Source organism: Neptuniibacter caesariensis (assembly GCF_000153345.1).
Classification (GTDB): Bacteria; Pseudomonadota; Gammaproteobacteria; order Pseudomonadales; family Balneatricaceae; genus Neptuniibacter; species Neptuniibacter caesariensis.
Genome location: NZ_CH724125.1, coordinates 1036829 through 1084094, shown reverse-complemented (window position 1 = coordinate 1084094; position 47266 = coordinate 1036829). Strand labels below are relative to the sequence as shown.

Sequence of the window (47266 nt, the reverse complement as noted above, 5' to 3'; positions counted from 1 at the left end):
TCGTAGTGGTGCCAATGATGTATTTATTAAAGAACGGATTCAGGAAGAAAATGTGGAATTCGCTTCTGCAATTTCAGGCTTATTGCATCAAGCTGGCTTGGTTGAAAAAAACCTTCATTACCGTGAGGAGCTAGAAAAAAGCCTCCATGAATTGCAAATTGATCAACAAGCGGCGCGACAGATTCAGCAGAATATGTTGCCTGAAAACTCAGTTAAACTGGGTAGCATAACGGCTCAGTACCTATTGATTCCTTCTCTCTACCTGAGTGGCGATTTTGTTGATGTCATTAAAGTAGATGAAGAAAAAACACTGTTTTATCTTGCTGACGTGTCGGGGCATGGCGCTTCTTCTGCATTGGTTACGGTGTTGTTAAAAAACATGACAAACCGGTTATTGAGGAACTTTCGCCGCCGATCAAGTTTTGACATATTATCGCCAGTTGATACGCTTTACAGAATTAACACTGAGCTTTTGGAAACCGGATTAGGTAAACATCTCAGTATTTTTCTGGGTATTATTGATACCGAAAAGAAGCAGTTAAGATATGCTGTCGGTGGTCATCACCCAATGCCAATCATTACGGACAGCTCAGGTAGTCGCTTTCTGGAGGGCAGGGGGATGCCTGTTGGGCTTTTTCCTGAACCTATGTTTGATGAGAGAAAAATAAGCCTAGAGGATCAATACCAGATTACTCTTTTCTCCGATGGAATTCTGGAAATGCTTAATGAAGGCGATATGATTGCCAAGGAGCAGAGATTAGTTGATGCGGTGGTTGAGACTAAAGGGGAAGGGCCGGAAAGGGTCAAGGATTGTCTTCTACCCGGTATAATAAGTGAAGCACCGGATGACATTGCGATAATGACTATTTGCAGGCAGTGAAAATGCAAGAAGGTTCTATATATTCAGCGTTGGTAGAAGGTATGTACGTGCTTAAGTTTGTAGGTGACGTGCGGCTGACGCTGTGCTCTTCCCTTGATTGTCACCTTCAACAGTCTCTTTCTAGCCCTGAAGTGAAAAATATCCTCATCGACCTGACTCAAACAGAAGGTATTGATAGTACCTCGCTGGGCCTGATTGCAAAATTATCACTCAAGGCAAAAGCGCTTGAATTAGATAAGCCAACACTTGTATCCACCAACGATGATATTACCCGTATCCTATTTACTATGGGGTTTGATCATATTTTCGTTTTAATAGATCAGTTGCCTTCCAGCGTTCAGGATCTTAAGGAGCTGCCTTTTGTTCAAGAGTCAGTTGATGAGATGAAGGAAAGGATTATTGATTCCCACCGTATTCTCATGGATTTGAACGAAAGAAACAGAGAGGCTTTTCAGGATTTAGTCACTACATTGGAATCGGTTAAGGAAAATTAGGAATTTTTCTTATTTTGATTCAGCTGTAGTCAGCTAGAATAACTGACATTGGGCTCTGCATTGGAAGGCAGGTTATTTCAGGAAGAAAGCTCAATATATCACTACTTCAGGAAGGGGTAGTGACCGGTAAGGACATCGGGGAAAGTGGCTCGTTAGCTGGATCAGCTCTCGGGCCTTTTTTTGATCCGTTGATCCTTAATACTCCCTAATATTGATTAACTCTCTTTTTCTACCCCAGTCTCCAGGGTTTTCTGTATACACGCCAGCTGCGGTATACCCACAGTTTTTGCATTGGCCTTTTTTATCTAAATTCCATGCAGTTATTTCGTACCAGTTTCTACCTATGAGTAAGGACTTACATTCAGGGCAAAATGTGCTGTTACCTTGTGGATCGAAAGCATTGCCTGTGTACGGGTAGTTAAGCCCTTGTTTAAGGGCAATTTCTCTTGCCTTGCTGAGAGTGCTGAGAGGCGTTTTGGGGAGGTCTCGCATCTTATAGTCAGGGTGAAAGGCAGTGAAGTGAATAGGGACATCAGCGCTGAGCTCGGAGTAAATCCAGTTACATAACTTTTCCAGCTCTGAGTCACTGTCATTGAGGCCGGGTATTAATAAGGTGGTAATTTCCAGCCAGCAGTTTGTTTCGTGATGGATATATAAAAGGGTATCAAGAACTGTTGATAGATGACCGCTACAGTTTTTTCTATAGAACTGTTCGCTAAAGGCTTTTAGATCTATGTTACAGGCGTCCATTACTGAAAAGAACTGCTCTCTAGGTGCAGGATTGATAAAGCCTGCACTAACCGCTACAGCCTTGAGCTTTTCTTCATGACAAGCGCTAATTGCATCGAGCGCGTATTCCATAAAAATTACAGGATCATTATAGGTGAAAGCCAGGCCAATGCAGTTATGTTGTATTGCTGCTTCAACCAACTGTTGAGGTGTGGCATTGTCCGATAACGTATCCATCTGGCGGGATTTGCTCATATCCCAATTCTGGCAAAACTTACAGGTAAGGTTGCAGCCGGCGGTTCCGAATGACAGGATAGGTTGGCCTGGGTAAAAATGATTGAGCGGTTTTTTTTCAATAGGGTCGATGCAAAAGCCGCTAGACCTTCCCCAGCTCAGTAGCTGTATCTGGTGATCAAAATTTGCACGGATATAGCAAAGGCCGCGTTGTCCCTCTTTAAGTTTGCAAAAGTGGGGGCAGAGGTCACATTGGACTTTTTCTTTATCAAGCGAATGCCAAAATTTAGTTGGATAATTGGCAGTTAGTGCACCCGGCATTATTCATTCCTAAAAGTATTCTTACTTGAATTTTAGGATATGATCGCCTGATTTCGAGATCATAATATGAGAAATAAGGAAGACAGAGAATGAAAATAACCTATCAAATATTATCGGTGCTGATAGTGAGTCTCTCTGTAACTACTTATAACCAAGCATCCCCTCGATATGAATCAAAAGTGAGGATCCCTAACCAGGTTAGTCCAGATGCTGGGTTGACTCATTTTATTGAAGGCCTGCGCAAGATCGCTGTAGCCAGGGATCTTAGAGAGATAGAAGAAAGTGTCAGGAATGATTTCTTCTTCTCCAGGGATTTTGGCGGAGTATTTGATGCAGAGAGCACTGGTGCTGATAACTTCATCAGAGCGCTCTCTTTGGATGACGCTTCACTTGCCCCTGAATATAGGGGGACGGGCTGGGTCTATCTAAATGAATTACTTAGCGCTCAAAGCTTTCAAAAAGTCGCTAGTAGTATCTGTATGCCAGCGAATGCTGTCCCGGTAAGCCAAAAGCGCCCTGATGAGTTTTGGTTGAGTTGGGGGTATGTGCATGGAACCGACGTGTTTATTCGTAGAAGCCCTGACCTGCAATCTGAGCCTCTAACGTCGTTGAGTTATGAGGTTGTTGAACCTGTTGCTGGAGAGGCAGGGGATCGTGTAAAAGGCCTGGATGGTAATGGGTTATGGATTAAAGTTAATACGGCTAGTGGAATAAAGGGCTATATGTATTCGTCTTTTTTCAGAAATTTTCAGCAGGCCCAGCTCTGTTTTAGGCAGCAGAATAATGTTTGGAAAATCAGTGGGTTTATTGGTGGAGGGGATTAGATGATTTTCGGAGATAGGGTTATAAACAACTTCTGTGGATAACTTTGTTAATTGTTTTGGGGTGGATTGCTGTATCGCCTAATAAATCTATAGATTCAGCGAATTGAATGGAAAAGATACAGTAATGAAAATCTATAAAATTCAGTAAGTTGGACGTTGTTATGACCCTTGAGAATCCGTTGATTGTCAAGTTAATAAATTCACTGTTTGTGTTTTTTTTCTTGTGAAAGCTCTTTTCTTTTAGTGCTACTTATGTACTAAGCAGATACCTTCTTTGGTTCTCTTTTTCCTGTATTGAATTCCTAATCTGGCAGCATTCGTTATAGTCGTATGTAAAACATACAGGGTCGCAATCAGGTTGCTGACTCTGGATGCTTTCTTAGGACCTCTTAGTAGAAATGGATGCGCTATGAGAAGCCACTATCCTTTCAGCCTCTTTCATCAATGGTTATTGCTGGTTGGTTTAACCAGTGCAGCTATTTATTTTCTCTGGGATCAGAAGGTCCTGTTGGAAATACTTGAGGAAGATATCACCCGAATCACTTGGTTAGTCGTTTTTATCGCCACCGGCTCTTGTGTACATTGCGGAATTCGCTGCATTTTTTTGTCGGTGGAGCAGAATCGTTTAAAGCACTGCCTGGCTGAAAACAAAACGGCGCTCTGCAATAAAGGGACGTCAAAAGCATCGACACCTGTTTGTGAGTACCTTGATGCTGTTAAGCAAGACGCAGAGCACCAATCGATTCATGCTGAGCTTCTCGCCGAAAAGTTGAGTGGCAATCATCAGATTGGTTGGTTTATTACCGGCCTGGTGATTAAGCTCGGTTTGCTTGGCACTGTGATTGGGTTTGTGATCATGCTTACTTCTATCTCAGGTCTGGAGGCTCTGGACCTTTCAGATATTAAGCAGTTAATGCAGCAGATGACTCAAGGGATGGGAGTTGCAATGAATACCACTATGGTGGGTTTAGTTGCCAGTATGCTATTGGGGCTACAGTACCTGATGCTTGATCGATTTGCCGATCGCTTGGTCGTTGATGTTGTAGAACTGGGTATTTCAAAGGGTTGGGTTGATCATCACATTGAGAGCGCGGGCTCTTAGATGGCCTTGTTCAAAAAGAAGAGAGGGGGAGATATAGATCCTTTTACCGATCTACTTTTTAATGCGTTGCTAACCTTTACCTTTCTGTTTTTGATCGCCTTACTTCTCCTTAATCCACCTGCTAAAACCGGCATTATCGACCCTAAGGCTGAATTTTTAGTGACAGTCACCTGGCCGGATGGCAATCCAAACGATATTGATGTTTGGGCAACGGGCCCTGAGGCTAGCAAGGTCTGGTACAAGAAAACACAAGACGGGTTAATGCATCTGGATAGGGATGACCGAGGTTTGGCTAATGACACTCAGGTTGTTAACGGTAGAGAGATAATCAACCCCTTGAATCAGGAAGTTTTAACCATCAGAGGGCGTTCCCCAGGTGAGTTCATTGTTAATGTGCACTATTTCAAAAGTGAAACCTCAGAGCCTGTACCGGTGACGGTCTATCTAGCAGAAGTCAATCCGGTTATGAAGGTTCTCTATTACGAAACGGTTAACCTTATGGAAGAGGGGGATGAGTTGACGGCATTTCGGTTCAGCCTATCGACAGAAGGGAAAGTTATGGATATCAACCAGCTACAGAAAACCATGGTAGGAGATAAGAGCAAATGAGTGAACAGCTAATAAGTCTAACTCTTGCCTATTGTTTCCTGACCGCATTGCTTCTGATCGCTCTTATTGTCAGCCATTTTAATGTGCTGTTAAAAACATTTTTACTCATTACTGCCATCGCCTTCTATGTAATTAGCTATGAAGGGTGGAAGGAGACACAGGGCTGGCCAAGTACAACAGATCTTCCGGAGAAATTTCTTTTGCATTCGGCAGTAATTGAAGAACCTGATGAAGAATTAGGGCATGAGGGGCAGATCTATTTATGGTTAACAAATCTGGAAGGGAATGAGTTGCATGATTATCCACGTGCGCACCGTATTGAATATGATCAGGAAACGCATTCTAAAGTGCAGGAAGCGCTCAGGGAGATGCAGAGTGGTAACCTGCAACTGGGTGAAATAGTTCCGGCAGTAGAGCGAAAAGAAAGTGGAAAAAAACGTTTTATGAAGGGGCAAAAATATCCGGGGCTCACTTTTGTAAAACTACCTGACCCTGCATTACCGGAGAAGTAACATGAGATATTTGGGGTTGGTGCTTTTATTCATCTTACTTCAGGGGTGTGAAGAGCCTGTCAGCTCATTGGACTACTTCCCACTTAATGACGGCCTGGAGTGGGAGTATAGGGTGACAGAAAGTTTCGCTGGAGATAGCAAGGTGAGGCCTTATTCTGTTTCTAACCAGGGTAAAGTAGACGTGAAAGGTGAGTTTTCGGCTAGCCAAGTCTATTTACGGCGTACAAGTGATGGGACGGATTACTTCATTCTCAGCGACGAAACAGGTCGTTATCGCATAGCTAAACGTACGCTTGTCGAGCTAAGGCCGCGCTTTGATGATCAGCCTCGCATGATTATGTCTTATGGCGAACAATTAAGTATTGGTGAGAGTTGGCAGGTGGAAACACGTAGCTATAGTGTGAAAGGGATCTCATCACATTCCTTGCCGGACCCAGCTGCTAAAACATTTAACCTTGCTTATGAAATTACTGCCACAGACGAAACGGTTCGGGTGCCCGCAGGTGTTTTTAACAATTGCGTAAAAGTAGAGGCTAAGGGAGTACTGGAAATCTATGCTGACCCCAGGTTAGGTTTTCAAGAGATACAAGTTAGACAAACTGAGTGGTATGCCCCTGGGGTTGGTCTGATTAAACTTATACGTGAGGAGCCTATGGATTTAGAGCTTTTTAAGGGAGGCTCAGTATCGTTCGAATTGATCAGCTTTAGTGATTGAAGTGCTGGCTTCACTTCTAGGTTTCGCTGGCGAACTGAAAAACAGAACCCTCGGCGCGCTTAGCTTTGTACATCGCTTCATCTGCTTTATGGATTAATTCTTCGGCGTTGGCTCCATCACCGGGAAATATACTAATACCTATACTGGCACTAAGCGACGTTTCGATATCGGGACTCAGTTGCATCGGCTGATTAAGGCACTCTGATACTTTGAGTGCAATCGAGGAAGCCTGATCCCGTTTATCAATATCGACCAGGGCAATAAATTCATCACCGCCAAGGCGAGCCAGTGTATCGGATGTTCTAAAGCTGTTTTGTAATCGTTTGGCTATCTCTCTTAATGCTTTATCACCAATAAGGTGCCCATGCTGATCATTTACAGGTTTAAAGTTATCCAGGTCGATATAAAGCACGCCCAACTGGCTCAGTTGTCGTTCTGCTCTGGAGATTGCACTTTCGAGTCTTGAGAAGAACAGGCGACGATTGGGCAAGCCTGTCAAAGCATCCTGATAAGCCTTGGTGAGTAAATTATCTTTCATGCGTCGATGGGTGTGTTCATCACGAACAATCAGAACAAACTTGTTTTCTTGTAAGCTTTGCCCCTGTACCGCGTTGATCGTTGCCAAAAAGGTATAATTATCACTGCTGCAGATCTCGCCGCACCAGCTTCCGCCTTCAGATATTAAATAATCTAAGTCTATCTCCTTGGACGCGGGGCAATAGAACAGGTCATTTAGTGTTAGTGTTGAATCCAGCTCTAGCTCAGTGAACTGAAGTTTTGCTGCTTCATTACTGGAGATTATTGTCCCATCTGAGGAAAGAATAAGGCAGGGATCTGGTGTCGCATCAAATACCAGAGAAGCCATCAGGAGGTTTTGTTCAGCTTCTCGTTCGAAGGTAACATTACGACCCAACCCCAGTACACCAGGCGGTGAAACCTCATCTTCAGCCAGAGGTAACTTGTACATATCTAACAGTCGGCGTCGACCATCTTTATAGGTTACCCATTCATCACATCGGTGCGGTTTTCGGGTGTTTTTAACTTCGCTGTCCTTATTGGTGACATATTCTGCGGATTCTACGGACATGATTTCAAAATCAGTCTTACCGATAATTTCATCCTGCGACATATCCAGAAAACGCTGAAAGCTTTCATTACATAGTTGATACACGCCGTTTGGATCTTTAGCAAAGATAAAATCAGGTATTGAATTGATGATCTTCTTCAACAGCGCTTGCTCATGTTCTAATGCATGCTTAGCTGTGACAAATGGTGTGATGTCTCGTACCGCAACCACCACCCCATTGCCTCTGGTTAAGGGGCCTTGATAAAGCGAGTGTTTACTATCCAGATAGTGGATTGATCCATCTGCTGCAGGCCGACTAAATTGAAAGCGGATCTCATCTCCCGCAAGCGTTCTATCCAAAGAGGGCTTAATCTGCTGGATAAAAACCTCTTCCCCATGAACCTCGGCGACTGTTTGACCGATTATTTCTTCTTTTTTGCAGTTAAAGAAAAGCTCGTACCCTTTACTGACAGCGCGGTAGGTATATGTGTTATCGACGATCGAAACCAGATCGTCGATGTGATCCAGAATTGTCAGCTCGGAATTGGTTTGTGTGTCACCAGAGTTCATAAGCACCTTTACTACCCAAACAGGCAAAGAACATAGGGAAGGCTATTAAACTGCCGTTGTATCTTTATGAATGTGATCTCAAAGATAGCAGTGAGTTCCCTGAGGGAAATATAGCTGCTGGATTGAGATAAGTATATTACATGCGCAATAGAGTAAAACAAGCGTTTGAATTAAACAATTGTTTGAGCTTGGGGCTACAATAATTTACACAGAGAGGGTTTTTGAATAGCTATAGGAGTCAGCTAATGAATCCCCTGTTTACCAAAGGCCAGCATTTCTTTGAAGATATCCAACCTGAAAGGGATGTTGATCTCAGTTTGGCAGTTGTAACTCATCTCTTAAATACCCCGGCAATATATCTGGATTGTCTTAGTCGGTTCACCAATCTGGCAATGGTCTTACCTAAGCCCAAAAGTATCTGCCGAAGAAGTTATGAGTTACTTGAAAAACGTTTTCCAATTGTCTGTAAACAACGGCAGCAGCTTAACTCAGTAGAGGTTGTAGCGGCCATTCTTAATGACCATGTGAAAACTGAGAAACTCATCCTTGTCGATATTGGCGGTTACTTTGCCGGCACTTTGGAGCAGCTTCCGCAGCGCTTAACCGCTAAGCTTGCAGGAGTAGTTGAGGTGACCGAAAATGGATATCAACGTTATCGAGATATCGAAAAGTTGCCAGTACCGGTTCTTTCTATCGCACGTAGCCCGCTGAAAGGCCCGGAAGATTATCTTACCGGGCAATCTATTGTGTATTCTGCTGAGGCGCTGATGCGCGAGTGTCATCATATTATGAATGGAGGGAATGCCGTAGTTTTTGGCTACGGAAAGATAGGCAGGTCTATTGCCAAGGCCTTACATGAGAAAAACGTGAACACTAAGGTTGTAGAGATCGACCCTATTAGGGCAATTGAAGCACGTTCCCGGGGATTTGACCTTATCGACAAGAAAGAAGCTTTAGGGTCGAGTGATGTGATTTTCTGCGCCACAGGAAATCAGTCCATCAATAACCATGATTTCAATCGGATTAAGAATGGGGCGTTTCTTTTTTCTGTAACTTCATCCGATGATGAGCTGGATCTGTGTCGTGCTGATGCAAATTTTGAAGTGAGCCCGGTGACAAATCACATTGCCCGCTATGAACGTTTGGGCCAGTATTTCTATTTAGCTAATGATGGCAACGCAATTAACTTTATCCATAATGCTGAAGTTGGCCCATATATCTATCTGGTGCAGGGAGAGGTCATCAAAGCGATTAACTATATGCAAACAGTCGATTTAGAAAATGGTTTACACCAGCTTCCAGTCTGCGAAAGAAGGGATTTAGCGTCCCGATGGCTAGCTCATTTTGCATGATTTTTGAGAGGAAAATGAAAGCCTTGGAGTGAAGCGCTACAAGGCTTTATTTAAACTATTGGATAGACAGGAGAAACACATGGCGAGACTGTGGAGAAGCTAATTCATACCAGTGGTGCAACATTCTCAGAATTAATTTTTGCTCGTTATCGCCACTTAGTTCGATCTTGTCATTAGCAGAAAACGATACATCCGCCCCCGAACGCTTATTAAAATCTGCGAGTTCGCGTTCATAATTAACACCGATCCTAAACCCTTCTAAAGGAAGTAGCTCAGCTTCAAATGCTAATGCTTTTTGGTCGGCGGTAACGATCCAGTTTTGCTGTAATTCGAAGTTTCTAAGAGATCTTTCGCTTGTAATTCCAGGCGCCTTTATTTCAATTACCTGATCCGCGCTAGTGAAGGAAATAATGGCGGGAGCCGTCTGCTCCAATTCGTAATCATTTCCTCTTTTGATTTCAGCGGTATAATTTATCAGGAGCTGATTTGAACCGTTTGGAAGCTCCATTGTGCTCGTGCCCTTCAAAAGAGAACCGCTACTCATTTCCTTACCGTTTACTGCAATTAGGGAAACGCCTTCACCCAAATTGAGAGAGTTTGCAGCGTGAAGACTGATCGAGGTTACTAGGAGTGAAGTGCAGACAAGACCAGTTAATATTTTTTTCATTGTTGAGTACCTTTTATTATCGGCCATAGTGGCGGTACTGTGGAAACTGAAGGGGGGTATCCACAGTACCTGTCAGATTAAATTAGAATTTAATCTGCATACCCGCGAGGATATCCACTTCTGATGCCGCATCATCCGCAGCATTTTCAAAGTCAGCTTGAGATACTTCTGCAAAAACGCTTACGTTTTTCTGAGAAGGGAATTTGTAAGTTACATTTGCGTACCATGCATCAGAATCTTCATTCGCCGCATCGGAATCGACCATGACATAACCCAGAGCCACTTTGGTCTGTTCGTTCGCTGCAAACGTCGCTACCAGATTTGTAATATCTGCATCGGCTGTTGCAGGGTTACCGTAGTCAGTTGAGCTGTAGTCGGCACCAAATTTAGCAAAACCTGCGTCAAAACTAGCACTTAATCCCCAGGTATCATCGTCGTAAGAGGAAGCATTAGCCTGGTGAGTTTGATAAGCCGCTGCCAGAGAAACAGCATCAAAGCTAGTGGATACAAACAGATCGGTTGCTTCACCATTTGCGCTGGAGTTTCCATCTGAAGAGATCTCATGTGAGAACACAACGGATGCCGCTTCAAAATCAGCTTCAATACGGATCAGGTCATCACCTGAACTTTTGACCACGTCAAACTGATCTTGCTCAAGAATGGTTTCATAGGCTTTCTCAACACCAAATTCATCACCGGCAGTGTTGGTTTTACCTACTTTCACTTTGATGTTGTCGTATTGAACGCCCAGGTAGGCTTCTTCAAGGTGGCCGCTGTCAGAGCTGGTGTCATCTGCTTCGCTATTGAAGCTATAGTCCAGCTGACCAAATGCCTGAAGGCCGTTACCCAGATCGTAGATAACGGTGTTTTTCAGTTCCAGGTCGTCAAACTCTACATCAGCATCAGTGCTCTTTTTGTAGTCGTCACGCAGTTGAACCTGCCAGTCACCTTTGAGTTTGTAAGTTAGGCCATCGCCGCTATAAATGGTTGCTGCTACAGAAGAGTTTGCTGCCAGAGTTGCTGATACAGCGAGTGCTAAAGCTAGTTTTTTCATGTTTGCCTCATGGTTTATGTCCTGGTCGCTGAAATAGCGCCAGGGGGCTTTGAAAATTGAAGTAAAAACAGATTGCGATTAGCAGATGGAGCCCCAAAGGCTCATACCTGCGGCTTCGATAATTGCGGTTACTTGAACTGTCTAAGGCCTCCTTTTTGTTTTTATTCTTGAAGGTCGGAGACGGGATTACCCCGCCCCCTTAGTGGAGTTGGTTAGCCTTCGCCTTCAGTGATTGCAGTCTCCGGACCACGTACCTCCGTTGAAGGTTTTTTCTTGCTGCGGTAGAGATCGATGAGCGGGGGTAGCAGTAAAACTACGACTGCTACGACGACAATACTTAGCGTCAGCGGTCGCTCCCAAAGGAAAGCGAAGCTTCCGTCTGAGATCGTCAGTGCACGACTGAGGTTGTTTTCCATTAATCCGCCCAGAATAAAGCCAAGCAACATAGGCGCCATTGGGAACTCAAGCAGCTTGAGGAAAATGGCGATCACAGTGATGAGGGCCATCATGTGAATATCGAATGTGTTGAAGCTGACCAAATAGACGCCGGTAATCGAGAAAAACAGAATTAGCGGAATCAGAATCGGACGGGGAATGACCAACAGTCTCGAGATGTATGGAATGAGTGGCAGGTTCAGGATTAACAAGACCAGGTTGCCAAAGTACATTGAAATAATGACTGACCAGAAAACATCCGGGTTATCGAGAAAGAGGCGTGGACCTGGCTGAATACCATACGCAATTAGCGCACCTAGCATGATAGCTGTGGTACCAGAGCCTGGGATACCTAGTGTTAGTAGCGGAACAAAAGAGCCTGTTGATGCGGCATTATTTGCAGATTCTGGCGCTGCCAGGCCGCGAAGGGAGCCCTTGCCAAACTTAAGCTTTTCTTTAGCCGATGCAAGGTTGCGCTCCAATCCATAGGCCAGGAACGATGCTATCGTTGCACCGGCTCCCGGTAGGATGCCGACCAGAAAACCAAATACCGAAGAACGTCCAATCGTTGGTGCGACCTGTTTTATCTCCTCCTTGCTCAGCTTCATGCTGCCAAGCTGGCTCATGTCGATCTGTTCTTCTTCCTCTTTGTGCTGACCTTTAAGGATTGTCATTACTACTTCGGTAAGGGCAAAGGTAGCCATCGCCAGGAGCAGGAAGCTGATTCCGTCAATTAAGTCAACGCTGCCGAAGGTGAAGCGTGTTGTACCGGATGTTACGTCAGTACCGACGGTAGCAATCATCAAACCGAACACGGTCATGATAAGGGCCTTGATAACCTGGCCTTTACCTGAAAAAGCGGCAACTGCAGTGAGGCCCAGAATCATCAGAGCGAAGTAATCACTGGACTGGAAGCTCAGAGATACAGAGGCGAGAGCCGGTGCTGCAAAAAGCAGTACAATTGCGCCAATAGTGCCTCCGGTGAAGGAAGAGTATGCAGCCAGAGCTAAGGCTTTACCTGCTTGCTTCTGTTGCGCAAGGGGGTAGCCATCAAAGGAAGTGACTACGGTGCTTGCACAACCTGGAGCATTGATCAGAATAGATGAAGTAGAGCCTCCAAATACCGCGCCATAATAAACACCTGCCATCAGAATAATCCCAGATGATGGGTCAAGTCCGTAGGTGATAGGTATCATTAGAGCAACGGCCGAAATAGGGCCTAAGCCCGGCAACATGCCGATAAAAGTGCCGGCAAAGCAGCCAACAACGACCATTAAAAGGTTGAATGGCATGACCGCAGTGGTCAGGCCGGTCATAATTCCGTCTAACATGGGATCATCCTCCAGTAATTTGACTAAACAGCTGACCTGGGGCCAGGTAGATATCGAGTAGCTGGGTTAATACAAACCAGATACCCACAGCAAATGGGACCGACGCAACCAGCAGGGTTTTAATTCTTCGTTCACCCAGTAACCAGTAGCCACCGATTAGGAAAAAGATGGTGGCAAGCAGGAATCCAACCCATTCCAGCGCTAAAGCAAACAGCACAACAAGCAGCAAGAGCTTGCTAACCAGCGGAAAGTCATACCCTCGCAGGGACAGTTTGTTGCCAGGTGAGCGGGTAGCACTCAGTAGCAGTGCGACAGACAGGAGTGAGCCAAGTAAAGCGAGGGCATTGGGCACTGTCTGTGCATGGAAAGGTTCAAACTCATCGCCTGGTAACAGGGGTATTTGCCCAGCGTAGTAGCCGTATGCGACGGATAAACCTAGAAATACAAGACCGCCGATATGGTCTTTGGTAATAGTCATGGGAGCCTCCCGTGATGGTTGTTGCACCATCGTTCTGTCTGATCAAAAAAACCGGGAACTTGTCGACAGAGGCCAAGCCCCGGTAAGAGAGGTCTGGGAAGCTGATTTCAACTCCACCAGGAGCACGTTTCTTGAGCGGAGGCAGACGTCAGTGTCTAACCCTCCGCGAGTTCAAAACTCAGGACTGATGGCTTATTTCAGGAAGCCCAGTTCACGCATTAGTGAACCGACTTCTTTCTCCTGGGATTCCAGGAATGCGATAAACTGATCATCTGGTTTGAAAATTTCAGTCCAGCCATTGCGGGAACGAACAGTTTCCCATTCGTCGGTGTCATACATCTTGCCCAGAACATCGACAAACTCTGCTTTCTCAGAATCACTAATGCCTGGTGCTGCAAAGAAACCACGCCAGTTAACAAACGTAGCGTCGTAACCGAGCTCTTGTAGAGTTGGTACTTCAGGGGCAGCTTCGTTACGTTCTGAACCGGTCATGACCAGAATGCGTACTTCACCTGCTTCAGCAAGCGCTAAAGCCTCAGAAAAGCCTGTAGAAAGGATCTGAGTTTCACCCGACAGCAGTCCTGCCATCGCTTTACCGCCTGCATCGTATGCTACGTAACGGACCTGGCGAGCATCGCCTCCTGCCGCTTTAAATGCCATGGCTGCTACCAGATGGTCCATGCTGCCGCGTGCTGAGCCACCGGCAATTTTGATAGAGCGCGGATTTTTCTGATAATCAGCAACGACTTCACTGAAGCTTGTGTATTTGGAGTCTTTCTTAACAACGAAGGCACCGTAATCGCCAATAGTTGCCGCCACAGGTGTTAGATCGCGGAATGATTGAGGAAATACCTTAGACAGCGAGCGGATTACGATCGGAGTCGAATTCACCATCAGGGTATCTTTATTCTGACCCGCAGTTTCAATAAGGTGTGCAATTGCTTTGCCGCCACCACCGCCGGACATGTTTTCATAAGAAATTGTGTCTACCAGGCCAGATTTTGAAAGCGCTTCACCTGTACCGCGTGCCGTGGTATCCCATCCACCGCCTGCACCACCTGGGATCAGGAAGTGAACTTCTTCTAAAGCTTGTGCGTGGAATGACGCACCTGCAGTGATGCAAGTTGTCAGCATAGCTGCGAGTAGGTTTTGTTTGGTTTTAGGTTTGCAGAACATGGTCACGCCTCATATTTATTGTTGTGATGTCTGCAAGGTAGATTGTTCGATGAATTTGTTGAAGTTTATGAAATTAAAGGCTTTTTAATACATAAAAAACATTTTGTGCATATTGTTTACGGGCCTTTTTAAGGTTAGTTGGCTAAGATCTAATCAATGATCGTTTAGTGGAAATGTAGATGAAGTTATTACGGCGGCTAAAGTTAAAAAGCAGGATGATCCTGGTCCTGGGGCTGATGGCGCTTGTCCAGACCGGCTTTATCGGCTTATTTGCTGTTCATTACCTTCATCAGTCTTTAGATGAGCAAATTGGTCAGAGAGCGCTGGATGTTGCGAAAACAATTGCTGCCACACCTCAGATCATTGCTGCGGTCCAACGTCGCGATAGCGAATATCTTCAGCCTATCAGTATGCGCTTAGCCGAGGAGACTCAGGCACGCTTTGTGGTTATCGGCGATAAGGATGGTGTGCGGCTTGCTCACCCTCGACCAGAAAAGATCGGCCATTCTATGTCTGATGATGAGGGTGATGATAACTCACCTGCATTGGTAGATGGGAAGGGGTACCTTTCCAAAGCGCTAGGAAGTATGGGCTGGTCAATGCGTGGCAAAACGCCCATTTTTTCTAATGAGACAGGTGAGATAGTTGGTTTGGTTTCGGTCGGTTACCATCTTGATCATGTGGATCAGATTATTCAGCGTTACAGCATCACGCTTGTGGCGGTCATCATTGCTTCATTTCTGCTTAGTGCATTGATCGCTGTGTGGTTTGCTCACCATTTTAAGCAAGCGATTTTTGGTCTCGAACCAGAGCAGATAGCGCGCCTTTTTGACGAACAGAAAGCAACTTTGGAATCTGTTCGCGAGGGCATTATTGCGATCAATGCCCAGGGGAGGATTACAACTTTCAACCGTCCCGCTATTGAAACGCTAGGGTTACCGGAAGATATCGAATTGACGGGTAGGCACATTACCGAGGTATTGCCTGAAAGTGCCATGATGGAAGTCCTGAATACAGGTGAACCACAGTTTGATGAGGAAGTCTGGAGGCAGGATCACAGTATTATTGCGAACCGGCTACCTTTAAAGCAGGGCGAGAAAATCACTGGGGTTGTGTCGAGTTTTCGCCGTAAAGACGAAGTGGCGATGGTGAGCAAAAAACTCACCCGAATTCAGCAGTATGCCGATAGCCTGAGGAGCCAATCCCACGAATACTCAAACAAGCTTCATACGATTGCGGGACTCATTCAAATAGGGGCAACTGATGAGGCATTGGCCCTAATTGGGCAGGAATCGCAAAGCCATCAGGAGCTAATAAATCTGTTGGTATCTGCTGTGCCTGATCCCATTCTGGCGGGTTGCTTGTTGGGTAAATACAACCGCGCCAGAGAGATGGGATTGCAACTGGAGATTGATCCTGAAAGCAAGATGTCGGCTTTACCGGAAAAACTTCCCCGCGAAGACTTGGTCAGCATTATTGGAAATTTGATTGATAATGCACTTGAGGCCACTTGGGAGCATTCCGGAACTGGAGGCAAAGTCACCTTGTCCATGACTGATCTGGGGCGGGATCTGATCTTTGAAATTGAGGATCAGGGCCCAGGTGTTGAAGAACAAAATCAGGATAAGATTTTTGAGAAGGGATTCAGTAGCAAGGAAAAAGAGGGGCACGGATTTGGCCTGCATTTGGTGAAAAGTTTGCTAGGGAGTATAGGTGGAATGGTGACTTGTGAGTCCGCAGAAAGTGGTGGCAGCAGGTTCATCGTGTATATACCTAAAAACCAGGCTTAAATTCGAATACTCAGTCAAAAAGTATAAAAAATGAGTAGTATCAGAGTTGTTATAGCAGAGGATGATCAGCAGATCGCTGAAATCCAGAAACGTTTTTTAGAGCGTATTGAGGGCTTTGAGCTGGTTGGGATAGCTCATGGGCTTGATGAAGCTCAGGATCTGATTGAGGTTCTAAAACCTGAATTGGTCCTTTTGGATATCCAGTTCCCAACGGGTACTGGTCTGGACCTGTTAAGAAGTTTGCGGTCAAGCAACAGTAGTACCGATGTGATTCTCATCACTGCAGCTAAAGAAGTAGAAACGCTGCGTGAGGCGCTTCGCGGAGGCGTATTTGATTATATACTGAAACCGTTAGTCTTCGATCGACTTCAGGAGACCCTGAGTAACTATCAGAGTCACTTTCTTAAGCTTCAGGCGATGGAGTCATTAGCTCAGAGTGATGTTGATACCCTGTTACCCCGAACGGGGGGAAGTACGGTCAAATCTCAGGATGTTCGTTTGCCTAAAGGGATCGATGGTTTAACTCTGGAAAAGGTCAGGGGTGTATTTGGTGACCCGGCTCTTCATCTCAGCGCGGAAGAGGTGGGTGAAATTATTGGTGCGAGTCGAACCACTGCTCGTCGTTATCTAGAGTATATGGTGGATCTGGATGAGCTGAATGCGGAAGTGAATTATGGCACGGTCGGCAGACCAGAGCGTAAATACACCAGCCGTTTTTAAGCATGGCAATATCGACATTTCGATCAGTAAACTGAATACTATCAGTGATCTTTGATGTATTCCGATAGCAGTGATCGAGAATTAATATGTTGTCACGCAGAAAGTTTATCTTGTCTTTGCTCCCTCTTGGGGTGGCAGGTTGTACTACCCATGATGCCTTTCGCATTGCAGAAAGTGTTGCGCGTGGCAGTAGCCTGGAAGGGGCAATTACTTCCAGGGCTAAATCGAAAGCGACTGGCTGGGTAACCAACCCACAATCACTGGCATATGACCTAAAGCGACTGAATAGCTTTGTTAAGAAAATATCGGGTCGCTGGGGGGAAGATAATGCCGTCCAGCCCTCTGCGAAAACCTATGTGAAGTACATCGATGATTATACCAGCCGAAGTGTCGTAGACTTTGAATCGGGAATAGTCAGGGTTGAGACGCTTGATCGTTCAAAACTGAAGCAAAGTATAGTGGTCACGCTGCTCTCGCCAGAAGATCCGGTCAATATCGATCTGTTATCAGCAGATCCGATTCCCCTAGGTGAGGAACCTTTTCTCTATAAGCAGGCGCTGGATTTCGATAATAAAGCGGTGCGCTGGGAGTGGCGGGCGAATCGGTTTGCCGATCAGTTGATTTCGCGTGGTGTCCAGCAAAGTAAAGCTAAGCTCAAAGATGGACAGCAAGTAATCGAATACTTTGTAGAATTCCCTTTGGGGGCCGGGCATACCTTAACCCGTAAATACCGTTATGCAGAGTATGTTGAAAAGTATGCGCGTCAGTACCGGCTTAACCCATCACTTGTCTATGCGATTATCGAAACAGAAAGTCACTTCAACCCTTTTGCCGTAAGTTGGGTGCCCGCCTACGGTTTAATGCAGATCGTACCGAAAACTGCGGGGCGTGACGCATATGAATTGATTCATGGGCGTCAGGGGACTCCGAGCAGTGGTTACCTTTTTAACCCGGAAAATAATATTCGGATGGGATGTGCCTATTTACATATTTTGCAAACACGCTATTTGGTCAATGTGCGAGATTCATTAAGTAAAGAGTATTGTGTTATTGCTGCTTATAATGGCGGGGCCGGTAATGTACTACGAAGCTTCTCTAAAGATCGTGATCAGGCATTCAAAGAGATAAATCGCAGGTCTCCCAGTCAGGTCTGGCAGCAGCTACGGCAAAGGATGCCAACCGAGAGCCAGCGCTATCTGGTCAAAGTAGCGGAAGCGAAAAAACGATATACCTAAGGAACCTACGAACAAGCCCTATGCGCCTCAGGCTTACAGAGAAAATGAAGCGCGCGGCAATAATTACAGTCATGCAGGTTGCCTCAGGACGCCTGCCGGACGCAAATTATTAACAAAGCGATTCGTTTACTCTGCAAGCCCACTGAGAAAGCATGAGGCTTATTCGCAGGTTCCTAAACACTACAACTCAAGGAAGAGAAATGAATAAATTGGCCAGTTTAGTTTTACTATTGGGTTTTAGCGCCTTTCAGTGCAATGCTGCTGAGGCACCTGAGATGTCAGAATCTGCACTGATTGGGAAATGTAATTCAGTAAAAGTATCGATTGAAAAATATACCAAGCTAAAGCGCAAGGGCGGTAATAGCCAGCAGATGAACCGATGGCATAAAAAGCGTAACGAATATAAGAAACGTTATTCACAGCTGGATTGTAAGCGGGTACGACAATATCTCAATTAAATTTGATATACCTTAGAGCGTACTCTGGTTAAAATTGCGCACAAATTGATTGATAGCGTTTGGAGTATCTTTTGACACAGTTTCGTCCTTGTATCGACCTGCATCAGGGTCAGGTTAAGCAGATCGTTGGTGGTAGCTTGCAAGATAGCGGCGCGAAAACGAATTTTATCAGTCAGTATGACGCGGCCCATTACGCGAACCTATACAAAGACCATAACCTTCAAGGTGGCCATGTGATCGCCTTAGGGCCGGGTAATCAGGAACAAGCGTTGCTTGCCCTGGAAACCTGGAAAGGTGGTTTGCAGTTCGGCGGTGGTGTTAATGCTGATAATGCTTCCAGTTATATAGAGGCCGGTGCTTCCCACGTAATTGTAACCTCCTACCTATTTGAAAATGATCAGTTTAGCTGGCAGCGTCTTGAACAAATAAAAGCTGAAGTGGGGGCTGATCGATTAATACTGGATCTCAGCTGCCGTAAAACTGAAAATGGCTGGAATATAGCCACCAATCGTTGGCAAACAGTTACCGAAACCAAGGTTGATAAAGCGACTCTGGCTGAGCTAAGCGAGCACTGTGCTGAATTTCTAATCCATGCCGCTGATGTTGAAGGTTTGCAAGGTGGTATCGATAAAGAGCTGGTAGGCCTGTTAGGAGAGCACTGCTCTATCCCTGTTACTTATGCCGGTGGCGCCCGTTCACTGGAAGATCTTAAGTTGGTCGATCAGCTATCGAATGGAAAAGTAGACCTGACTATTGGTAGTGCTCTGGATATTTTCGGTGGGTCCGGGGTAACGCTTGAAGAGTGTATTCGCTGGAATCAAGGCGAAAGATAAAGAAAAGGCAGCTTAAGCTGCCTTTTTTTATGAGTAAACGTTTATTTGAAGAGCGCTAAATATTGCCCGTAGCCTTTATCTGTTAGCTCTTCTTTAGGGATAAATCTTAGCGAGGCAGAATTAATACAATACCTCAGTCCTGTTGGTGCAGGACCGTCAGTGAAAACGTGACCCAGGTGAGAGTCCGCAACAGGGCTGCGTACTTCTACACGTTTCATGAATAGAGAGTTGTCCTCTTTTTCTATGATTGAAACCCCTTGAATCGGTTGTGTGAAGCTTGGCCAGCCTGTGCCAGATTTGTACTTGTCGGTCGATGAAAACAGAGGTTCACCACTGATAATGTCAACGTAGATGCCTTCGCGTTTTTCATCCCAGTAAGGGTTATCAAAAGGTCGTTCAGTGCCATCCTCCTGAGTCACCTTATACTGCAGGGGCGTGAGTTTCTTCTTAAGATAATATTCAGAAGGTTTTACAAACTTATCGCTAGCCACATCGGCAATAGAAGCCTGGTTTTTATACTGGGTGTAATCATGTTCACGCTGGTCTCCCCATACTTTATTCAGAAGTTGATCACGACCGGAGCCGTTGCGGTAATAGCTGTACCTCAGAGGGTTCTTAACGTGATAGTCCTGATGGTAATCTTCAGCATCATAAAAAACCTTGAATGGGCTGATCTCAGTGGCCATAGGTTTGCCAAAGATATTGGATTCGGAAAGCTCAGCGAGTGACTTTTCTACCGCTGCTTTCTGAGCAGCATTGTGATAGAAAACGGCTGGGCGGTACTGTTTACCGCGGTCTACAAACTGACCATCACCATCAGTAGGGTTCATACCGCGCCACAAATACTCGAGTAAGCCCTCGTAAGAAATTACGTCGGGGTTGTAGAATACCTGAACCGCCTCAGTATGGGTTGTCTGTCCTGAAGCTACTTCTTTATAGCTGGGGTTAGCCTTTTGTCCGCCTGTGTAACCCGATACCGCTTGAAGCACTCCATCTAATTTTTCAAAGTCCGCTTCTGTACACCAAAAACAGCCTCCTGCAAATGTAGCCACAGCTATGTTTGAAGAGAGTGGAGCTGTTGCGTTATTAGCGTTTGCCGGTTCCGTTCCGGATGTCCAGGTTGTTATGCCTATACCTGCCACTGCGATAACACTGGCTGCGATAATTTTTTTCATAGTAATCAGAGTCCACATTTTTTCGGTAATGCGTTTTAGATAGACAGGTGGCTGTTTGGTTCAATCTATCTCTGTCTGACCGAATGTATACCCCGGAAGAGCTTTGCAAATCGTATTTTTTGCTATTCTGTAATGTGTAAAAAATTGCTTCCTCTGTTTCATGGCTACAAGGATGATTTTATGGAACATTTAGACACCAAAGAATCCCCGCTTGTTAACCCATGCCAGAGAAACTGTTGTCTTGATGACAACGATTTATGTATGGGCTGCTTTCGTACGCTTAGCGAAATACTGGGTTGGTCGAAAATGAGTCAGTCGGACAGAAAGAAAACGCTGGACCTTATGAAATCAAGACAGGGCAGGGTGTCAGGGAGAAGTAAGTGAACAGAGGATCAATAATAATACTAAAGTTTGATCTGTCTCCGCCAACTTGCTGAATACATGTGTTTTTTTAAAATTCCCTTTGACATATTCCTGTAGTTAAGCGAGTTTTATACTTACTTCAAATGTGCCTATACATTCAATAAATATGTAAAAGCGCATAGAAATTAAAAAAGACTAGAGAAGGTTGGTTATGTCTACAGGCAATACACTGGATTTGCCGGATGAGATTTCGATTGCGAATATTGGCGAATGGAAAGAAAAGTTTGTCGAGTTTGTGGCTGATACTGGTCCTCTTGTCTTGAATGCCGAGCACCTTTCCAGAGTTGATACCTCAGCCCTCCAGCTTATGTTAGCTTTAGTAAAAAAAGCTGAAGCAGAAAACAAACAACTAAGCTGGGATAATCCTTCTGCTGCTCTGAAAAAAACAGCTGTGCAGCTTGGACTTGATCAGGCCCTGGGGCTGTAATAGAAATAACCTGCTTACCCGAATTTGGAGAACACAATGGCTAGCATCCTCGTAGTTGATGACTCAGCTTCCTTAAGAAATATGGTGACGTTTACCCTGAAACAAGAAGGCTACCAGGTAGTGGAAGCTGGAAATGGTCAGGAAGCGCTTGCTAAAGCACAAGGCGCTCGATTTGATCTTGTGCTAACTGATGTAAATATGCCGATCATGGATGGTATAACTCTATGTGCGGAACTACGTAAATTACCGGCGTTTAAGTTTACCCCGATACTGGTGCTCACCACTGAAAGCTCTGCTGATATGAAGCAGCGAGGTAAGGCCGCGGGTGCTACTGGGTGGCTAGTGAAGCCATTCAACCCTGAAAAGTTGATTAGTACTATCAAGCGTGTTGTAAGGTAGGCCTGCCTATGAGTATTGATCTGTCCCAGTTTATAGGCACTTTTCTTGAAGAGAGTTATGAGGGCCTTGAGGTTATGGAGTCCAGCTTATTAGCATTGGACTCTGCTGACGAAGAGACGATCAATACAATTTTCCGTGCCGCGCACTCCATAAAAGGTGGTGCTGGTACATTTGGCTTTTCTGAGGTTGCCGATTTTACCCATGTAGTCGAGACTCTGCTCGATGAGATGCGAAGTGGCAAGCAGGAAGTTACACCTCCACTGGTTAATTTGCTCCTTGAATCTGTGGATTGCATCAAGATGTTACTTGAAGCAACCCAGGACGGCCCTGCTGCCGATGCCAACCAGATTAATCAGGTTCAGGAACGTTTGCAGAAAGCCTTGGATGGGGATGTTTCTGATAACGCTTCATCCGGTGGAACAGAAACGAGCGTAGCCACTGCTGAAGTATCTGTTTCTTCACCTTCACAGTTAGCCTGGGAAATAGAGTTCAAACCTCATCCGGGTTTATTGCAAAGCGGGCATGAGCCTGCCTTCATGTTCGAAGCATTGCAGGATCTGGGTGAACTCAATGTCGTTGCAAAGCTGAAGAAAGTACCGGATCTATCATCTTTAGATCCAGAGCAGATCTTTATTAAGTGGCAACTCAACCTGATCTCAAATTGTTCAAAAGAAGAGATCGAAGAGATCTTTGAATGGGTTGAAGATGAGTGTGATCTCTCCATTGTGCAAAAGGAAGTTGAGGCTGAGAAGCCTGCGGTTGCAGAATCACAACAGACCGATTCCCGTGAAGTAAGGGAGATTCTCTTTAAACCCGATGCTTCACTCTTAGCAACCGGGAACGAGCCAAGCTTTCTATTTCAGGCCTTGGCTGACCTGGGCGAGCTTGAGATTGAAGTGGATAGCTCAGGCCTACCTGACTTAGACCAACTGGATCCCGAAAAACTGCTGCTGAGCTGGCGTTTTAAATTACGTTCCGATTGCCCGGAAGAAGAGATTACAGAAATCTTTGAATGGGTTGAGGATGAATGTGAACTGACGATACAGGGAGCCTCTAAAGTATCTACTCAACCTGCGGAAACAGAAACTCAGCCTGTTGCATCAGAACAACCCGTGGAAGCCGCTTCGGATAAGCCCGCAACTCCAGCGGCGGTTCAAAGCACTAGCCCTGCTGCGTCACCGAGAAAAGCTAAACCTGCCGCAGAAAGTAGTTCTATTCGCGTTGAAACCGATAAAATTGATGCACTGATTAACCGGGTAGGTGAGCTGGTCATTACCCAGGCGATGTTAGGGCAGGTCGGAGATGAGTTGTCAGATCTTGTTTCCGGTTCCGAGATAGAACGTTTGCAATCAGGGCTTGAGCAACTAGAGCGTAATACACGTGATCTGCAGGAAGATGTGATGCGTGTGCGGATGCTGCCGATTAGTTTTGTTTTCAATCGGTTCCCGCGCCTTGTTCATGATGTTAGCGGTAAACTAGGTAAAAAAGTCGAACTTATTATTACCGGTGAACAAACAGAAATTGATAAAACGGTGATGGAAAAGATCGGTGACCCAATGGTTCACTTGATCCGGAACTCGCTTGATCATGGCTTGGAATCACCAGAAGAGCGCGTTGCTGCGGGTAAACCTGAGACAGGAAAAGTTCAGCTCGATGCCTATCATCAGGGTGGTTTTATTATCATCGATATTATCGATGATGGACGTGGCCTAAATACTGAGAAGATTTATCAAAAGGCCTTGGAAAAAGGTCTGGTTACTACGGATCAGAATCTGTCTGATAGCGAGATCAATGAACTCATATTCAAACCCGGCTTCTCGACAGCTGAGGCGGTAAGTGATCTCTCTGGTCGCGGAGTGGGGATGGACGTTGTTCGCCGTAATATCGAGTCATTGGGCGGGCATGTACGGGTAAAATCAGAACCGGGTCATGGTTCTACATTTACGGTAAGTCTGCCGTTAACCCTGGCGATACTCGATGGGCAGTTAATCCGTGTGCACAACGAAACCTATATTGTCCCATTGATCTCTATCGTTGAAACGATTCTGGCGGATAAAAGTTCACTTAGCCCGATCGCAGGTGAGAATAAGCTTCTTCACTTCCGGGATGAATATATCCCACTGATTAACCTTCGTTCACTGTTTAAATTACCTATGCAAGAAGAGCAGATGGAAAGCTGCTTGATTGCGATTGTTGAAAACGGTGGTCAGAAGGTTGGCCTAATTGTTGATGAACTGTTTGGTCAGCAGCAAGTGGTTATCAAAAGCCTGGAAGTGAATTTCAAACGTATTGAGGGCTTTGCAGGGGCAACTATTCTGGGTGATGGTAGTGTTGCACTGATTCTGGATATAGCGGGTTTAATGAAGCGAGGGCTTGATCATGAAACCGCCAGAACTGCGAAAAAACGTAATGACCAGACGCGTACTGACGATAGTTTGCAAGGAGTGGTTGCATGATAGATGCCACTTGGGATGGCGAAAATGACTCGCTTGAAACTCAAGTTGATGGCAAGCAATTCCTCAGCTTCCTTCTTGATGAAGAAGAGTATGGAATTGATATTTTAAGGGTCCAGGAGCTAAGAGGCTGGACTGCTGTCACTCATGTTCCAGATATGCCGGCATACCTAAAAGGGGTCCTTAATTTACGAGGCGCGATTATCCCAGTGATAGATCTGCGTGAGCGCTTTGGCTTACCAACGCTTGAATACGGACCTACGACGGTTGTTATCGTCGTTAAAGTGGATAGCGGTAGTTGTGAAAGAGTCATGGGAATCATCGTCGATGCCGTGGCCGAAACATATACGTTAACGCCTGACCAGATCCAGCCATCACCACAAATTGGTGGTGTAATAAATGCAGAATTTATTATGGGGTTGGTTGCTCAGGGAGAGAAAATGGTTGTCCTGATGGACATCGATGAACTAATGAATTCCGATGAGCTGGCAATCGAGTCTTCAGCTCAAACTGAAGGTTAAGTACGGGGTACGGAGGAAACACAATGAAGATCAATGAGCCAGTAACGGATAACGAAGTTAAGCTCAGAGATGGCCAGGAGCTCGTCACTAAAACAAATCTCAAGGGCATTATTACTTATGTAAACCCTGCCTTTATCGAGATTAGTGGTTTTAGTCGTGATGAGCTACTAGGGAAAAACCATAATGTTGTTCGTCACCCTGATATGCCACCTGCAGCATTTAAAGACCTTTGGGAAACGCTTAAATTAGGCAGGCCCTGGTCAAAGCTCGTTAAGAACCGTTGTAAAAACGGTGATTACTATTGGGTAAAGGCTAACGTAACCCCGATCTTCCGAAACGGTGAGATCGTAGAGTACATGTCAGTTCGTACGAAGCCTTCTCAGGAAGAGATTGACCAATCGACAGCCCTTTACGGTAAGTTAAAACGTGGAGAAGCGTCATTACCGTCCCCAGGTGGTATTCCAAAAGCAGATCTTGCCGGAAGTCTTACTCAGACTGCGATTTATGCAGTGATCGCTGCCATAGTGATCAACGCAGGTATTTACCTTGCGGGGCTTCCAAGTGCAGCCTTAATGGCGGGCCCTGTTATTGCGTTTATTATGATGCTGATGGGCGCTCAGTCTTGTCTGAATAATCGTGTAGTTAAAGAGATGAAAGCAGCGCAAAGGCATATGCTGGATATCTCAGAAGGCGAGTACCTAGCGCCGATCCCTATTGAAGAAGCGGGGGAAACTGGTGAGCTGAAACGTGCAGTGAAAATTTTGGCTGTTAAATTAGGTTTTGAGGTCAATGATGCTAAGGAAGCAGCGCAACGCTCCCAACGCATTAAAGTGGCGCTGGATAATGTCTCTTCCAATGTCATGGTGGCCGATAACGAAGGTGAGATCATCTATTGTAATGAAGCTGTTGTGAATATGATGCGTAATGCGCAGGAAGATATTCGTGAACAGCTACCGGAATTCGATGCTGATCAGATTCTTGGCTCCAATATCGATATTTTCCATAAGAACCCTGAGCATCAGCGTCGTATGCTTGAGGCGCTTAAAACGACCCATAAAGGTCAGATCAAGGTAGGTAAACGTAGTTTCCGTCTGACAGCAAATCCAGTGGTTGATGATTCAAATCATCGATTGGGTACCGTTGTGGAGTGGATGGATGTTACGGATCAACTTATCGCTGAAGAGCAGGTTGAGCAACTTATTCAGAAAGCCAGTGTCGGTGAACTGAATGAGCGCTTAGATGTTCAGATCTACTCAGGGTTTATGCGCAATATTGCAGAAGGCGTTAATCAGATGCTGGATGCTGTCGTTGTGCCTATGCGTGAAGTTAAGCGCGTTTTGAATGCGTTATCTGAAGGTGATCTTACTCAGCAGATGAGTGGCGATTTCCACGGTGAGTTTGCTGAATTGAATTCTTCGTTGAATAGTTCAATCACCAACCTTAACAATATGGTTGGAGAGATCCGTTCTGCGGGTTCAACTATTACGACGGGCGCATCTGAAATCTCAAGTGGTAACGGTACGCTAAGTTCTCGCACTGAAGCCCAGGCTGCTAGTTTGCAGGAAACTGCGGCAAGTATGGAGCAGATGACCAGTACGGTAAGACAGAATGCCGATAATGCTGAAGAAGCGAGAAAGCAAGCATCTGAAGCTCAGGCACTTGCTGATAAAGGCGGCGAAATTTCCAGTAAAGTGGTTACCTCGATGGGTGACATCCGTCAGAGTTCGACCAAAATTGCTGAAATCATTGGTGTTATCGACGAGATTGCATTCCAGACTAACCTACTTGCTTTGAACGCGGCGGTTGAGGCGGCCCGAGCGGGTGAACAGGGTCGAGGTTTTGCTGTAGTTGCTTCTGAGGTCCGTAGTTTGGCGCAACGCAGTGCCAGCGCTGCAAAAGAGATTAAAGAGTTGATCAGTGACAGCGTTGAGAAAGTAGAAGAGGGTGGCCTCTTTGTTGATGAGTCCGGCAAAGCGCTGGTTGAGATCATGGATGCCATTAAAAATGTGTCTACGATTATCAGCGAGATTGCCGCGGCAAGCCGTGAGCAGGCGATCGGTATCGAACAGGTAAATATTGCTGTAACTCAGATGGATGAAGGTACTCAGCAAAATGCAGCGCTGGTTGAGCAGGTTGCAGCGGCTTCATCTTCAATGGAAGATCAGGCTGGCCAGCTTCAGAGTTTGGTAAACCAGTTCATCGTATCAGAAGACCAAAACGGAGGAGAGCACCTTGCCTCATCCGCTCCGCAGCAAAGCATGAGCCGTTTACGAGAGCTGGCTGGACAGACAAATGCCGCGCCGGCAGCTCCTGTTGCTAAAGCGCCCGAGCCTAAGCGCTCAGCCGCACCTCAACCTATCATCTCTGCAGGGGGCAGTGATGATGAGTGGGAAGAGTTTTAATACATATCCAATGGTTAGAGGGAGTCATTCCCTCTAGCCACCATCCCCCCCTGAGGATTAGTGGCCGTGGCAAGAGCTGATCAGGATCGCGAGTTCCTTTTTACTCGTGAGCATTTTATTAAGGTCAGGGATGAGCTCTATGATTATGCAGGGATTGTGCTAGCTGACCATAAGATGGATATGGCCTATAACCGGTTGGTCAGACGCCTTCGAGAGCTTAAGCTGGATAACTTTGATGATTATCTGCAGCTACTGGAAAGGAACCCGGTTGAGTTTGGTCAGTTTATTAACGCCTTGACTACTAACCTGACTGCGTTTTTTCGTGAAAAACACCATTTTGATTTTGTTCAGTCGACGATTCTTCCTGAAATCCAAGCTTCGGGGCAACGCCGTTTGCGAGGTTGGTCGGCTGGGTGTTCGCTTGGAGAGGAGACCTACAGCCTGGCCATGTCGATAAGGGAAAGCCAGGTAAATACCGAGAGTTGGGATGTTCGGTTGTTAGCGACCGACATTGATTCCAAGGTACTTCAGAGCGCTTCAAATGGGGTCTATGATAAAGAGAGGATCAAGTCGCTTCCTGCTGCGCAGATCAAGCGTTGGTTTCTTAAAGGCAAAGGTAAAAATGAAGGCAGCGTTAAGATCCGCCAGGAGCTTCAACAACTTGTTACCTTCCGCCATTTAAATCTGATGGAAGAGTGGCCCCATAAAGGCCCATTAGATTTTATTTTCTGTCGAAATGTGATGATCTATTTCGATCAGGTCACCCAGGAAAAACTGCTGGATCGAATGGCTGCTTTATTGAAGCCCAATGGCTATCTTTTTGTTGGTCATTCTGAAGCTCTAGCGAGGCATGCGACAAGCTTCGAATTAGTTGGAAAAACTATCTACAGGAAGGTCTGATAAAGGATGATAGATAGACCCGAAATCCCACAACAGCTCAGTGACTTTTCGCATTTTGGGCCCTTTTGGGAACCCCGCTGGAAACGTTATGCGGTTAAAGTAAAACCTGGTGAGCATTATGTAGCTAATCAGGATGTTGTCATTACTACTGTATTGGGCTCATGCATATCAGCTTGTATTTATGATCCAGTCATGGGACTTGGCGGGCTTAATCATTTTATGCTTCCCGCTGGGGAAGCGGATCATATCGGAAGTTCATCACGTTATGGGCTGTTTGCGATGGAGCAGTTGATTAACGATATGATGAAGCAAGGTTGTCAGCGACAGAATATGCAGGTAAAGCTCACCGGTGGTGGAAATATGATGGTAGGGCTTAGTGATATTGGCCAGCAAAATATAGATTTCATCCTTAAGTATATAGAGGATGAGGGGCTAAACCTGATAGCCTCAGATTTAGGAGGGGATCAGGCACGTAGAGTTGCATACTTCCCTCTTGAGGGGCGGATGTTGGTTAATAAGTTAGATCATCGTGAAGATCAGCGCCTGATTGAAGAAGAACGTTCTTATCGTGTCGAAGTGGATAGGAACCTTGATGACAGTGATGTTGAATTGTTTTGAGGGATTTAGGAAAAAGTATGGATAAAATCCGGGTATTAATTGTAGATGATTCAGCAGTGGTACGTAGTGTTTTAGCTGAAATGTTGTCTGCTCAGCCTAATATAGAAGTGGTGGGAGCCGCTGTAGATCCATATGATGCACGGGATAAAATTAAGCAGTTAAAACCAGATGTTTTAACACTGGATATCGAGATGCCTAGGATGGATGGCATCACTTTTTTAAAGAACCTGATGAAGCTGAACCCTATGCCAGTGGTTATGCTTTCTTCACTGACCCATGATGGCGCTGAACCGACCCTTCAGGCACTTGAATTGGGAGCGGTAGATTTCATTGCTAAACCTGCAGCCTCCGAGTCGGATGATGTGTTAACTAAATTTCAGCAGGATCTGGTAAGTAAAATTGAGATGGCTGCCAACTCTGCGCCAAAGCTTAAGTTTATGCGAGCCTCTGCGACAGCAGAAAAGGTGGTACAAGCATCTTCGCAGATTCGTAATCAAAACCAAGTAGTTGCGATCGGTTCATCTACAGGGGGGACAGAAGCTTTGCATGAAATCCTTCAAGAGCTCCCTGAAAACATGCCACCTATCATTGTCACCCAGCATATTCCGGCGAGCTTTAGTGAGCGCTTCGCAAACCGTCTATGTCGCCATTCTCAGCTAAAGGTAGGTGAAGCCCGTGAAGGTGAAGTTTTAAGGCCAGGGCATGTTTATATAGCACCGGGGGATTATCACCTTAAGGTTGAACAAAATGGACATGAATATGTGTGCAGGATAACTGATGGTGACCCTGTTAACAGGCATAAACCCTCTGTAGAGGTCATGTTTGATTCACTTCTGCCCCTTAAGATGCTGAAAGTGACAGGAGTTATGTTAACGGGTATGGGTGAAGATGGTGCTGTTGCCATGAAGCGTATGTTCGATAAAGGTGCTCACAACATTGTACAAGATGAAGCGACTAGCTTGGTTTGGGGAATGCCAGGTGCCGCGGTTAGGGTTGGAGCGGCGAGTGAAGTTCTCCCTTTAAATAAAATTGCGCAACGACTTGTGCAACATCTATCCTGATTCTGATATTGAGAGGTTAATCAGATGAAGCTTAAAAAGGTTATGGCCATTGTTGCGATTTTGGCGAGCATTGTACTCGCGGTCTCGGAAACAGTTGGGCTAGGGAGTGCCATTAATTATACCTGTCTGGCAGTGGTGATTATTTCTTTACTACTCCAGTTTAAAGGTGATGGCTCAACGGTTAGTGAGCCCTCGCCTGCGGTCAGTCAGAGTGTCGCGAATGCTGGAACAGTCGATCCGGTGTTACATGATGCAATTAATGAAGTATCAAAAACGCTGGTTCATGATGCCCGGATTGTAAATCAGGAGGTAGAGCGAGTTGATGCTTTAATAAAAGAATCGGTTCATCTGCTGAGTGATAGTTTTCACACGCTGCATGATCTGTCTGCGCGTCAGGCGGTCCTTACCCGTGAAATTATTGAGCAGACCCATGAAGATGAATCGGTAAGCGATGAACAAACCTTTAATATAAAACACTTCATTTCAGAAACGGGTCGTACGTTAGATCAGTTTGTCGCAGTGATGGTCGATGTAAGTAAGAACAGTTTAGAAACGGTTCACCATATCGATGACATGGTAGAAAAGCTCGATGGTATCTTCGGACTGATTGAGAATGTAGAGGGTCTGGCGAGTCAAACGAACCTTTTAGCATTGAATGCGAGCATTGAGGCTGCACGTGCCGGCGAAGCAGGGCGCGGCTTTGCGGTTGTAGCAGATGAGGTAAGAACCTTATCGATCAATTCAGCAGAATTGAATAACCAGATACGTGAAGAGATTGGTTCAGCCAAAGAAACGATCGAAATACTGCGCAGTACCGTCGGTAGCATGGCTTCTACCGATATGAGTGACACCATTGGGACTAAAGAGCAGATGTCAGTGATGTTGCAGCACATGGCTGAGATGAACCATTTCCTTAATGACAAGGTGATGGAAATCTCTGAGGTAGGTGATCAGCTAAGCAGTAGTGTTGATCAGGCAGTGAGGTCTCTACAATTTGAAGATATATCGTCCCAGGCGCTGAACTCCGTTGAGCATAATATCGATTCTCTTAATGAGGTGTCCTCATTAATTTCAAATGTAGTCACTGCTGATCATCGTGTTGATGCAGAAGCGGCTGATACATGCATGAGGCGTTGTAGCGAGCTGAGGGAGCAGGCTCTGAAACGCAACGAAGTTAGAACTGTATCCCAGAACGACATGGATGAAGGTGATGTCGAACTGTTCTAGAAGCAGTAGTTTTTGGATTCATTCTATAAGTATTGAGTAGGAATAACGGCACATGGCAATTTCAGTACAAAGTAATAGCGATGCAAAGAAAGTAACGATTAACATCTCCCAACAATTTGATTACTCATTACATCAATCTTTTCGTGATGCATATCGAAATACAAATCAGACAGGCACTACTTATACGTTGAACCTTTCACAAGCGACCTATATGGATAGTTCTGCATTAGGGATGATCCTTCTGCTGAAAGAGCATGCAGAGAAGCTAGGTGGGCGCGTTGTTATTGAAAAGCCAAATGAGTCGGTGCGCAAGATTTTGACGATTGCAAACTTTGATCAGTTTGTGACGATTGAGGGTTAATGATGGTCGAAGCGGAACTCGCCAAAGCAGTTAGTGGAGATGAACGAGTTCTTGTCGTCGATGACATGCGCTTGAACCGACAGATCCTGGGGCAGATGATATCTGATCTTGGTCTGCAACCCGTTTATGCTGAGACCGGTCTGCAAGCGATTCAGATCTATGAGGAACAAAAACCCAGTCTGATCCTGATGGATGTCAATATGCCTGAAATGGATGGTATTGAGGCAACCCGGCAGATTAAAGAACTCGCAGGTGATCGGTTTATTCCAATTATCTTTGTTTCCGGAGCCGAGGGGCAGGATGTCATCCGCGAAGCGATTGATGCGGGCGGCGATGATTTTATCCAGCGCCCTTTTCCTTTTGAGCTTCTGGAAGGGAAGATCTATGCCCTGAGACGAATTGCTCAACTATATCGTCAGGTTAATCGCTTAAACCACCTGCGTGCTCGTGAAGAAGAGGTAGCGGAGCAACTGCTTAGCGGAGCGGTTGAATCTGCCAATGCAGCTCTGGATCAGATTCGTATTCATAAACAGCCCGCTGAGACATTCAGCGGTGATGTGCAATTAAGTGCGTTCCGGCCTAATGGTGAGTTGAATGTGCTACTGGGCGATTTTACGGGCCACGGACTGACATCTACCGTAGGGGCACTTCCACTATCTGAGACTTTTCGTGCGATGACCGCTAAGGGCTATGATGCTGAAGAAATTGTTGGCCAGATCAATCGAAAACTTCAGCGCTTATTGCCCACGGGGATGTTTCTGGCGACAGGGATCGTAACCTTAAGTCAGGACGGCAGTGCGAAGATCTGGAATGGCGGTTTGCCGGATATCATGGTGGTTTCCAAGGGAAAAGTGGTACACCGTACAGAATCTAAGCACCCGCCTTTAGGTATTCTGCCGCAGCTTAAGGGCCTTCATTTTGAGCACACAACATTGCAGCCTGATGATCATATTCTGCTGCTAAGCGATGGTGTAATAGAAGCTGAAAACCGTGCAGAAGAGCAGTTTGGTGAGGAGCGATTATTAACAACCATTGCTAAAGAACCAGAGAGTCTGGTTGATGCAATTCTCAAAGATCTTGGCGAATTTGTTGGCGATAATATTCAGAAAGATGATATTTCGCTGGTGGATATTCCGGGCAGAGTCTTTCCTCAAGGTGTTCAGGAGATCGCGTCCAGTGAAGAGGCTGTAGGTGAAATAGAAGCTGAAGCGCTGGATATCTGGAACTGGAGTCTAGAACTTCAGGGGAAAAGCTTAAGCCGTATTAACCCCGTTGCACAGGCACTAAGTCGCCTGCAAGAAACAGAGGGTGGCGGCGATCACTGGCATAGTGTCTTCAGTATTTTGACCGAGCTTTACGTCAATGCGCTTGATCATGGGGTACTGAAGCTCGAATCTAGTCTCAAATCATCCCCTGAAGGCTTCGCTGAGTATTTTACTGAACGTGAAAGACGTTTAGAGGGTTTAAGCTCAGGAGCTGTATCACTCTATATGCAGCACACGCGGCTCTCGACCGGAGGGCGATTGCTGGTACGTGTAATGGATAGTGGTGATGGCTTTGATTATGAACACTGGTTACGTAAAGGTGGAAACGTAGAGCCTGGGCAGTTCTCCGGACGAGGTATTGCTTTGGTTAATGATCTCTGCGAATCCATTCGCTATGAAGATGGCGGCTCAACGGTAGAAGTTATCTACGTCTACAAAATACAGGACTAACCTTTCTTTTTGGCAATCAGGAGAAATTCCTGATTGCCATCCCCACCTTTAATTGGGCTTGGTATATAGGTATCTGGTTCAAGCTCCAGAGACAAACAGCATTTTTCAATCAGGCTTTGAACCTCAGGATACAGAGAAGTATCTTTCACGATACCCCCACGACCAATACCCTCTTTACCCACCTCAAATTGAGGCTTCACCAAGGTAATTAAATAACCATTGGGGGCTATCAGTGGGGCGAGGGAGGGAAGGATCTTAGTCTGTGAAATAAAGGAAACATCCATAACCGCAAGATCGAAACCACGGCCCTCGGTATGTGCCTGAGAAAGATCGGAAGGTAACTCGCGCGCGTTCATGCCTTCATAACAGGTGACTCTGCTATCTTCCCTGAGCTTCTCTGCAAGTTGATCGTGGCCCACCTCAATGCCAACGACCTTAGCCACCCCTGCCTGTAGTAAGCAATCAGTAAACCCGCCTGTGGATTGGCCAACATCGATGGCAACCTTATTCGCGGGATCAACAATGTTTAGCTCTAGAGCTGCTTGTAGCTTTACTGCTCCCCGAGAAACAAAGCGGTCAATATCAGCTTGTTCGATCTTAAATTCAGTACTGCTTTCAAGCTTAATACCTGGTTTGGATAAACATTGCCAGCGCCCTTTGAAGAAAGCAGTAACCTGATTGTTTTTGATCATGCGCTGAGCATGGGTACGTGATTGGGCGAACCCGAGTTCAACGAGGAGTAAGTCTGCGCGTTGCATGACTGCACCATGGAAAAAAGGGGGATTATACGTTATCCCCGCATTACTGGTTAGAAAATAATTCTAAGTGTAAACTGCAATAACTAACCAACATTGAGCTTAAAGGAAATGCCAATGTTCAGAAGCTTTATTCTGCTGGTCATTGCTGCTATCGGCAGCCCTGTTTATGCGCAGGTAAACGAGGCTGATCTTGCTAAATGCAGAACATACTCAAATGCCGCTGTTCGTAGCCAATGTGTGCAGATGTATAAAAGAACTAACACCCGGGTTAAATTAACCCGTTGTAAAAAAAGCCTTGAGTGCTGGAGCAAGCAATACAGGGATCAGGCAGAGGCCTACTGTGGAAGGGCATTTTCAATGCGTGCCGCTCACTCTGCATTGTGGAACCGTCACTGGAGCAATCAAGACTTCGACCAAGTGAAATGGCACAATGAGGGGCATGGAACGCTTCTCTATTATGAAGTAGAAGCTGGTGCTGTCCTTCGATGTATTTTTAACCCTAAAGTGCCATCAAAGGTGCGAGTCAGTATCGGTGCGCGTTAAGTACCCAGGGTTTTGAAATTCAATCAATGTCTTAATCTAGAATAAAAATTACCTTTTCTTTTGATAGGAAAAAAAATGAATAAAAGCATTATCAGTACGGAAAATGCCCCTTCAGCAATCGGTACATACTCACAAGCGGTGCGTGTTGGAAGTACTGTTTATATGTCTGGTCAGATTCCTCTGGTACCAGAAACAATGGAGATGGTTACTGAGTCTTTTGAAGCTCAGGCTGAACAGGTATTTAAGAACCTGCAAGCAGTGGCTGATGCGGCAGGAGGTTCGCTGGCTGATGTGGTGAAAGTCACTATTCTGTTGTCAGATATGGGGCACTTTGCGACGGTAAATGAGGTGATGGCTCGATACTTTTCTGAACCCTATCCGGCGCGCGCAGCCTATGCTGTAAAGCAGTTACCTAAGGATGCGGATATTGAAGTAGAAGCTATTATGGTGACTGCGGAATAAACCCGGACAGGTTAAATGTGTAATAAAAAAGGCAAGCTATCAGCTTGCCTTTTTTATGCTATCCCTGGCTGGATCTGAGTATCAGATCCATCTAAATGCCCGTACCCCTTGGAGTACCAGAGGTGCATACGAAGGGGGTGTAGCACCTCTGATAAAGGGGATTACCATGGGTAATTAAAGAGTCAATTAACTCTCTTTAGACTTTCTTGAATCTTTGTTGCGACGTGGCTTGCCACGGTGGTTTCCGCCTTTTCCACGATGATTTCCACCGCCACGGCGTTGACCGCCACCGCCTCCAGCCGCTTCCTTGATATTAAGGCGCTGGCCGCATACAACAACTTTGCGAAGTTGCTGTAGAACAGATTTTGGCATGCCTGCTGGCAGGTCTACAGTAGAGCAATCATCAAAGATTTCGATACTACCGATAAAGTTAGCATCCAGATCTGCTTCATTGGCAATAGCGCCGACAATGTTTTTCGGCGCAACATCATTGTCGTGACCGACATTGATCAGATAGCGTTTCATCTCCACATCAGGATGGTCCTTAAGCGCTTTCGCCTTAGTAGACATACCTTTTGGTGGGCGCTTGTCTCGGTTATCGCGACCATCTCGGCCTTCACGTTCGCGACGTGGTGGCCTTTCCTGCTCTTTCATCAATAATGGCGTTTCACCCTGAAGAAGATGAGCTAAAGCTGAAGCGATTACGATTGGGTCTGCATCATGCTCCTGCTGATATTCAGTCAGCAGATTGCGGAAGAAATCCAGATCCTGGCCGTCGATTGTCTGGCTGATACGATCTACGAAACGCTGAACACGTTTTTCGTTGATATCATCCGTAGAAGGCAGTTGCATGGATTCGATCTTCTGGCGCGTTGCGCGTTCAATCGATTTCAGCATACGTTGCTCACGTGGAGAAACGAACAGAATTGCTTCACCTTCACGACCCGCTCGGCCGGTACGGCCAATACGGTGTATGTAAGATTCGGTATCGTATGGGATATCGTAGTTTAGTACGTGGCTGATACGCTCAACGTCAAGACCACGTGCGACAACATCAGTAGCAATCAGAATGTCGATCTGGCCGCGCTTCAGTTTGTCGATTGTGCGCTCACGCAGATTTTGCGAAATATCGCCATTCAAAGCTTCGCAGGCATAACCACGAGCTGATAACTTTTCCGCCAGTTCTACCGTAGCTGATTTAGTACGAACAAAGACCAGCATTGCATCAAATGCCTGCATCTCAAGGATGCGGGTGACGGCGTCCAGCTTTTGATTACCAGATACACGTAGGTATTTCTGGGTGATGGTAGTAGCGGTTGCTGTTTTCGCTTTAATTCTGACTTCGGCAGGATCATTCAGGTGCGCTTCGGCAACTGATTTGATCTGCGCAGGCATAGTTGCAGAGAACAGGGCAATCTGACGATCTTCCGGAGTGTGCTCCAGAACCCAGTTAACATCATCGATGAAGCCCATGCGTAACATTTCGTCGGCTTCATCAAGTACCAGCGCTTGTAGTTTGTCCAGTTTTAGCGAACCACGACGCATGTGGTCCATAACACGGCCTGGTGTGCCGACAACAACCTGAGCACCGCGCTTCAACTGACGCAGCTGGCTATCATAAGCCTGGCCGCCGTAGATAGGCAGTACATGGAAGTCTGGTAAGTTGCGTGCGTATGTCTGGCAAGCTTCAGCAACCTGGATTGCCAATTCACGGGTAGGTGCCAGAATCAGAAGCTGTGTGTTACGGCTCTTAAGGTTCAGCCGAGACAGTAACGGCAGTGAGAACGCTGCTGTTTTACCAGTACCTGTTTGAGCAATACCTAGCAGGTCGCGACCTTCTAAAAGGTGCGGGATACTAGCTGCTTGAATCGGAGAAGGCGTTTCGTAACCGATCTCGTCGAGTACTTTTAAAACGGGTTCTGCAATGCCAAGTTCAGCAAATGATAGCTGATCTTCTGAATTCATATTTATGAGGTACCTGTTTGGAATTAGGGCAGGGCTGCATCAAAGTAATTTAGGATACAGTATAGGCTGCTCTGGTAGGAAAGCGTGGCATTATACACTTCGATTGGCTCAGAGCAAGGATTGATCAGTTTTTAATTGATTTATACCGTTATCTTGAGAATTTGAGGGTAACAGGTCCAGATCAGGTTAGTCAGTCCAGAGAGCGGGGATTTAGTCTTCAAGAATTCTTGCGAGTAACTTTTTCACCGTAGAGGGTTCAAATGGCTTGTCTGTCATGGCATTTACGCCAGATTTAGCCACATTACTCAGATGAGCATGGCTGGACTCACTGGTTACCATCATGATTGGCAAGTGAGAATAATCAATTGAACTTCGAATATATTCGGCGAGTTGAAGTCCGTTGACCTCTGGCATGTTGTAATCGGTAACTACAAGGTCAAAGCCATTTGGTAAAAGTTGCATCGCCTCTGAACCATCAACCGCTTGGGTGATATGTGTGATACCAAGATTACCAAGTACTTTGATAATTACATTACGCGCCATACGACTATCATCGACGACTAATACTCGCAGTGATGCCGGGTCGTAATATTCAAGGTCCAGCTCATCATTTGATAGCAGATCCAACGTCGAGTTAATCGCTGTTGCAAGGTTATCGTGCGAAAAAGGTTTGGGCAAAATGGCGATGACACCCGATTGCTTGAATTGATCAAGCTCGGAATGTCGGGTTTCACTGGAGATAAGCATGAATGGCAGGTCGCTCAATTCATCTGACTGACGGATGAATTGCAATAGATCCATTGCTGAACCATCGGGTAAGTAAAGTGAGCTAATCACCAGATCAGGCCGTACCGCTTTTATCCTGACTTGTGCAGAACTAACACTGTCAGCTTCATCGATGGCTTCAACCAATTCCTTATTAAGCTCCTGGCGAATAATTTTCCGCTGCATTGCAGAGGGTTCAACCAATAGGATGTTGAGATCGGATGAGGTGAGTTCTGACATACTTCTGCTCTTTGTACTTTTTCTTGTTTTTCTACAACATAGCAGGGTTCGGCTGTAATCTGAATTAGTTTTTCCGGGTATATGCTAAGGTAGCTAAATTAATGTTTGTCTGGACTTAGAGAAAGGATTTTCATGAAATCAGTTATTAGTGCCATTCTTGCAATCTGCTGTGCATTTCCGGTTTGGGCGGAAACCGCCTTATGGAAAGTGAGTAAAGGTGATACCCATCTTTATCTGGGGGGGACTATTCATCTACTCGCGCCAGAAGATTTGCCTTTCCCTAAAGCTTTTGATCAAGCGTTCGAGTCTTCAGAAACGGTTGTTCTGGAAACTGATATGCAAAAGCTGTTAGATCCGCAAACCCAATTAATGCTCATGTCGCAGCTTTCCTATCAGGACGGACGTCTGCTTAACCAGCAGATATCAAGTCAACTTTACAGCGAATTAAATCAATATCTTAAAGATCGCCAACTGATGCCGAACATGTTTATTGGTATGAAGCCTGCGGGTGTCATGTTGACTATGCTGGCGATTGAATTTCAGCGTTTGGGTATCTCAGAGAGCGGTGCGGATACCTATTACTATAAACAGGCAGTCGCTACGGGTAGAAAGGTCGCAGGTCTTGAATCCATTGAGCAGCACATGAGCTTTATTGCTGAACTGGGAGAGGGTAATGAAGAGCGTTTTCTGCGTCAGACTCTGGATGATATGGCAAAGACTGAAACCATGATGCGTAGTATGGTTCGTTACTGGAAAACAGGCGACGTTGCAGGCCTCGAGCGTGAGGTAGTTAATGATATGAAAATGAACTACCCCAGAGTCTATCGATCCTTACTTGTCGAGCGAAATGAAAGATGGTTTCCTCAGATTCAAACGATGTTAAAGTCAGCTGAAATTGAGTTGGTATTGGTGGGGGCCGCACATTTGATTGGCCCTGATGGTATTCTGAAGATGCTCCGTGATCAGGGGTACAAGATTGAACAGCTATAGGGGAGTCTTATGTTAGGGACACGATTAATTCTGTTAGCGATGGATGATTTTCCCGAAGCGAATACTGATACTCAGGCAGAAGTTGTAGCGGTAGCAAACCACCAGATCCCGGTTATGTGGCTACTCGCATTTACCCAGGTTGATATCCGGTGTTTCCCAGTAGGAGAGGGTGATGATGCCATTATTAAGGGGCATGCGGGGTCTGAATATCCTTTACTTGTTGCTAAACGTGAAAGCCTTGTTGCTAACCTCGGTATTGTATTTGAGCAGATGGAATCTAGTTTGAGTGAGATCGATAGGGCGCTTTTTAAAGAATGGAGTGCTTTCGTTGAGCAGCAGACGGCTTCTGTTTTAGCTTTAGACACCTATGAGTTATGGCTAACTAAACCAGAAGAAGGTGCGCTGCTAGCCGAGCTTAATCAGGTGTTTTCTTTGTTTGAAACCATAGCCACCCATTCGAGCGAGGCTCTTGAACAGATGAAGAAAACTGGGCTTTGGCAGTCTGAGAATAGAATAGCGCTAGCAGGATACGGCTGGTAACTTGATAAGATAAAAAAAACCGCCACAGCAAAAGTTTGTTTGAACAAACGAAGATGTGACGGTGTTCAGGAAGGTTAGTTTCAGTATAACCGAATCCTTTGCTTTTGCATCAACTGAATGATGCAGCCTCTATGACTTTTATGCGGTAACCCAGATTACCTCTGCATCTTCTTCGCTGGTAGAAACCAAAGCGTGGCCCATTTCACAATCGTAATAGGCGGAATCACCGGCAAATAATTCAAGTGGCTCATAAAACTCTGTATACAGAAGCAGTGAACCCCGAAGTACAAACAGAAACTCTTCGCCATCATGGCGGACCCAGTCAGTATATTCGTCAAAAGTGCGTGCCCTAACGGTTGTACGATAGGGAATCATCTTTTTGGTGCTGAGCTGGGTTGCTAGTAGTTCGTGCTCGTAGGTTGGTGTTGGATGGGGCAGGCCTTCACCACCGCGAGTAATATCACGGCGACCACCTGCACCAGCGCCCCGGCGCGGTTGAGAAAAAAGCTGCGGAATGTCGATGCCCAATCCCTTTACAAGCTTATTTACCGCACTGAACGTTGGGGAAATCTGTTCGTTTTCTATCTTAGAAAGCGTAGAGCGAGCAAGACCTGTTAACTTGCTGGCTTCTTCGAGGGTCAGGTTCTGGCTAAGTCGTATCTCCTTAACCCGCTTACCTAACTGTAAAGGTTCCAGCGTAGCTTCAGTCTGTCCATTGCCTCTTTGCAGACCCAGTTTCTCTTTCTCTTCCTTAAGGAAAAATGGTTCGTCTGACATACAAGAAACTCCGAATCTGGCTCGATCTAATTATTATCAATTATATAAGGTGCTGTTATCTAAACAGTATACATGTTTGTGGAGAAGTTCCCTAGTCGCTAGGTGTGAGTACAAAAAAAGCCACGTGATAACGTGGCTTGGAAGATTGTATCTGTGCATCAATGGTTTTGATTATAACGGTCACCTTTACGATCAAGCCGAGCATCAATGCGGCTGCCTTTCTGGTCCAGTCGAGCATCAATGCGATCGCCTTTACGGTCTAGTTTTGCCGCCAGCTTATCTTTGCCCTGGCTGGCAGCAATTTCTGATTTTCTATCCAGCCGATCATTGATGCGGTCACCCTTTCGATCCAAATGGTTTTCGATACGATCGCCTTTTTTATCAAGGTGGCGTTCAACTCGATCCCCTTTGTCGGCAGATGCAAATCCAGAAAAAGTAAGGCTTAGCGCTAACAGCGAAGTGATCAATTGAATTTTCATTATTCTGTCCCTTAATTTAATTGTTTGTTACTTTCTAAAACGCTATGGAACAGGTTTGGTTGACAAAAAGAATAAAAAAACGGCCTATTGGCCGTTTAGTTCTGATTATTGCGACGATCCCGGAGTTTCTGCCGAAAAGCTTTCCGCTCTTCGGGACTTAGTTCTTTCCATTTTTTACGCAGCGCCTGACGCTTCTCGGGCGGTAATTCTTTAAAACGCTTAAACTGGCTTCTGAGCTTTTGTTTCTGCTCAGGTGACAATTGATTCCAGCGTTGGAACTGCTTTTTGAGTTTAGCTTGTTGGTCAGGTGTGAGTGACTGCCAGCGTTTGAAGCGTTTCTCTGCTCTGGCGCGTTGCTCAGGAGTCATTTTTTGGTAACGCTCAGCACCCTTTAGCAATTTTTGCTGGCGCTCCTCAGTTAAGTTGCTCCACTTTTCCTGGAAGGGTTGTAGTACGGACTGTTGTGAATCAGTTAATTGATTCCAGTTGAGTTTTTCTGCCTTAGCTGCAGGACTGAAGACGAGTGCCAGACACAAAGCGTAAGAGAAGATAAGAGGTTTATTCTGAGTCATCTTGAGTCTCCTCTTCTTTTTTCTCAAGCGTCTTTTCTGGGTTTTCTTCGAGAATATTAATCATCCAGCTTTGGTTTTCCTCTTCTGCCAGATACTCGAGAAAACTCAAACTAGGAGCGCTTTCATTGGCGGACAGTGGGGCAGTGAGCAAAAGCATAAATACACTACCCTTGCTCAGGCTGCGTAGCGAGCCAATTAATAAATTCGAGATCTTCATAGAATGATAAATCCTCTTCCGCACTGAGCATATCGAGTGTCTCGGCACTAAATTGTGTGCTGGTTGAATCTGGCACTATTTCTGAGCCCGTATCTGGTAACCACAGGACCATGGTCAGTATGGCTGCCATCGCCAAACCAGTAGGGTAAAGACTTTTTTGTAATGACCAGCCCCAGAGTCTTGTGGAATCCTTATCTTGATTACGCTTTTGTAAAGCATCCACACGGGCTTGGTATAGCGCACGCTTTACCTCAGGGGTAAGTTGTGATTCTTGCTTATCCAGTGCCTCCCTGGCCGCTTCATGAAATGCCTGGTCTTTTTCATGATTCATGATGGTCACCTGAAAAATAGTGTGGCTCAAGGTGAGCTCTTAAAGTCTGCGTTGCTCGGGAAAGGTGGGTTTTGACACTTCCTTCACCGCACTGCATTGCTTCAGCGGTCTCTTTAACGCTCAAACCTTCCCAGATTCTCAGTAAGAATGTTTGCTGTTGTCTGGCTGGAAGTTGTTCCAGCGCATGAATGAGCGCATCGCTAAATCGATCTTTGGATAATGCCAGTTCAGGCATATCAGCATTAGGGTCTGCAATCTGTTCTAGCAGATCGATATCCTCTTCATCTGCTTTTTTCAGGCCGATCCAGGCGAATATTTTTCCTGTCAGAGTTTTACGCCTATGAAAGTCGGTTATTCGGTTCTGTAAGATCCGATAAAACAGAGGTTTCCAGTTACTCTCACATTTATCGCTGTAACTTGTGACCAGACTTATCATGCTCTCCTGAACTATATCCAGAGCGTCCTGATCGCAACCGGTCGCAATACGTGCTATCTGAAAAGCCCGGCCTTCAACCTCGGCAAGAAACTGATCTAGTGATTGCACAGAAACTGATCCCGATGCTGGCATTTAAATCTATTCATACCTATTCAACGTTCTGATTTCGAATCGGTTGACAGGTTTTCTGAATTTTTTATACGGATTATCTCTTTTTCAATTCGCAGCGCTCTTTCTACTGTGGTTGGGTGAGAGATCTGCTTCCCATGGGTGATTGTTTGCGGGTGGAGGGTTGCCATGCGTCTCCAGAAGTCGTCCATGCCTTCAATTTCATAGCCAGCCTTGTGCATTAACTTCAGCCCAATAATATCTGCTTCTGTTTCATAATCCTGAGTATGCAGGTTCGCGCCCAAACCCGCGCCAACAAATGGAGACGGAATTCCGCTGCTAATCAAGACAAAGTCAATCAGGCTACCAATAGCGCTGTTTCCCAAGCGTTGGGGGATATGACTTTGGGTGTTGTGGGCCATCTCATGGGCAATGATCAGGGCAAGTTCATTGTCTTGTTCGGTAAAACGCATAAGCCCTGCGGTAATGATAATCCGATTACCGTCAGCAAATCCGTTGATTGAGTCCGAAGAGCTTAAAATAATAGGGTAGCTGCAGATTAATTCCGGCTGCAGAGTAACCTGTTGTTGTTTACCGTTACGCACCAGTTCAATAGTCACAGGCTGACCATCTTTAAGTAGCGCCTTGAATTGTCCCGAGGCTTTCTCGGGAATGATTTTTTCCTGATTGATACTTAGCAGTAGATCCCCAACTTCTAGCAGGTTTTCAGCGGGTGTACCTTTTAGTGGATACAGAACCTTGAGCTGTTCATCCAGATTATAAAGCTCAGCGATGGCACCCCGCTGTTCAATGGGGTAATCCGCTAATCGATGAAAAAGAACGCCCAGTGAGTAATGCTGGTTTTTGGGGCAGCTTTCTGTGTTCTTTGTTAATAGAGGGCGGGCAACTTCGAATAACCTGATTCGTTGCTTCAATTGATATTGGTGGGCTTGGGAAAACTGGCGAGTTCGTTCCTGCTTTATTTGCTCTTCAGTAAGGTGTTCTGGGGTAATTTCCGGGGCGGAGCAACCGCAGAGAGTCATTAGGCTAAAAAGTATCAGAGCAAAAAGCTTCATTGTTGTCCTTTTGTGATCAGCGTTCCTGATTTGAATGTAACGGTGTATTCCTTACAGGTTAGCAAGTTTATAGCAAAGATATGCGAAGCTTTGAAAGAGCTGCTCTGAATATATGAGATGCGGGTAAACCCTTATTTTGCTATTCTGCTGTTCTCTGAAGTTAAGTACAGGTCTGAGTATCGAGATGGATAAAGCATTAATTGTTTCTGCGGCTAAAACAGTCGATAACCTGGGATCTCAACAGCACTGCCTGGCGTTAGAAGAGGCTATCCGTGAGATGGGAGAAACGATCGTTGAGTTAGTCATCGAGCCCCTGCGCACCGATTGGCACAGTCCTGAACAAGAAAATCACTTCCGAAGTGGTTGTGCACCTATTGAGGCTTTGGCCCGAGCTAAACAGTTAATTGAAGCCGGTAGTAACGCTGTATTAATTAGTGGCGAAGATCTGCTGAAGTCGGGTTATGCGCGTGAGGAGCGATTGGCTCGGATGTCGATTTACGGTGATGATTATCCTCTGACCGATGCATATAACGATCTAGCCTCTCATTTTCTTAAAGTACATGACCGCTCAGATGAACATTTTAAAGAGATCGCACGGGCGTTATTCGATAACTACAAACTGAGTTATCGAAATGCGCTTGCTGATGAATTTAGTCCAGAGCTATTGCCGGGAGATAAATGGTATCAGCCGATAACTGGGCTCTTTAGGGGCGTTGATTGTGCTAACCCTCTCGTTGATTTCTCCGGCAGAATCCTCATCTGTAATGAGCAGCTTGCTGATCAACTGAAGGTTCCTGCGAGTGAACGGGTTGAAGTTAAAGCGGTTGGACTGGGCCGAACAGAAGGGGATGGGCAAGGCTACATCGATCAGATTGCCTGTTATGAACATCTTAAGCAGGCTTATGATAGTTGTTGTGAGCACGCCGATTTTGATTTCCCGTCACGCTTTAAAAACGGTGAAGCATTACTTGAAGCCTATACCTGCTATCCGGTGGTCCCCATGGCATTCTTGCTGATTAGTGGCTTAGTTGATGTTCTGGATGAAATACCTGAATTTCTTGAATCGCATAGCATTACCGTAACTGGCGGTATGAATCTGGCCCGTGCGCCATGGAATAATCCAGCGCTTAACGGTCTGATCACTATGCATCATAGGTTACTGGAAGGTGCTGAAAAGTATGGCCTTGTTCATGGCAATGGAGGTCTGGGGTATCGGCAAGGTGTGGCTCTTTTAGAAAAATATTAATCAATCCAGTCAGCGGATTAACGCGTATCGCATTGCAGTGATTACAGAAATATACTGCAATGAGCTACCCTAAATGACTGATCTGAATATCGCATTTCAGGCCGGCGACGAGCTAAGCCTGCAACCGGCTGTAAACAATATATCAGAAGCCAGTTCACTTGATATTTACAGCCAGGAACTTTCCCGTCTGGACCTCTTATCTGCTGATGCGGAGCGTCAGTTAGGCCGTGAAATTGATCTGGTTATCTCTGAAATGGTCGAGCTGATATGTGAATCTGAGGAGGGCTTGCAAGTACTCGCTGATGAGTTGGATACCTACCTTTTCTCATATCAAGATCGTATGGGACAGGCCACCAAGCGTTGGAAGTTTTCTAATGAGCCTGCCTACATTGCAAACATCCTGCACACCCTTATCGATACCCTTGAAGTTATGTTGCTTCTTAATGAGGAATCAAAGCAGCAGAAAATTATTTTAGGGAATCTAATCCAGTTAGTAGGCAATTTGACCTTTGGCAGAGAAAAGCTAGTAAGGATCCTCACCTCAGGTCTTCGTACCACTGAAGAGGTTGATAGCTTAATAAGTCGCTATGAGAAACTACGAAGTAAACTTATCGAGAAAAACCTCCGGTTGGTTTACGTTGTAGCCCTGCGATTTAAAAGTAGCGGAGTCAGTCTGGATGACCTTATACAGGAGGGAAATATCGGTCTGCTGAAGGCTGCTGATCGTTTTAATTTTGTTCATGGCTACCGATTTTCCACTTATGCTTTCTGGTGTATTCAAAACGTACTCAAAACGGCTTTGCAGAAAAACTACCATACAATTTCCCGTCCAAGTTACTTGCAGGAAAAGCTAAGTGTCATCAAACGCGAGTCGGTGCGTTTTCTCAATCAGTATGGTCGGTATCCAGGGACCACTGAACTATCCGAATTAACCAGTATTCCCGAAGCCATGCTTGAAAAGATTAAATCGTTTCCTGCAGAGCCTTTGTCATTAAGCCAGCCAGTGAGCCGCTCCCAGGAAGGTGAAGATCTCACTGTGGAATCGACTCTTGAAGATAATGCTATGGCGGCTGAGAAAGAGACCGATATCGCATTGAAGCGACGTATGCTCGAACGGATGTCTTTACGCTTGAACGAACGAGAATATAAAGTACTGAAGATGCGTTTCGGAATCGATTGTCATACCGAACACACACTTGAAGAGATCTCGCATCAGTTGAATGTCAGTGTTGAGAGAGTGAGACAACTACAAAAGATTGCCTTAGAAAAACTTCAGACAACCTTTGCCCCAGATTCACAGAACAACTGATCTGCTTGCCTGCTCCTCGCGTAATAGATTTAAACGGGAGGGAATATATGAGTGAAAACTTTTGGGTCAATCTGATCGGCTTTCAGCTTGTCTGGTGGTTATCTATCCTGTTTGGTAACGCAGTTATTCTTCCAGTGACATTTATTTTGTTGCTGCACATTTTTTTTCATAGCCAGCCTGGTAGCGAATTAAAAGTACTTTTCTTTAGCGCACTACTCGGTTTTTCGGTAGATCTTAGCCTGACCCTCAATGGCGTTTTTATTTTCCCTGATAGTCATTTTCCTCCCTTATGGTTAGCACTCCTTTGGTTCGGCTTCTGCGCTACGTTGCAGATTAGTTTGAAGTATTTCTCGGACCGTATCCCTCTCGCCTTTTTGGTAGGTGGGCTTGGTGGCAGTAGTACTTACCTAGCGGCCGCTAAATTAGACGCTGTCGAATTTGGTTATGGATGGCTAAGTACTTTCCTGATTTTACTGGTGGTTTGGACCTTTCTTTACCCACTGCTTATTTTCTTAACCCGACGTATTAGGAGGGAAAACCTTGCCTAGGTTCAATGTCATATTTACTGCTCTGATTTTGTCTGCCCTGGTCCATTCGCAATCATTAAAAGCCAGCGAGATTCAAAATGAAGCATGGATTGTTGTCGGTAAAGCCAGCTTATCTGTGCTCTGGTTTGATATTTATGATGCTTCGCTTTTGACCCTAAACGGGCAGTTCGAAAGCTATCAGCAACCATTAGCAATTCAATTGTTATACAAACGAAATATCAGTAAGGAAGATCTACTTAAGGAAACAGATAAGCAGTTAAAACGTTTCGTGACTGAAGAAGGGGTAAGGAGTCGATGGATCAATGAGTTAGCAGTGATCTGGCCAGACATTAATAAAGGTGATCAGCTTGTTTATCAGACTGATCTTAACCGGGTTGGCCACTTCATTTTTAACCAGCGGTTAATTGGCAGCATTAAAGACCCATTATTTTCGGAAACTTTTCCCCGGATCTGGCTTTCACCAGACGGTAAATACCCAAAACTCGCTTCACGCCTCAGAGGTGAGAGCACTATTGGAGCTAAACAATGAACCCGCGGAGTAAGTTATTTTTATTGTCAGTTTTACTGGTGATCGCTGGTTGCTCGGCAACGATTGATGAATACCAGGGTACCGAACCCAAGCTTCAGCTAGAACAAT

General features: G+C 45.5%; 52 protein-coding genes (1 of these 52 only partly in view). 34 read left to right on the top strand and 18 right to left on the bottom strand.

What is annotated here, in order from left to right:
- On the top strand, positions 1–880 hold an 880-nt coding region (locus MED92_RS05190), incomplete at its 5' end, for a PP2C family protein-serine/threonine phosphatase (protein ID WP_007020453.1).
- 2 nt (positions 881–882) lie between these two features.
- Positions 883–1374, top strand: coding sequence for an STAS domain-containing protein (locus MED92_RS05185; protein ID WP_007020452.1), 492 nt, complete (start codon positions 883–885; stop codon positions 1372–1374).
- A 195-nt stretch (positions 1375–1569) separates the two neighbouring features.
- Here MED92_RS05185 and amrS read toward each other — a convergent pair whose 3' ends face one another.
- On the bottom strand, positions 1570–2658 hold the full coding sequence (gene amrS / locus MED92_RS05180; protein ID WP_007020451.1) for an AmmeMemoRadiSam system radical SAM enzyme: 1089 nt from the start codon (positions 2656–2658) through the stop codon (positions 1570–1572).
- Positions 2659–2783: 125 nt separating this feature from the next.
- Between amrS and MED92_RS05175 the strand changes: the two genes are divergently transcribed.
- From MED92_RS05175 to MED92_RS05155, 5 genes are all read left to right on the top strand, one after another.
- Positions 2784–3482: an SH3 domain-containing protein gene (locus MED92_RS05175; RefSeq protein WP_154715143.1), complete on the top strand. Its 699-nt coding sequence runs from the start codon at positions 2784–2786 to the stop codon at positions 3480–3482.
- 409 nt (positions 3483–3891) lie between these two features.
- A complete protein-coding gene (locus MED92_RS18420; RefSeq protein ID WP_007020449.1) occupies positions 3892–4584 on the top strand; it encodes a MotA/TolQ/ExbB proton channel family protein in 693 nt (230 codons plus the stop codon).
- Complete coding sequence (locus MED92_RS05165; RefSeq protein ID WP_007020448.1) at positions 4585–5193, top strand: hypothetical protein; 609 nt, start codon at positions 4585–4587, stop codon at positions 5191–5193.
- On the top strand, positions 5190–5705 hold the full coding sequence (locus MED92_RS05160) for a hypothetical protein (protein ID WP_007020447.1): 516 nt from the start codon (positions 5190–5192) through the stop codon (positions 5703–5705). Before MED92_RS05165 ends, MED92_RS05160 begins: the two co-directional genes overlap by 4 nt.
- A gap of 1 nt (position 5706) precedes the next feature.
- A complete protein-coding gene (locus MED92_RS05155; protein WP_007020446.1) occupies positions 5707–6420 on the top strand; it encodes a hypothetical protein in 714 nt (237 codons plus the stop codon).
- 16 nt (positions 6421–6436) lie between these two features.
- Here the strand turns inward: MED92_RS05155 and MED92_RS05150 are convergent, their stop codons facing one another.
- Positions 6437–8056, bottom strand: a complete 1620-nt coding sequence (locus MED92_RS05150; RefSeq protein ID WP_007020445.1) for a sensor domain-containing protein — start codon at positions 8054–8056, stop codon at positions 6437–6439.
- Positions 8057–8301: 245 nt separating this feature from the next.
- Between MED92_RS05150 and MED92_RS05145 the strand changes: the two genes are divergently transcribed.
- Positions 8302–9408, top strand: a complete 1107-nt coding sequence (locus MED92_RS05145) for an adenosylhomocysteinase (RefSeq protein ID WP_007020444.1) — start codon at positions 8302–8304, stop codon at positions 9406–9408.
- A 55-nt stretch (positions 9409–9463) separates the two neighbouring features.
- On the opposite strand, the gene MED92_RS05140 is transcribed toward MED92_RS05145, so the two are convergent.
- The 5 genes from MED92_RS05140 to MED92_RS05120 all read right to left on the bottom strand — a co-directional run bounded on the left by MED92_RS05140 (position 9464) and on the right by MED92_RS05120 (position 14549).
- A complete protein-coding gene (locus tag MED92_RS05140; protein ID WP_007020443.1) occupies positions 9464–10075 on the bottom strand; it encodes a YccT family protein in 612 nt (203 codons plus the stop codon).
- Between the two features lie 82 nt (positions 10076–10157).
- Entirely contained in the window at positions 10158–11129 is a 972-nt protein-coding gene (locus MED92_RS05135; RefSeq protein WP_007020442.1) for a porin, read from the bottom strand.
- A 212-nt stretch (positions 11130–11341) separates the two neighbouring features.
- Positions 11342–12895 carry a tripartite tricarboxylate transporter permease gene (locus tag MED92_RS05130; RefSeq protein WP_007020441.1) on the bottom strand — a complete coding sequence of 518 codons (1554 nt, stop codon included), beginning with the start codon at positions 12893–12895 and terminating at the stop codon, positions 11342–11344.
- Positions 12896–12899: 4 nt separating this feature from the next.
- Positions 12900–13373 (bottom strand): tripartite tricarboxylate transporter TctB family protein, encoded by a 474-nt coding sequence (locus MED92_RS05125; protein WP_007020440.1) that lies wholly within the window; start codon positions 13371–13373, stop codon positions 12900–12902.
- A gap of 192 nt (positions 13374–13565) precedes the next feature.
- Positions 13566–14549 carry a tripartite tricarboxylate transporter substrate binding protein gene (locus tag MED92_RS05120; protein WP_007020439.1) on the bottom strand — a complete coding sequence of 328 codons (984 nt, stop codon included), beginning with the start codon at positions 14547–14549 and terminating at the stop codon, positions 13566–13568.
- Between the two features lie 179 nt (positions 14550–14728).
- On the opposite strand from MED92_RS05120, the gene MED92_RS05115 reads away from it, so the two are divergent.
- The 5 genes from MED92_RS05115 (at position 14729) to hisA (ending at position 19585) form a co-directional block, all read left to right on the top strand.
- Entirely contained in the window at positions 14729–16339 is a 1611-nt protein-coding gene (locus MED92_RS05115; protein WP_007020438.1) for an ATP-binding protein, read from the top strand.
- 30 nt (positions 16340–16369) lie between these two features.
- Positions 16370–17059, top strand: coding sequence for a response regulator (locus MED92_RS05110; protein ID WP_007020437.1), 690 nt, complete (start codon positions 16370–16372; stop codon positions 17057–17059).
- An 86-nt stretch (positions 17060–17145) separates the two neighbouring features.
- Positions 17146–18294 (top strand): murein transglycosylase domain-containing protein, encoded by a 1149-nt coding sequence (locus MED92_RS05105; RefSeq protein WP_007020436.1) that lies wholly within the window; start codon positions 17146–17148, stop codon positions 18292–18294.
- 200 nt (positions 18295–18494) lie between these two features.
- Positions 18495–18752, top strand: coding sequence for a hypothetical protein (locus MED92_RS05100; protein ID WP_007020435.1), 258 nt, complete (start codon positions 18495–18497; stop codon positions 18750–18752).
- Between the two features lie 71 nt (positions 18753–18823).
- On the top strand, positions 18824–19585 hold the full coding sequence (gene hisA / locus MED92_RS05095) for a phosphoribosylformimino-5-aminoimidazole carboxamide ribotide isomerase (RefSeq protein WP_007020434.1): 762 nt from the start codon (positions 18824–18826) through the stop codon (positions 19583–19585).
- 41 nt (positions 19586–19626) lie between these two features.
- On the opposite strand, the gene msrB is transcribed toward hisA, so the two are convergent.
- Positions 19627–20760 (bottom strand): peptide-methionine (R)-S-oxide reductase MsrB, encoded by a 1134-nt coding sequence (gene msrB / locus MED92_RS05090; RefSeq protein WP_007020433.1) that lies wholly within the window; start codon positions 20758–20760, stop codon positions 19627–19629.
- A 132-nt stretch (positions 20761–20892) separates the two neighbouring features.
- Between msrB and MED92_RS19320 the strand changes: the two genes are divergently transcribed.
- From MED92_RS19320 to MED92_RS05035, 12 genes are all read left to right on the top strand, one after another.
- Positions 20893–21144 carry a DUF1289 domain-containing protein gene (locus MED92_RS19320; RefSeq protein ID WP_337445065.1) on the top strand — a complete coding sequence of 84 codons (252 nt, stop codon included), beginning with the start codon at positions 20893–20895 and terminating at the stop codon, positions 21142–21144.
- A 190-nt stretch (positions 21145–21334) separates the two neighbouring features.
- The gene (locus tag MED92_RS05085) at positions 21335–21610 is read left to right on the top strand and encodes an STAS domain-containing protein (RefSeq protein WP_007020432.1); all 276 of its coding nucleotides are present in this window, start codon (positions 21335–21337) and stop codon (positions 21608–21610) included.
- Between the two features lie 36 nt (positions 21611–21646).
- Positions 21647–22009 (top strand): response regulator, encoded by a 363-nt coding sequence (locus tag MED92_RS05080; protein WP_007020431.1) that lies wholly within the window; start codon positions 21647–21649, stop codon positions 22007–22009.
- A gap of 8 nt (positions 22010–22017) precedes the next feature.
- The gene (locus MED92_RS05075) at positions 22018–24465 is read left to right on the top strand and encodes a chemotaxis protein CheA (RefSeq protein WP_007020430.1); all 2448 of its coding nucleotides are present in this window, start codon (positions 22018–22020) and stop codon (positions 24463–24465) included.
- Complete coding sequence (locus MED92_RS05070; RefSeq protein ID WP_007020429.1) at positions 24462–24983, top strand: chemotaxis protein CheW; 522 nt, start codon at positions 24462–24464, stop codon at positions 24981–24983. The genes MED92_RS05075 and MED92_RS05070 overlap by 4 nt, the downstream gene beginning before the upstream one ends.
- 23 nt (positions 24984–25006) lie before the next feature.
- The gene (locus MED92_RS19315; protein WP_007020428.1) at positions 25007–27385 is read left to right on the top strand and encodes a methyl-accepting chemotaxis protein; all 2379 of its coding nucleotides are present in this window, start codon (positions 25007–25009) and stop codon (positions 27383–27385) included.
- Positions 27386–27451: 66 nt separating this feature from the next.
- Positions 27452–28285, top strand: coding sequence for a CheR family methyltransferase (locus tag MED92_RS05060; protein WP_007020427.1), 834 nt, complete (start codon positions 27452–27454; stop codon positions 28283–28285).
- Positions 28286–28291: 6 nt separating this feature from the next.
- Positions 28292–28903, top strand: a complete 612-nt coding sequence (locus tag MED92_RS05055) for a chemotaxis protein CheD (protein ID WP_007020426.1) — start codon at positions 28292–28294, stop codon at positions 28901–28903.
- Positions 28904–28920: 17 nt separating this feature from the next.
- Positions 28921–29964 (top strand): protein-glutamate methylesterase/protein-glutamine glutaminase, encoded by a 1044-nt coding sequence (locus MED92_RS05050; RefSeq protein WP_007020425.1) that lies wholly within the window; start codon positions 28921–28923, stop codon positions 29962–29964.
- Between the two features lie 24 nt (positions 29965–29988).
- Positions 29989–31191, top strand: coding sequence for a methyl-accepting chemotaxis protein (locus MED92_RS05045; RefSeq protein ID WP_007020424.1), 1203 nt, complete (start codon positions 29989–29991; stop codon positions 31189–31191).
- A gap of 52 nt (positions 31192–31243) precedes the next feature.
- Positions 31244–31552 (top strand): STAS domain-containing protein, encoded by a 309-nt coding sequence (locus MED92_RS05040; protein WP_007020423.1) that lies wholly within the window; start codon positions 31244–31246, stop codon positions 31550–31552.
- Positions 31552–33267, top strand: a complete 1716-nt coding sequence (locus MED92_RS05035; protein ID WP_007020422.1) for an ATP-binding SpoIIE family protein phosphatase — start codon at positions 31552–31554, stop codon at positions 33265–33267. The genes MED92_RS05040 and MED92_RS05035 overlap by 1 nt, the downstream gene beginning before the upstream one ends.
- Here the strand turns inward: MED92_RS05035 and MED92_RS05030 are convergent.
- Entirely contained in the window at positions 33264–34025 is a 762-nt protein-coding gene (locus tag MED92_RS05030) for a TlyA family RNA methyltransferase (RefSeq protein WP_007020421.1), read from the bottom strand. The two genes, MED92_RS05035 and MED92_RS05030, sit on opposite strands and share 4 nt — an antisense overlap.
- Before the next feature lie 114 nt (positions 34026–34139).
- Between MED92_RS05030 and MED92_RS05025 the strand changes: the two genes are divergently transcribed.
- Positions 34140–34568: a hypothetical protein gene (locus MED92_RS05025; RefSeq protein WP_007020420.1), complete on the top strand. Its 429-nt coding sequence runs from the start codon at positions 34140–34142 to the stop codon at positions 34566–34568.
- A gap of 75 nt (positions 34569–34643) precedes the next feature.
- Positions 34644–35030 carry a RidA family protein gene (locus tag MED92_RS05020; RefSeq protein WP_007020419.1) on the top strand — a complete coding sequence of 129 codons (387 nt, stop codon included), beginning with the start codon at positions 34644–34646 and terminating at the stop codon, positions 35028–35030.
- A gap of 186 nt (positions 35031–35216) precedes the next feature.
- Here the strand turns inward: MED92_RS05020 and MED92_RS05015 are convergent, their stop codons facing one another.
- Positions 35217–36995 carry a DEAD/DEAH box helicase gene (locus MED92_RS05015; RefSeq protein ID WP_007020418.1) on the bottom strand — a complete coding sequence of 593 codons (1779 nt, stop codon included), beginning with the start codon at positions 36993–36995 and terminating at the stop codon, positions 35217–35219.
- 210 nt (positions 36996–37205) lie between these two features.
- Positions 37206–38000, bottom strand: coding sequence for a response regulator transcription factor (locus MED92_RS05010; RefSeq protein WP_007020417.1), 795 nt, complete (start codon positions 37998–38000; stop codon positions 37206–37208).
- Positions 38001–38132: 132 nt separating this feature from the next.
- Between MED92_RS05010 and MED92_RS05005 the strand changes: the two genes are divergently transcribed.
- Positions 38133–38990: a TraB/GumN family protein gene (locus MED92_RS05005; protein ID WP_007020416.1), complete on the top strand. Its 858-nt coding sequence runs from the start codon at positions 38133–38135 to the stop codon at positions 38988–38990.
- 9 nt (positions 38991–38999) lie between these two features.
- Complete coding sequence (locus tag MED92_RS05000; RefSeq protein ID WP_007020415.1) at positions 39000–39530, top strand: hypothetical protein; 531 nt, start codon at positions 39000–39002, stop codon at positions 39528–39530.
- A 138-nt stretch (positions 39531–39668) separates the two neighbouring features.
- On the opposite strand, the gene MED92_RS04995 is transcribed toward MED92_RS05000, so the two are convergent.
- From MED92_RS04995 to MED92_RS04970, 7 genes are all read right to left on the bottom strand, one after another.
- A complete protein-coding gene (locus MED92_RS04995; protein WP_007020414.1) occupies positions 39669–40307 on the bottom strand; it encodes a helix-turn-helix domain-containing protein in 639 nt (212 codons plus the stop codon).
- 158 nt (positions 40308–40465) lie between these two features.
- A complete protein-coding gene (locus MED92_RS04990) occupies positions 40466–40786 on the bottom strand; it encodes a hypothetical protein (protein ID WP_007020413.1) in 321 nt (106 codons plus the stop codon).
- Between the two features lie 95 nt (positions 40787–40881).
- On the bottom strand, positions 40882–41358 hold the full coding sequence (locus MED92_RS04985) for a DUF3106 domain-containing protein (RefSeq protein WP_007020412.1): 477 nt from the start codon (positions 41356–41358) through the stop codon (positions 40882–40884).
- A complete protein-coding gene (locus MED92_RS18955) occupies positions 41345–41515 on the bottom strand; it encodes a hypothetical protein (RefSeq protein WP_007020411.1) in 171 nt (56 codons plus the stop codon). Before MED92_RS18955 ends, MED92_RS04985 begins: the two co-directional genes overlap by 14 nt.
- Positions 41516–41522: 7 nt before the next feature.
- Complete coding sequence (locus tag MED92_RS04980; protein ID WP_007020410.1) at positions 41523–41906, bottom strand: hypothetical protein; 384 nt, start codon at positions 41904–41906, stop codon at positions 41523–41525.
- Entirely contained in the window at positions 41896–42450 is a 555-nt protein-coding gene (locus MED92_RS04975) for an RNA polymerase sigma factor (RefSeq protein WP_202899529.1), read from the bottom strand. The genes MED92_RS04980 and MED92_RS04975 overlap by 11 nt, the downstream gene beginning before the upstream one ends.
- Positions 42451–42494: 44 nt before the next feature.
- Complete coding sequence (locus tag MED92_RS04970; RefSeq protein ID WP_007020408.1) at positions 42495–43526, bottom strand: M48 family metallopeptidase; 1032 nt, start codon at positions 43524–43526, stop codon at positions 42495–42497.
- Positions 43527–43710: 184 nt separating this feature from the next.
- On the opposite strand from MED92_RS04970, the gene MED92_RS04965 reads away from it, so the two are divergent.
- From MED92_RS04965 to MED92_RS04945, 5 genes are all read left to right on the top strand, one after another.
- The gene (locus MED92_RS04965) at positions 43711–44772 is read left to right on the top strand and encodes a hypothetical protein (RefSeq protein WP_007020407.1); all 1062 of its coding nucleotides are present in this window, start codon (positions 43711–43713) and stop codon (positions 44770–44772) included.
- A gap of 73 nt (positions 44773–44845) precedes the next feature.
- On the top strand, positions 44846–46081 hold the full coding sequence (locus MED92_RS04960) for a sigma-70 family RNA polymerase sigma factor (protein ID WP_007020406.1): 1236 nt from the start codon (positions 44846–44848) through the stop codon (positions 46079–46081).
- Between the two features lie 47 nt (positions 46082–46128).
- Complete coding sequence (locus tag MED92_RS04955; protein WP_007020405.1) at positions 46129–46629, top strand: DUF2878 domain-containing protein; 501 nt, start codon at positions 46129–46131, stop codon at positions 46627–46629.
- On the top strand, positions 46622–47158 hold the full coding sequence (locus MED92_RS04950; protein WP_007020404.1) for a hypothetical protein: 537 nt from the start codon (positions 46622–46624) through the stop codon (positions 47156–47158). Before MED92_RS04955 ends, MED92_RS04950 begins: the two co-directional genes overlap by 8 nt.
- Positions 47155–47266, top strand: the beginning of a protein-coding gene (locus tag MED92_RS04945) for a DUF3833 domain-containing protein (protein WP_007020403.1). 455 nt of this gene lie beyond the right edge of the window; 112 of the gene's 567 nt are visible here — the first part of the coding sequence; its start codon is at positions 47155–47157; the stop codon falls past the right edge of the window. Before MED92_RS04950 ends, MED92_RS04945 begins: the two co-directional genes overlap by 4 nt.

What these genes read in the sequence shown, in the direction of transcription:
- MED92_RS05185 (WP_007020452.1), top strand. Translation starts at nt 883, where the DNA reads ATGCAAGAAGGTTCTATATATTCAGCGTTGGTAGAAGGTATGTACGTG.
- amrS (WP_007020451.1), bottom strand. Translation starts at nt 2,658, where the DNA reads ATGCCGGGTGCACTAACTGCCAATTATCCAACTAAATTTTGGCATTCG.
- MED92_RS18420 (WP_007020449.1), top strand. Translation starts at nt 3,892, where the DNA reads ATGAGAAGCCACTATCCTTTCAGCCTCTTTCATCAATGGTTATTGCTG.
- MED92_RS05165 (WP_007020448.1), top strand. Translation starts at nt 4,585, where the DNA reads ATGGCCTTGTTCAAAAAGAAGAGAGGGGGAGATATAGATCCTTTTACC.
- MED92_RS05160 (WP_007020447.1), top strand. Translation starts at nt 5,190, where the DNA reads ATGAGTGAACAGCTAATAAGTCTAACTCTTGCCTATTGTTTCCTGACC.
- MED92_RS05155 (WP_007020446.1), top strand. Translation starts at nt 5,707, where the DNA reads ATGAGATATTTGGGGTTGGTGCTTTTATTCATCTTACTTCAGGGGTGT.
- MED92_RS05150 (WP_007020445.1), bottom strand. Translation starts at nt 8,056, where the DNA reads ATGAACTCTGGTGACACACAAACCAATTCCGAGCTGACAATTCTGGAT.
- MED92_RS05145 (WP_007020444.1), top strand. Translation starts at nt 8,302, where the DNA reads ATGAATCCCCTGTTTACCAAAGGCCAGCATTTCTTTGAAGATATCCAA.
- MED92_RS05140 (WP_007020443.1), bottom strand. Translation starts at nt 10,075, where the DNA reads ATGAAAAAAATATTAACTGGTCTTGTCTGCACTTCACTCCTAGTAACC.
- MED92_RS05135 (WP_007020442.1), bottom strand. Translation starts at nt 11,129, where the DNA reads ATGAAAAAACTAGCTTTAGCACTCGCTGTATCAGCAACTCTGGCAGCA.
- MED92_RS05130 (WP_007020441.1), bottom strand. Translation starts at nt 12,895, where the DNA reads ATGTTAGACGGAATTATGACCGGCCTGACCACTGCGGTCATGCCATTC.
- MED92_RS05125 (WP_007020440.1), bottom strand. Translation starts at nt 13,373, where the DNA reads ATGACTATTACCAAAGACCATATCGGCGGTCTTGTATTTCTAGGTTTA.
- MED92_RS05120 (WP_007020439.1), bottom strand. Translation starts at nt 14,549, where the DNA reads ATGTTCTGCAAACCTAAAACCAAACAAAACCTACTCGCAGCTATGCTG.
- MED92_RS05115 (WP_007020438.1), top strand. Translation starts at nt 14,729, where the DNA reads ATGAAGTTATTACGGCGGCTAAAGTTAAAAAGCAGGATGATCCTGGTC.
- MED92_RS05110 (WP_007020437.1), top strand. Translation starts at nt 16,370, where the DNA reads ATGAGTAGTATCAGAGTTGTTATAGCAGAGGATGATCAGCAGATCGCT.
- MED92_RS05105 (WP_007020436.1), top strand. Translation starts at nt 17,146, where the DNA reads ATGTTGTCACGCAGAAAGTTTATCTTGTCTTTGCTCCCTCTTGGGGTG.
- MED92_RS05100 (WP_007020435.1), top strand. Translation starts at nt 18,495, where the DNA reads ATGAATAAATTGGCCAGTTTAGTTTTACTATTGGGTTTTAGCGCCTTT.
- msrB (WP_007020433.1), bottom strand. Translation starts at nt 20,760, where the DNA reads ATGAAAAAAATTATCGCAGCCAGTGTTATCGCAGTGGCAGGTATAGGC.
- MED92_RS19320 (WP_337445065.1), top strand. Translation starts at nt 20,893, where the DNA reads ATGTGTAAAAAATTGCTTCCTCTGTTTCATGGCTACAAGGATGATTTT.
- MED92_RS05085 (WP_007020432.1), top strand. Translation starts at nt 21,335, where the DNA reads ATGTCTACAGGCAATACACTGGATTTGCCGGATGAGATTTCGATTGCG.
- MED92_RS05080 (WP_007020431.1), top strand. Translation starts at nt 21,647, where the DNA reads ATGGCTAGCATCCTCGTAGTTGATGACTCAGCTTCCTTAAGAAATATG.
- MED92_RS05075 (WP_007020430.1), top strand. Translation starts at nt 22,018, where the DNA reads ATGAGTATTGATCTGTCCCAGTTTATAGGCACTTTTCTTGAAGAGAGT.
- MED92_RS05070 (WP_007020429.1), top strand. Translation starts at nt 24,462, where the DNA reads ATGATAGATGCCACTTGGGATGGCGAAAATGACTCGCTTGAAACTCAA.
- MED92_RS19315 (WP_007020428.1), top strand. Translation starts at nt 25,007, where the DNA reads ATGAAGATCAATGAGCCAGTAACGGATAACGAAGTTAAGCTCAGAGAT.
- MED92_RS05055 (WP_007020426.1), top strand. Translation starts at nt 28,292, where the DNA reads ATGATAGATAGACCCGAAATCCCACAACAGCTCAGTGACTTTTCGCAT.
- MED92_RS05050 (WP_007020425.1), top strand. Translation starts at nt 28,921, where the DNA reads ATGGATAAAATCCGGGTATTAATTGTAGATGATTCAGCAGTGGTACGT.
- MED92_RS05045 (WP_007020424.1), top strand. Translation starts at nt 29,989, where the DNA reads ATGAAGCTTAAAAAGGTTATGGCCATTGTTGCGATTTTGGCGAGCATT.
- MED92_RS05040 (WP_007020423.1), top strand. Translation starts at nt 31,244, where the DNA reads ATGGCAATTTCAGTACAAAGTAATAGCGATGCAAAGAAAGTAACGATT.
- MED92_RS05035 (WP_007020422.1), top strand. Translation starts at nt 31,552, where the DNA reads ATGATGGTCGAAGCGGAACTCGCCAAAGCAGTTAGTGGAGATGAACGA.
- MED92_RS05030 (WP_007020421.1), bottom strand. Translation starts at nt 34,025, where the DNA reads ATGCAACGCGCAGACTTACTCCTCGTTGAACTCGGGTTCGCCCAATCA.
- MED92_RS05025 (WP_007020420.1), top strand. Translation starts at nt 34,140, where the DNA reads ATGTTCAGAAGCTTTATTCTGCTGGTCATTGCTGCTATCGGCAGCCCT.
- MED92_RS05020 (WP_007020419.1), top strand. Translation starts at nt 34,644, where the DNA reads ATGAATAAAAGCATTATCAGTACGGAAAATGCCCCTTCAGCAATCGGT.
- MED92_RS05015 (WP_007020418.1), bottom strand. Translation starts at nt 36,995, where the DNA reads ATGAATTCAGAAGATCAGCTATCATTTGCTGAACTTGGCATTGCAGAA.
- MED92_RS05010 (WP_007020417.1), bottom strand. Translation starts at nt 38,000, where the DNA reads ATGTCAGAACTCACCTCATCCGATCTCAACATCCTATTGGTTGAACCC.
- MED92_RS05005 (WP_007020416.1), top strand. Translation starts at nt 38,133, where the DNA reads ATGAAATCAGTTATTAGTGCCATTCTTGCAATCTGCTGTGCATTTCCG.
- MED92_RS05000 (WP_007020415.1), top strand. Translation starts at nt 39,000, where the DNA reads ATGTTAGGGACACGATTAATTCTGTTAGCGATGGATGATTTTCCCGAA.
- MED92_RS04995 (WP_007020414.1), bottom strand. Translation starts at nt 40,307, where the DNA reads ATGTCAGACGAACCATTTTTCCTTAAGGAAGAGAAAGAGAAACTGGGT.
- MED92_RS04990 (WP_007020413.1), bottom strand. Translation starts at nt 40,786, where the DNA reads ATGAAAATTCAATTGATCACTTCGCTGTTAGCGCTAAGCCTTACTTTT.
- MED92_RS04985 (WP_007020412.1), bottom strand. Translation starts at nt 41,358, where the DNA reads ATGACTCAGAATAAACCTCTTATCTTCTCTTACGCTTTGTGTCTGGCA.
- MED92_RS18955 (WP_007020411.1), bottom strand. Translation starts at nt 41,515, where the DNA reads ATGCTTTTGCTCACTGCCCCACTGTCCGCCAATGAAAGCGCTCCTAGT.
- MED92_RS04980 (WP_007020410.1), bottom strand. Translation starts at nt 41,906, where the DNA reads ATGAATCATGAAAAAGACCAGGCATTTCATGAAGCGGCCAGGGAGGCA.
- MED92_RS04970 (WP_007020408.1), bottom strand. Translation starts at nt 43,526, where the DNA reads ATGAAGCTTTTTGCTCTGATACTTTTTAGCCTAATGACTCTCTGCGGT.
- MED92_RS04965 (WP_007020407.1), top strand. Translation starts at nt 43,711, where the DNA reads ATGGATAAAGCATTAATTGTTTCTGCGGCTAAAACAGTCGATAACCTG.
- MED92_RS04960 (WP_007020406.1), top strand. Translation starts at nt 44,846, where the DNA reads ATGACTGATCTGAATATCGCATTTCAGGCCGGCGACGAGCTAAGCCTG.
- MED92_RS04955 (WP_007020405.1), top strand. Translation starts at nt 46,129, where the DNA reads ATGAGTGAAAACTTTTGGGTCAATCTGATCGGCTTTCAGCTTGTCTGG.